Annotated in this window: 47 protein-coding genes and 1 pseudogene (1 of these 48 only partly in view); 29 read left to right on the forward strand and 19 right to left on the reverse strand. The window is 60.6% G+C overall.

The window, feature by feature from the left end:
* Window positions 1-117 precede the first annotated feature (117 nt).
* Window positions 118-399, forward strand: a complete 282-nt coding sequence (locus ACOYXH_RS16255) for a hypothetical protein (RefSeq protein ID WP_093434980.1) — start codon at window positions 118-120, stop codon at window positions 397-399.
* A gap of 1 nt (window position 400) precedes the next feature.
* Here ACOYXH_RS16255 and ACOYXH_RS16260 read toward each other — a convergent pair whose 3' ends face one another.
* Window positions 401-964 (reverse strand): TetR/AcrR family transcriptional regulator, encoded by a 564-nt coding sequence (locus tag ACOYXH_RS16260; protein WP_258708593.1) that lies wholly within the window; start codon window positions 962-964, stop codon window positions 401-403.
* Window positions 965-1,055: 91 nt separating this feature from the next.
* Between ACOYXH_RS16260 and ACOYXH_RS16265 the strand changes: the two genes are divergently transcribed.
* Window positions 1,056-1,784, forward strand: a complete 729-nt coding sequence (locus tag ACOYXH_RS16265) for an SDR family oxidoreductase (RefSeq protein ID WP_095048398.1) — start codon at window positions 1,056-1,058, stop codon at window positions 1,782-1,784.
* Window positions 1,785-1,819: 35 nt separating this feature from the next.
* A complete protein-coding gene (locus ACOYXH_RS16270) occupies window positions 1,820-2,416 on the forward strand; it encodes a 2-hydroxychromene-2-carboxylate isomerase (RefSeq protein WP_093434986.1) in 597 nt (198 codons plus the stop codon).
* Between the two features lie 42 nt (window positions 2,417-2,458).
* Here the strand turns inward: ACOYXH_RS16270 and ACOYXH_RS16275 are convergent.
* The 4 genes and pseudogenes from ACOYXH_RS16275 to ACOYXH_RS16290 all read right to left on the reverse strand — a co-directional run bounded on the left by ACOYXH_RS16275 (window position 2,459) and on the right by ACOYXH_RS16290 (window position 6,668).
* A pseudogene (locus tag ACOYXH_RS16275) lies at window positions 2,459-4,266 on the reverse strand (aminopeptidase P family protein).
* 56 nt (window positions 4,267-4,322) lie between these two features.
* Window positions 4,323-5,489, reverse strand: coding sequence for an aminotransferase class V-fold PLP-dependent enzyme (locus ACOYXH_RS16280; protein WP_460409804.1), 1,167 nt, complete (start codon window positions 5,487-5,489; stop codon window positions 4,323-4,325).
* Window positions 5,490-5,694: 205 nt separating this feature from the next.
* Window positions 5,695-6,309, reverse strand: coding sequence for a LysE family translocator (locus ACOYXH_RS16285; protein ID WP_034155169.1), 615 nt, complete (start codon window positions 6,307-6,309; stop codon window positions 5,695-5,697).
* A gap of 101 nt (window positions 6,310-6,410) precedes the next feature.
* Window positions 6,411-6,668, reverse strand: a complete 258-nt coding sequence (locus ACOYXH_RS16290; RefSeq protein WP_220556624.1) for a hypothetical protein — start codon at window positions 6,666-6,668, stop codon at window positions 6,411-6,413.
* 390 nt (window positions 6,669-7,058) lie between these two features.
* Between ACOYXH_RS16290 and msuE the strand changes: the two genes are divergently transcribed.
* The 4 genes from msuE (at window position 7,059) to ACOYXH_RS16310 (ending at window position 11,229) form a co-directional block, all read left to right on the forward strand.
* Window positions 7,059-7,622: an FMN reductase gene (gene msuE, locus ACOYXH_RS16295; protein ID WP_095125117.1), complete on the forward strand. Its 564-nt coding sequence runs from the start codon at window positions 7,059-7,061 to the stop codon at window positions 7,620-7,622.
* 10 nt (window positions 7,623-7,632) lie between these two features.
* Window positions 7,633-8,778 (forward strand): FMNH2-dependent alkanesulfonate monooxygenase, encoded by a 1,146-nt coding sequence (gene ssuD, locus ACOYXH_RS16300; protein ID WP_007949711.1) that lies wholly within the window; start codon window positions 7,633-7,635, stop codon window positions 8,776-8,778.
* A gap of 123 nt (window positions 8,779-8,901) precedes the next feature.
* On the forward strand, window positions 8,902-10,089 hold the full coding sequence (locus tag ACOYXH_RS16305; RefSeq protein ID WP_460409805.1) for an acyl-CoA dehydrogenase family protein: 1,188 nt from the start codon (window positions 8,902-8,904) through the stop codon (window positions 10,087-10,089).
* A 36-nt stretch (window positions 10,090-10,125) separates the two neighbouring features.
* Window positions 10,126-11,229 (forward strand): sigma-54 interaction domain-containing protein, encoded by a 1,104-nt coding sequence (locus tag ACOYXH_RS16310; protein ID WP_220556626.1) that lies wholly within the window; start codon window positions 10,126-10,128, stop codon window positions 11,227-11,229.
* Here the strand turns inward: ACOYXH_RS16310 and ACOYXH_RS16315 are convergent.
* Entirely contained in the window at window positions 11,226-11,579 is a 354-nt protein-coding gene (locus ACOYXH_RS16315; protein ID WP_320413310.1) for an antibiotic biosynthesis monooxygenase, read from the reverse strand. The genes ACOYXH_RS16310 and ACOYXH_RS16315 overlap by 4 nt on opposite strands.
* A gap of 93 nt (window positions 11,580-11,672) precedes the next feature.
* On the opposite strand from ACOYXH_RS16315, the gene soxR reads away from it, so the two are divergent.
* The 4 genes from soxR (at window position 11,673) to ACOYXH_RS16335 (ending at window position 14,754) form a co-directional block, all read left to right on the forward strand.
* Window positions 11,673-12,125: a redox-sensitive transcriptional activator SoxR gene (soxR, locus tag ACOYXH_RS16320; RefSeq protein ID WP_220556628.1), complete on the forward strand. Its 453-nt coding sequence runs from the start codon at window positions 11,673-11,675 to the stop codon at window positions 12,123-12,125.
* A gap of 105 nt (window positions 12,126-12,230) precedes the next feature.
* The gene (locus tag ACOYXH_RS16325; protein WP_093435014.1) at window positions 12,231-12,689 is read left to right on the forward strand and encodes a VOC family protein; all 459 of its coding nucleotides are present in this window, start codon (window positions 12,231-12,233) and stop codon (window positions 12,687-12,689) included.
* A gap of 213 nt (window positions 12,690-12,902) precedes the next feature.
* Window positions 12,903-13,778, forward strand: a complete 876-nt coding sequence (locus ACOYXH_RS16330) for an alpha/beta fold hydrolase (RefSeq protein ID WP_220556629.1) — start codon at window positions 12,903-12,905, stop codon at window positions 13,776-13,778.
* 61 nt (window positions 13,779-13,839) lie between these two features.
* Window positions 13,840-14,754: a LysR substrate-binding domain-containing protein gene (locus ACOYXH_RS16335; RefSeq protein WP_320413311.1), complete on the forward strand. Its 915-nt coding sequence runs from the start codon at window positions 13,840-13,842 to the stop codon at window positions 14,752-14,754.
* Window positions 14,755-14,904: 150 nt separating this feature from the next.
* On the opposite strand, the gene leuD is transcribed toward ACOYXH_RS16335, so the two are convergent.
* The gene (leuD, locus tag ACOYXH_RS16340; RefSeq protein WP_220556630.1) at window positions 14,905-15,519 is read right to left on the reverse strand and encodes a 3-isopropylmalate dehydratase small subunit; all 615 of its coding nucleotides are present in this window, start codon (window positions 15,517-15,519) and stop codon (window positions 14,905-14,907) included.
* The gene (gene leuC / locus ACOYXH_RS16345; RefSeq protein ID WP_258708598.1) at window positions 15,516-16,934 is read right to left on the reverse strand and encodes a 3-isopropylmalate dehydratase large subunit; all 1,419 of its coding nucleotides are present in this window, start codon (window positions 16,932-16,934) and stop codon (window positions 15,516-15,518) included. Before leuC ends, leuD begins: the two co-directional genes overlap by 4 nt.
* Before the next feature lie 406 nt (window positions 16,935-17,340).
* On the opposite strand from leuC, the gene ACOYXH_RS16350 reads away from it, so the two are divergent.
* The 8 genes from ACOYXH_RS16350 to ACOYXH_RS16385 are packed head-to-tail and all read left to right on the forward strand — an operon-like array spanning window position 17,341 to window position 23,616.
* Window positions 17,341-18,540, forward strand: a complete 1,200-nt coding sequence (locus ACOYXH_RS16350) for a PepSY-associated TM helix domain-containing protein (RefSeq protein WP_095048408.1) — start codon at window positions 17,341-17,343, stop codon at window positions 18,538-18,540.
* Window positions 18,537-19,079, forward strand: a complete 543-nt coding sequence (locus ACOYXH_RS16355; protein WP_095048409.1) for a thiamine pyrophosphate-binding protein — start codon at window positions 18,537-18,539, stop codon at window positions 19,077-19,079. The genes ACOYXH_RS16350 and ACOYXH_RS16355 overlap by 4 nt, the downstream gene beginning before the upstream one ends.
* Entirely contained in the window at window positions 19,076-19,417 is a 342-nt protein-coding gene (locus tag ACOYXH_RS16360; protein WP_095125122.1) for a hypothetical protein, read from the forward strand. The genes ACOYXH_RS16355 and ACOYXH_RS16360 overlap by 4 nt, the downstream gene beginning before the upstream one ends.
* The gene (locus ACOYXH_RS16365) at window positions 19,414-19,989 is read left to right on the forward strand and encodes a DUF6162 family protein (protein ID WP_095048411.1); all 576 of its coding nucleotides are present in this window, start codon (window positions 19,414-19,416) and stop codon (window positions 19,987-19,989) included. Before ACOYXH_RS16360 ends, ACOYXH_RS16365 begins: the two co-directional genes overlap by 4 nt.
* A 35-nt stretch (window positions 19,990-20,024) precedes the next feature.
* Complete coding sequence (locus tag ACOYXH_RS16370; protein ID WP_460409806.1) at window positions 20,025-20,954, forward strand: metal ABC transporter substrate-binding protein; 930 nt, start codon at window positions 20,025-20,027, stop codon at window positions 20,952-20,954.
* A complete protein-coding gene (locus ACOYXH_RS16375; RefSeq protein ID WP_460409807.1) occupies window positions 20,951-21,811 on the forward strand; it encodes a metal ABC transporter ATP-binding protein in 861 nt (286 codons plus the stop codon). Before ACOYXH_RS16370 ends, ACOYXH_RS16375 begins: the two co-directional genes overlap by 4 nt.
* Complete coding sequence (locus ACOYXH_RS16380; protein WP_007917717.1) at window positions 21,811-22,710, forward strand: metal ABC transporter permease; 900 nt, start codon at window positions 21,811-21,813, stop codon at window positions 22,708-22,710. Before ACOYXH_RS16375 ends, ACOYXH_RS16380 begins: the two co-directional genes overlap by 1 nt.
* Entirely contained in the window at window positions 22,711-23,616 is a 906-nt protein-coding gene (locus ACOYXH_RS16385) for a metal ABC transporter substrate-binding protein (RefSeq protein WP_460409808.1), read from the forward strand.
* Between the two features lie 178 nt (window positions 23,617-23,794).
* Here the strand turns inward: ACOYXH_RS16385 and ACOYXH_RS16390 are convergent, their stop codons facing one another.
* The 5 genes from ACOYXH_RS16390 to ACOYXH_RS16410 all read right to left on the reverse strand — a co-directional run bounded on the left by ACOYXH_RS16390 (window position 23,795) and on the right by ACOYXH_RS16410 (window position 28,354).
* Window positions 23,795-24,019, reverse strand: a complete 225-nt coding sequence (locus tag ACOYXH_RS16390) for an MbtH family protein (protein ID WP_038364139.1) — start codon at window positions 24,017-24,019, stop codon at window positions 23,795-23,797.
* Window positions 24,020-24,102: 83 nt separating this feature from the next.
* Complete coding sequence (locus ACOYXH_RS16395) at window positions 24,103-25,515, reverse strand: diaminobutyrate--2-oxoglutarate transaminase (RefSeq protein ID WP_460065453.1); 1,413 nt, start codon at window positions 25,513-25,515, stop codon at window positions 24,103-24,105.
* Between the two features lie 142 nt (window positions 25,516-25,657).
* Entirely contained in the window at window positions 25,658-26,143 is a 486-nt protein-coding gene (locus ACOYXH_RS16400) for a GNAT family N-acetyltransferase (protein ID WP_220556632.1), read from the reverse strand.
* A 208-nt stretch (window positions 26,144-26,351) separates the two neighbouring features.
* Entirely contained in the window at window positions 26,352-27,674 is a 1,323-nt protein-coding gene (locus tag ACOYXH_RS16405) for an ATP-binding protein (RefSeq protein ID WP_220556633.1), read from the reverse strand.
* Window positions 27,674-28,354, reverse strand: coding sequence for a response regulator (locus ACOYXH_RS16410; RefSeq protein ID WP_007908710.1), 681 nt, complete (start codon window positions 28,352-28,354; stop codon window positions 27,674-27,676). Before ACOYXH_RS16410 ends, ACOYXH_RS16405 begins: the two co-directional genes overlap by 1 nt.
* 153 nt (window positions 28,355-28,507) lie before the next feature.
* Between ACOYXH_RS16410 and dsbD the strand changes: the two genes are divergently transcribed.
* Genes dsbD through dsbG form a run of 3 tightly spaced genes read left to right on the forward strand, consistent with a single transcriptional unit; the run spans window position 28,508 to window position 31,892 of the window.
* Window positions 28,508-30,265, forward strand: coding sequence for a protein-disulfide reductase DsbD (gene dsbD / locus ACOYXH_RS16415; RefSeq protein ID WP_460409809.1), 1,758 nt, complete (start codon window positions 28,508-28,510; stop codon window positions 30,263-30,265).
* Entirely contained in the window at window positions 30,265-31,146 is an 882-nt protein-coding gene (locus ACOYXH_RS16420; RefSeq protein ID WP_095048418.1) for a TlpA disulfide reductase family protein, read from the forward strand. The genes dsbD and ACOYXH_RS16420 overlap by 1 nt, the downstream gene beginning before the upstream one ends.
* A complete protein-coding gene (dsbG, locus tag ACOYXH_RS16425; RefSeq protein WP_460409810.1) occupies window positions 31,122-31,892 on the forward strand; it encodes a thiol:disulfide interchange protein DsbG in 771 nt (256 codons plus the stop codon). Before ACOYXH_RS16420 ends, dsbG begins: the two co-directional genes overlap by 25 nt.
* Before the next feature lie 33 nt (window positions 31,893-31,925).
* Here the strand turns inward: dsbG and ACOYXH_RS16430 are convergent, their stop codons facing one another.
* The 3 genes from ACOYXH_RS16430 to ACOYXH_RS16440 all read right to left on the reverse strand — a co-directional run bounded on the left by ACOYXH_RS16430 (window position 31,926) and on the right by ACOYXH_RS16440 (window position 47,137).
* Entirely contained in the window at window positions 31,926-32,954 is a 1,029-nt protein-coding gene (locus ACOYXH_RS16430) for a ParB/Srx family N-terminal domain-containing protein (protein WP_258708602.1), read from the reverse strand.
* A 177-nt stretch (window positions 32,955-33,131) separates the two neighbouring features.
* On the reverse strand, window positions 33,132-33,956 hold the full coding sequence (locus ACOYXH_RS16435) for an alpha/beta fold hydrolase (RefSeq protein WP_460409811.1): 825 nt from the start codon (window positions 33,954-33,956) through the stop codon (window positions 33,132-33,134).
* A gap of 182 nt (window positions 33,957-34,138) precedes the next feature.
* A complete protein-coding gene (locus ACOYXH_RS16440; protein WP_460409812.1) occupies window positions 34,139-47,137 on the reverse strand; it encodes a non-ribosomal peptide synthetase in 12,999 nt (4,332 codons plus the stop codon).
* A gap of 372 nt (window positions 47,138-47,509) precedes the next feature.
* On the opposite strand from ACOYXH_RS16440, the gene ACOYXH_RS16445 reads away from it, so the two are divergent.
* Window positions 47,510-48,064 (forward strand): RNA polymerase factor sigma-70, encoded by a 555-nt coding sequence (locus tag ACOYXH_RS16445; RefSeq protein WP_095048423.1) that lies wholly within the window; start codon window positions 47,510-47,512, stop codon window positions 48,062-48,064.
* Between the two features lie 108 nt (window positions 48,065-48,172).
* Here ACOYXH_RS16445 and ACOYXH_RS16450 read toward each other — a convergent pair whose 3' ends face one another.
* The 3 genes from ACOYXH_RS16450 to ACOYXH_RS16460 all read right to left on the reverse strand — a co-directional run bounded on the left by ACOYXH_RS16450 (window position 48,173) and on the right by ACOYXH_RS16460 (window position 50,787).
* Window positions 48,173-49,186, reverse strand: coding sequence for a GNAT family N-acetyltransferase (locus ACOYXH_RS16450; RefSeq protein WP_095048424.1), 1,014 nt, complete (start codon window positions 49,184-49,186; stop codon window positions 48,173-48,175).
* Window positions 49,187-49,273: 87 nt separating this feature from the next.
* Window positions 49,274-50,071: a substrate-binding periplasmic protein gene (locus ACOYXH_RS16455; protein ID WP_460409813.1), complete on the reverse strand. Its 798-nt coding sequence runs from the start codon at window positions 50,069-50,071 to the stop codon at window positions 49,274-49,276.
* Window positions 50,072-50,163: 92 nt separating this feature from the next.
* A complete protein-coding gene (locus ACOYXH_RS16460; protein WP_095048426.1) occupies window positions 50,164-50,787 on the reverse strand; it encodes a TetR/AcrR family transcriptional regulator in 624 nt (207 codons plus the stop codon).
* 184 nt (window positions 50,788-50,971) lie between these two features.
* Here ACOYXH_RS16460 and ACOYXH_RS16465 point away from each other — a divergent pair, with 184 nt between their 5' ends.
* The 6 genes from ACOYXH_RS16465 to ACOYXH_RS16490 form a co-directional block, all read left to right on the forward strand.
* On the forward strand, window positions 50,972-52,756 hold the full coding sequence (locus ACOYXH_RS16465; protein WP_095048427.1) for an acyclic terpene utilization AtuA family protein: 1,785 nt from the start codon (window positions 50,972-50,974) through the stop codon (window positions 52,754-52,756).
* A gap of 12 nt (window positions 52,757-52,768) precedes the next feature.
* Complete coding sequence (locus ACOYXH_RS16470; protein ID WP_095048428.1) at window positions 52,769-53,638, forward strand: SDR family oxidoreductase; 870 nt, start codon at window positions 52,769-52,771, stop codon at window positions 53,636-53,638.
* Window positions 53,639-53,641: 3 nt separating this feature from the next.
* A complete protein-coding gene (gene atuC / locus ACOYXH_RS16475; RefSeq protein ID WP_460409814.1) occupies window positions 53,642-55,258 on the forward strand; it encodes a geranyl-CoA carboxylase subunit beta in 1,617 nt (538 codons plus the stop codon).
* A gap of 30 nt (window positions 55,259-55,288) precedes the next feature.
* Window positions 55,289-56,446, forward strand: coding sequence for a citronellyl-CoA dehydrogenase (gene atuD / locus ACOYXH_RS16480; protein WP_169431288.1), 1,158 nt, complete (start codon window positions 55,289-55,291; stop codon window positions 56,444-56,446).
* Window positions 56,443-57,240, forward strand: coding sequence for an enoyl-CoA hydratase/isomerase family protein (locus ACOYXH_RS16485; protein ID WP_460409815.1), 798 nt, complete (start codon window positions 56,443-56,445; stop codon window positions 57,238-57,240). The genes atuD and ACOYXH_RS16485 overlap by 4 nt, the downstream gene beginning before the upstream one ends.
* A 111-nt stretch (window positions 57,241-57,351) precedes the next feature.
* Window positions 57,352-57,671, forward strand: partial view of an acetyl/propionyl/methylcrotonyl-CoA carboxylase subunit alpha gene (locus ACOYXH_RS16490; protein ID WP_460409816.1) — the start only. 1,642 nt of this gene lie beyond the right edge of the window; only the first 320 of its 1,962 coding nucleotides appear in the window; its start codon is at window positions 57,352-57,354; its stop codon lies off the right edge, out of view.

Below are 57,671 nucleotides of genomic sequence, written 5' to 3' on the forward strand. Positions count from 1 at the left end.
GACCCGTAACCCAATGCCAGACATGGATTTTTTCGGACAGGGATTTCAAAACGCTTAGAGCGCAGGCGAACACAGGCAAACCCGGGCATTAGACTCGTGGCCGCTATAAGGACGGTAATGAAACGAATTTTGATACTGATCGCCATACTGGCTATTGCGGGTTGTGCGGCGACTTCGGAAACCAAGGTAAAACGCGGAAAAAAAGGGCTGCACATCAACTGCTCAGGGCTATCGTCCTCCTGGGACAAATGCTACGCCAGCGCCGCCAATGCTTGCTTGCCGAAAGGCTATAAGGTCATCGCCAAATCCGGTGACACCGTGGAAGAACCCGGCGATTACCCGTTCGGTCTCAATCCTGCGGGTTACACCAGTCGCAGCATGATTGTCATCTGTAAATAGATCAGCGCTGCGCGGCAATCTGCCGGCCAATTTCTTCATGGCTGGACTTCAGCACCGCTTGCTGAACGTCCGGCGTAGCCAACATGCGCGCCACCACCAAGGCCCCGACGCATTGCGACAGCACCGACCACGCCAGGGTCTCGCTCTCAAGTATCTGTGCCCAGCGCTCTTGCAGCCGACGAATCCATAACTCGGCTTGCTCCCGTACTTGGATATCCGATCGGGCAATTTCCGCGCCCAGCGCCGGCAACGCGCAACCGGCTTCAGGTTGTTCTACGTGAGCCATGCTCAGATAGTGCTTGAGACAGCGCTCCAGTCGCTCACGATCCTGCGCGCCCTCGCCCCCCAGTCGCTCAAGGCTTTGCCCCAACTCTCGCTCGACGATGGCGGTGAACAACGCATCTTTCGACGAAAAGTGACTATAGAACGCCGCGCCACTCAATCCGATAGCCTTCATCAAGCCGTCGACGCCTACCGTGGAAAACCCCGAACGCTTTGCTGACAGCGAACTGCTCTGCAATAGCTTTTCCCGGGTTTCCAACTTGTGACTGGCGGAGTAACGCATGTGTTTGCCCTCGAATCGACTGCCTTGACGTGGTCTGGATCCTAGCATAACGTTCGTTCACTTAACGATCGTTTAATAAAGGCATCTACCCATGAATAACAAGAAGGTCGTATTAGTGGTTGGCGCCGGCGATGCCACGGGAGGGGCGATTGCCAAGCGTTTTGCCAAAGAAGGATTCATCGCCTGCGTCACCCGACGCAGCGCCGACAAATTGCAGCCGCTGGTGGACGCGATCAAGGCTGAAGGCGGTGAAGCCCACGGTTTTGCCTGCGATGCGCGCAAAGAAGAAGACGTAATCGCTCTGATTGAAGACATCGAGACTCGCCTCGGTCCGATCGAAGCTTTTGTATTCAATATCGGCGCCAATGTGCCGTGCAGCATTCTTGAAGAAACCGCACGCAAGTATTTCAAGATTTGGGAAATGGCCTGTTTCTCAGGCTTCCTCAATGCCCGTGAAGTGGCCAAACGCATGGTCACGCGCAATCGCGGCACGATTCTCTTCACCGGTGCCACCGCTGGGCTGCGTGGCGCTTCCGGATTCGCCGCATTCGCCGGCGCTAAGCACGGCATCCGCGCACTGGCGCAAAGCATGGCGCGGGAACTCGGGCCGATGAACATCCACGTCGCCCATGTGGTGGTCGATGGTGCGATCGACACCGATTTCATTCGCAACAGTTTCCCCGAGAAGTACGCCACCAAAGATCAGGATGGCATCCTCAATCCCGAGCACATCGCCGAGAACTACTGGTATCTGCACAGTCAGCCACGGGATGCCTGGACGTTCGAGCTGGATCTGCGCCCCTGGAACGAACGCTGGTAAGGCCCCGCCATAACAATAACGACAGAGACGCGAAAATGACTAAAACCGTGGAGTTCTATTTCGACCTTGGCAGCCCTGCCACCTATCTGGCCTACACTCAATTGCCGAAGATTTGTGCCGAGACGAACAGTGAGCTGATTTACATCCCGATGCTGCTCGGTGGCGTATTCAAGGCAACCGGCAACGCGTCACCGGCAATGATTCCGGCGAAGGGTCGGTATATGTTTCAGGATCTGGATCGCTACGCGAAACGCTACGGGGTACCGCTGAGATTTAATCCGCATTTCCCGATCAACACACTGATGCTGATGCGTGCGGTCACGGGTATCCAATTACGTCAGCCAGAACGCTTTGAGGCGTTTATCGATTGTCTGTTCACGGCGCTATGGGTTGAAGGACGCAGCCTTGACGAGCCCGCGACTGTCGCCGCTGTACTGAGCGAACACGGTTTCGACCCGCAGGAAGTTCTGGCGCTGAGCAACGATGAATCTGTCAAAGCAGCGCTTAAGGAGAACACCGAAACGGCGGTTAAACGCGGCGTGTTCGGCGCACCGAGCATGTTCATCGGTAATCAGCTGTTCTTCGGCCAGGATCGGCTCGACTTCGTTGAGGAAGCCTTGCGCCAAGGCTAAGCGATCATTCAGGCGCTGGACACAGCGCCTGAATTCAGCCGATCAGATCGCCGCAGTACGGGTGTTCAACCACTCCAGCGCAGCCCCCTCAAGCAACGGACTCAGGCGCTCACGCACTTCTGTGTGGTAGCTGTTGAACCATTGCTTCTCTTCCTCAGTCAGCAGCGCCGGCAGCAGGCATCGCGTATCGATCGGGCACAGCGTCAAGGTTTCAAACCTGAGGAATTCACCGAACTCACTGCTGCCCGCCTCGCGGTTCATCGCCAGGTTCTCGATACGCACACCCCAACGGCCCGGACGATATGTACCCGGCTCGATCGACGTGATCATCCCCGGCTGCATGGCCGTCTGCGGTGCCGGCGCGGCCTGATAGGCAATCACCTGCGGGCCTTCATGGACATTGAGGAAATAGCCAACGCCGTGACCGGTGCCGTGGCCGTAATCCACGCTGTCGGCCCAGATCGGCGCACGGGCGATGGCGTCCAGCAGCGGCGAGAGAATGCCTTTCGGGAACTGCGCGCGCGACAGCGCGATCACGCCCTTGAGCACGCGCGTGCAATCGCGCTTCTGCTCTTCGCTCGGCGTACCGACCGGCACCATCCGCGTGATGTCCGTGGTGCCGCCCAGGTACTGTCCACCCGAGTCGATCAGCAGCAAGCCGTCACCCTCGATCACCGCGTGTTCTTCTTCGGTCGCGTGGTAATGCGGCATCGCGCCATTGGCGTTAAACGCAGCAATGGTGTTGAAACTCAGCGAGACATAATCCGGACGACGCTCGCGAGCAGCGGTGAGCTTCTCATCGATGGTCAGTTCGGTAATGCGTTCGCGGCCCCAAGCAGATTCCAGCCAGGTAAAGAATTCGCACAGCGCCGCACCGTCCTGCTCCATGGCTTGGCGGATGTGTTGAGCATCGGCTTCACTTTTCTGCGACTTGGCCAGCGTGGTCGGATTCAAGCCTTCGACCAGTTTCACTGCGCTGTCGAGATTATCCAGTAAACCGCTGGTCACTCGTGCCGGATCAACCAGCAGGCTCGCGCCACTCGGTACGGCACGCAGGGCATCAGCGACTTCGCTGTAATCACGCAGCGTTACGCCATCCTGTTCCAGCACAGCGCGCAATTCGCCATCAACTTTGCTCAGCGCCACGAACAACGTCGCCTGCTGCTGATCGATCAAAGCAAACGAAACAAACACCGGGTTGAACGACACATCGCCGCCGCGCAGGTTGAACAGCCAGGCAATGTCGTCGAGGGTGGCGATGAAATGCCAGTCGGCCCCGCGCTCCCGCAAAGTTTCGCGCAGTTTGGCGAGTTTCTCGCCACGGCTGACCGTCGCCTGCGGTGGCAGATGCTGATAGATCGGTGCATTCGGCAGGCTCGGGCGATCACTCCAGACTTCCTGCAGCAGATCGATATCGGTACGCAGGCGCGCACCGCGTGCTTCAAGCTTGCTGCTCAGGGTACGCGCCGACGCCACGGCCATCACCGCACCGTCAACCGCGACCACGCCACCTTCCGGTGTCTGCTCGGCAAGCCAGTCCAGCGGCTCGGTTGACCCGGTTGCAGTTTGACCAGCTCGATGCCGCTGCCCTTGAGTTCCTTGGTCGCCTGTTCCCAGTAACGACTGTCGGCCCAGACACCGGCGAAATCAACGGTGACAATCAACGTCCCGACCGAACCATGGAAGCCCGACAACCACTGCCGGCCCTGCCAGTAACCCGGCAGGTATTCCGACAAGTGCGGGTCGGCGGACGGCACCAACAACGCATGAATGCCTTCACGGCGCATCAGTTCACGGGTCTGCGCCAGGCGCTGGGGCACCGATCCTTCGGTCGAGGTCTGGGTACTCATCATGTCTCCTGCTAATCACTTCATCGTTATTGTTCGTAGCCGAGAGGTCGGCTCGTTTAAAGCCCGGTCGCCCAGAATGCCGGAGCACTGGCGCAGGCGGTCTTGATCAATGCACAAGCCTTGTCGATATCCTCGGCGGTGGTGAAACGACCGAGGCTCAGCCGAATGGTGCGACCGGCCAGGTGCGCGTCATGCCCCAGCGCCAACAACACGTGGGATGGCGTGTTACTGGCCGAGTTGCAGGCCGAGGTCGCGGAAAAGGCAATCGAATGGCTCAACGCCGCACTGTTGAATTCACCTTCGCTGAAGGTCAGGCTCAAGGTGTGCGGAATGCGTTGAGTGGCGCAACCATTGAGACGTACGCCCGGCAGGCTGAGCAGTTGTTCGAGCAAGCGTTCACGCAACACGACGATAGTTTTTGTCTCGTCATCGAACGTCTCGGCGGCCAGCGCGAACGCTGCGCCCATGCCGGCAATCTGGTGCGTCGCCAACGTCCCGGAGCGCAAGCCACCTTCATGTCCGCCGCCGTGAATCTGCGCCTGTAACCGCTGCTGCGCCCGTGGGCCGACATACAATGCGCCGATGCCTTTGGGGCCGTAGAGTTTGTGTGCGGAGAAGGACATCAGATCCACCGGCCATTGCCCCAGATCGATTGCCACTTTGCCGGCGCCCTGCGCCGCATCGACGTGGAACAATGCCTCGCGACTACGCACCACTTCGCCAATCGCTTGAACATCATTGACGGTACCCAACTCGTTGTTGACCAGCATCAGCGACACCAGAAAGGTATCGTCGCGCATAGCTTCACTGACCGCTTGCGGGGTGATCAGGCCATCGGCATCCGGCACCAGATAGGTTACGGCGACGCCGGCGTCCTGCAATTGGCGGGCGGTATCGAGAATGGCTTTGTGTTCGATCTGACTGGTAATGATGTGGCCGCCGGGGACACCGCGGGCCTGCGCCACGCCTTTGAGGGCAAGGTTATTGGACTCGGTGGCACCGGAGGTCCAGACGATCTGCCCAGCCTTGGCGCCGACCAGTTCGGCGACCTGTCGGCGGGCCTGCTCGACCGTGTGTCGGGCTTGCTGGCCGAACGCGTGGGAGCTGGAAGCCGGGTTGCCAAAGTTACCGTGAAACCCCAGACACTCGATCATCACCTGGATGACCCGCTCGTCAACCGGGGTGGTGGCGGCGTAATCGAAATACAACGGACGTGTGTTCATAAAAGACTCGCAGAGCGTGTTCCGGGATCAGGAGGCTCGTGTCTGCAAACGGCACGGCGCAGCCTTGTGAGCTGCGCGTCGGTTCGAGAGCGTCATCAATACCTGATCGGATGCCGTTAAAGAAGAACAACTTCATTTAAAAGTGCGTAGGAACGCTCCTGAAGCCGAGCTTAACAGGCATCCGGCCTGCGGTTGAAGCAATGCGTCAGCTAAAGCTTTCGAGAAGTAACGGGTACAGCGAAATCACCAGCAATGCGGCCATGCCCCAGTTGAACACGCGCAACCAGCGCGGATCCTTCAGCACATTGCGCAACAAAGTACCGCAGGCGGCCCAGACGCCGACGCTCGGCAGGTTGATGATGGCGAACACTGCAGCAATCACCACGACATTGGTGAAATAGCCCTGCATCGGCGTGTAGGTGCTGATGGCCCCGATGGCCATGATCCACGCCTTGGGATTGACCCACTGAAACGCGGCCGCGCCGAGGTAGCTGATCGGCTTCGCCTCGCCTTCGGCGCTGTCGCCGACCGGTCCCGAGTGAGCAATTTTCCAAGCCAGATACAGCAGATAGGCCGCGCCGACATAGCGCAGAACCGTGTAGAGAATCGGGTAGGTCTGAAACACCGCACCGAGGCCAAAGCCCACGGCCACGACCAGAACGAAGAAGCCGCAAGTGATCCCGAGCATGTGCGGGATGGTGCGGTTGAAGCCGAAATTCACTCCCGATGCCAGCAACATGGTGTTGTTCGGCCCCGGCGTAATAGAGGTGACTAGGGCAAACAGGGCAAAGCCCAACAGCAGGTCAAGCGAGAGGTTCATGGCAGGCAATCCATCAGGGTCATTCAGGTGTAGACCCTATCCCACGCCGCCCGGCAAGCCCACGGACAGTTGGGGAAAACTTCCACCAGTACAGTTTGTTTTCAGCTAGGACGACCGTGCAGCTGTACGGCACGTTCGGCGCTCATTTCAGCTTTCTTGTCGAACTGAGTCTGACCGAGCAATTGCGCTTTTTTTGCGTGGTATTCGTCGAAGGACAAGCCGCTGCGATTCAGTGCTTCCATCGCCAATTCACGGGATTCTTCATCGGTGTAAGGGCGCAGTTCCGGTGCTACATGCCCAGCACAACCGGCGAGTACGGAGACAGCGAGCAACAGGGAAACGGTGAGTAAACGATTCATGGGAGCGTCCTGGCGAGCAATGGGGGGTCGATGGACAAAGGCTACGCCCGGGCACGCTTGCGCAGAAATCAACGCTCTCAATAGTGGCTATCAGGAAATCGACACGTGCTGGCACATATCTCTTAACGATCTATAAATATCAATTAACGTTCTTTTACGGAATAACAAACTGCCTCTATAACTCCCTGCATGCGCTGAGCACTGTTGCTCCAGCAACTGTTGCTCAGCCAACACTGATTCAACAAAGCACCCTGCTACTCACAGGCGCGACCGCCGCGCTAACGCTCAACGCCTTGTAAACCGGGGCTTCCAGGAATTGGTACAGCGCTTGCTCTGACCCGGTGACTCACTCACTGCTCGCTGAGCAACTGTTGAAAAAAGGAACTGATCATGTCGCGTCCCCTGAAAGTCGTCGCCCTCTCCGGCGGCACCTGGCGTCCGTCCCGTACTTTGGTGCTGACCCAAGCCTTGCTCGCCGAACTGGCCGGGCATCTGACCATCGAAAGCCATTTGATCGAACTCGGTGATATCGCTCGCCCGCTCGGTGGCGCGCTGTCGCGTCAGGAGCTCAGTGCCGAGGTTGAAGCCGAGTTGCAGGCCATTGAACAGGCCGATCTGCTAATTGTTGCCGCGCCGGTTTATCGCGGTTCTTATCCGGGCCTGCTCAAGCATCTGTTCGACCTGATCGACCTCAACGCCTTGATTGACACCCCGGTGCTGCTCGCCGCTACCGGCGGCAGCGAACGCCATGCGCTGGTGCTCGATCACCAGTTGCGGCCGCTGTTGAGCTTCTTCCAGGCCATGACCTTGCCGATCGGCGTGTACGCCACCGAAGCCGACTTCGCCGATTACCAGATCACCAGCGAGCTGCTGAAGGCGCGCATCCGCCTGGCGGCCGAACGCGCCGCGCCGCTGTTCGCCACCCAAATCAAACCTTTGCTGAAAATCGCCTGAGGAGCCGTTCATGGATGTTTTCTGGTTCCTGCCGACCCACGGTGACGGCCACTATCTGGGCACTACCCAAGGTGCGCGCCCAGTCACCCTCAATTATCTGAAACAAGTGGCGCAGGCGGCTGACAGCCTCGGCTACCACGGCGTGCTGATCCCCACCGGACGCTCCTGCGAAGACTCCTGGGTGATCGCCTCGGCGCTGGTGCCGCTGACCGAACGTCTGCGTTATCTGGTGGCGATCCGTCCGGGAATCATCTCGCCGACGGTGTCGGCGCGCATGGCTGCGACGCTTGACCGGTTATCCAACGGCCGCTTGCTGATCAACGTCGTGACCGGCGGCGATCCGGACGAAAACCGTGGCGACGGCAGTTTTCTCAGTCACGCCGAGCGCTATGAAGTTACCGATGAATTCCTGAAAATCTGGCGCCGCGTGTTGCAGGGCGAGGCGGTGGATTTCGACGGCAAACACCTGAAGGTGCAGAACGCCAAAGCCCTCTATCCGCCCGTGCAGAAACCCTATCCGCCGCTGTACTTCGGCGGCTCATCCGATGCCGCGCATGATCTGGCCGCCGAACAGGTCGATGTCTATCTGACCTGGGGCGAACCGCCGGCCGCGGTTGCGGAAAAACTCGCCGACGTGCGCGAACGAGCGGCGCGGCATGGGCGCAAAGTGAAGTTCGGCATCCGCTTGCACGTGATCGTGCGCGAGACCGCCGAAGAGGCGTGGAAAGCTGCGGACAAACTGATCGAACACATCAGCGACGAGACTATTGAGGCGGCACAGAAATCCTTTTCCCGGTTCGACTCCGAAGGCCAGCGACGCATGGCGGCTTTGCACGATGGTCGTCGCGACAACCTCGAAATTGCCCCCAACCTGTGGGCCGGTGTCGGTCTGGTGCGTGGCGGTGCCGGTACGGCGCTGGTCGGCGATCCGCAGCAAGTGGCGGCGCGGATCAAGGAATACGCGGATCTGGGCATCGAGAGTTTCATCTTCTCCGGTTATCCGCATCTGGAAGAGGCTTACCGCTTTGCCGAGCTGGTGTTCCCGCTGTTGCCCGAGCCTTACGCCAGTCTGGCCGGGCGTGGCGTGACCAATCTGACCGGGCCGTTTGGCGAAATGATTGCCAATGATGTGTTGCCCACAAAAGCCTCGGCGTAAACAAATCCCCTGTAGGAGCTGCTGCAGGCTGCGATCTTTTGACTTTGATTTCTAAAAACCAGATCAAAAGATCGCAGCCTGCGGCAGCTCCTACAAGGGCAGTTTGAATTCAGGAGTGTTGGTGTGACCGCCAAACCGCAAAGTACCTTGTTATCCCCATTGCAGACCGCCCGCCAACTGGCTGCCGAGTTTGCCCTGACCGCCGTCGAACGTGACGAACGTGGTGGCACGCCAAAAGTCGAGCGCGATGCCCTGCGCGACAGCGGCCTGCTGGCCCTGAGCATTCCCACCCGCTACGGCGGCCTCGGCGCGAGTTGGAGCGAAACCCTGCAGGTCGTTCGCGAATTCGCCAAGATCGACAGCTCGATCGCCCACGTTTTCGGTTTTCATCATTTGATGCTCGCCACCGTGCGCCTGTTTTCCCGGCCGGAACAATGGCAGCCGTGGTTCGAACAGACCGCGCGGCAGAACTGGTTCTGGGGCAATGCGCTCAACCCGCTCGACACTCGGACCGTGGTCAAGGATCTCGGCGGCTGGCGCGAATTTTCCGGGAAGAAAAGCTTCTGTTCCGGCGCCAGCGACTCACAAATGCTGATCGCCTCGGCCGTCGATGAGAGCGCTGGCGGCAAATTACTGATCGCGGCGATTCCCAGCGGCCGCAGTGGTATCACCCTGCACAACGACTGGAACAACATCGGCCAGCGCCAGAGCGACAGCGGCAGCGCGACCTTTGAACGGGTGCGGGTCGAAGAGTCGGAATTGCTCCTCGATCCCGGCCCGCTGAGCACGCCGTTCGCCTGCCTGCGGCCATTGATCGCGCAACTGACTTTCACGCATATGTTTCTCGGGATTGCCGAAGGCGCCTTTGAAGACGCGCGGCAATACACCCTCAATGAAACCCGGCTCTGGCACAAATCCTCGGCGCGCGATGTGCGCGAAGATCCGTACGTGCTCGCGCATTACGGCGAGTTCTGGGTGGCGCTGGAAGGCATTCGTCTGCTGGTCGAACGCGCGGCCGCATTGCTCGATGAAGCCTGGGCCAAGGGTGCGAATCTCAGTGCCGAGGAGCGCGGCCAAGTCGCGACAGCGATTGCCACCGCGAAAGTTGCCGCCAGCCGTCAGGGCCTGGAGATTTGCAGCCGTCTGTTCGAAGTGACCGGCGCGCGTTCCACCCACGCTTCCCTGCGCCTCGATCGTCACTGGCGCAACCTGCGCACGCAAACCCTGCACGACCCGCTGGACTACAAACTCCATGAGCTGGGCGACTGGGCGCTGAACCAGTCGCTGCCGGTGCCGACTTTCTATTCCTGATCTGCCTGCATTTGAACTAAAAAGAAGGACGAGCCCATGCAACTGCTGACCCTACCCCCCTCCCCCGCGCTCGCCACGTCGATCCGCGCCACCGCGCAGGTGTTCGAAGACCCGAAATCCCAGGCCCTGCTCGCGCATTTGCAACAGGTCGCGCCGAGCGAAGCCAGTGTGCTGATCATCGGTGAGACCGGCACCGGCAAAGAGCTGGTAGCGCGGCATATTCATAACCTCAGCAACCGCCGTCATCGGCCGTTTATCGCGGTCAATTGCGGCGCGTTTTCCGAGTCGCTGGTAGAGGCAGAATTGTTCGGTCATGAAAAAGGTGCGTTCACCGGTGCGCTGAGCGCCAAGGCCGGATGGTTCGAGGAAGCGGACGGCGGCACCTTGTTTCTCGATGAGATCGGCGATCTGCCGATGGCGATTCAGGTGAAGTTGCTGCGGGTGTTGCAGGAGCGCGAAGTGGTGCGGCTGGGCTCGCGCAAAAGCATTCCCATCGATGTGCGGGTGCTGGCAGCGACCAACGTGCAGTTGGAGAAGGCCATCAATGCCGGCCATTTCCGCGAGGATCTGTATTACCGCCTCAACGTGGTCAATCTGGAATTGAGCCCGTTGCGTGAGCGTCCCGGCGATATCCTCCCGCTCACGCGCCATTTCATCGAGGCCTACAGCCAGCGCCTGGGTTATGGCCGCGTCAGTATCAGCCCCGGTGCCGAGCACAAACTGCGTGGCTACAGTTGGCCGGGCAACATTCGCGAACTGGAAAACGTCATCCATCACACCCTGCTGATCTGCCGCAATGGCGTGATCGAACGCGATGATCTGCGCCTGTCGAACCTGCGTATCGATCGCCCGGACGATCATCACAGCAGCGCCGATGATTCACCGGAAGCGTTGCTGGAACAGGCCTTTCAAAAACTGTTCGCGCAACAGGCCGGTGCTTTGCACGAGAAAGTCGAAGACGCCTTGCTGCGCGCAGCGTATCGCTTTTGCCATTACAACCAGGTGCACACCGCAGCACTGCTCGGTCTGAGCCGCAACGTCACCCGCACGCGTTTGATCAAGATCGGCGAACTGGCAGTCAACAAGCGGCGACTCACGGAAAACCTGCAGGGCGAGCGCCTGATCCAGTTGTCGATCTAGCCAACCAGGTGGCAGTGCAGCGCATCGTCGTGACTGCGGGCGATGCTGCTCAGCACCTGAAATGAATTGAAGGTGATGGTTTTCGCCTGATGGGTGTGAATCAGTTGCCAGAAATCCTGCTCGCCGCTTTCAAAGCTGCGAAACGCCGCCTCCCCCGCCTCGCGGGTCTGCCATTGGAGAAAACTCAGCACGCGCCGGCCGTCATCGCTGGCCTGCACACTGGCACTGACAAAACCGCCGTAGCGCTGAGCCAGACGCTCGGTTTGCCTCGATAGTGCAGTCACCAGCGCAGGTTGTTGGCGTGGTTCGATTTCAAATTCGATCAGTTGGGTAAAACTGCGGTTGTTCATGGAATGCCCCCAGTCAGCGTAAGACGAGCCTTGCGACTCGAAGACCTGCAGGGTAAAACCTCTAGTTAAGTCAAGGTCAAGAGCTGTCTGCAGATGATCAGCAAAGAAAATGTGCACAAGCAGTTAACAGTCGGCGAAGTCGCGGCGCGCAGCGGTGTCGCCGTCACCGCCCTGCACTTTTATGAGTCCAAAGGCTTGATCAAGAGCCAGCGCAATGCCGGCAATCAGCGCCGTTATCCGCGCGAAGTGCTGCGCCGGGTGGCGTTGATCAAAGTCGCGCAGCGGCTGGGGATTCCATTGGCGGAGATTGGCGAGGCGCTGAAAATCCTTCCGGATGATCGTGCGCCCAGCGCGGCCGACTGGAAAATCCTCTCGGAGCAATGGCGCCGAGAGTTGGATGAACGGATCGAACAACTGACGCTACTGCGTGACCGGCTCAATGGCTGCATCGGTTGCGGGTGTTTGTCGATGGAGGCTTGCCCGCTGCGCAATCAGGGCGATGTACTCGGCGAACAAGGCCCGGGGCCGCACTTTCCAAAGGATTGACTGCTCGTCGGGCAAAAACCTGCACGGCGAGGACGGTTCTATAGTGAATCTTCCACAAATCCGGTGGAGTCCTGTCCCATAGAACAACAATTCAGGGAGAACGTCATGAGCGTCAAACCCATTCCCGAGGGGTATCACAGCATTACCCCGTATCTCGGCATCCACAAAGCGGCCGAGGCCATCGATTTCTATAAAAAAGCCTTCGGCGCCACCGAAGTCATGCGCCTGGCCATGCCTGACGGCGGCATCGGTCACGCCGAACTACGCATTGGCGACAGCGCGATCATGCTCGGCTCGCCGTGCGATCAGGGACCGTTGAGCAATCCCGATAAAAGCGTGTCAGTTGGTTTGCATCTGTACGTAACCGATGTCGACAAGTCCTTTCAGCGAGCGCTGGACGCGGGGGCGACGACGGTGTCCGAGGTCAAGGATCAGTTTTACGGTGATCGCAGCGGAACATTGAAGGATCCGTATGGGCATCTGTGGTTTCTGGCCTCGCGCAAGGAGGATCTGACCGAGGAACAGATCAAGCAGCGGGCGATGGAGATGTTTCAGCAGGGTTGAGCATCTCAGTGTCTGGACTGGCACTATCGCGAGCAGGCTCACTCCTACAGGGGAACGCATTCCAACTGTAGGAGTGAGCCTGCTCGCGATGAGGCCATAACTATCAACACCCATCACACTTCATGAACCTGCCCACCACGCTTTGCCCCTTGCCGCGAACGCCGGACGATTTCAGGATGCAGCCAACCAGAACCCTGAAAAAGGATCAGCCCGATGTTTGCCGGATTCCGCAAAGACCAGCGTCACGTCAACGGCGTCGACATTGCCTACCGCCTCGGCGGCAGCGGCCCGGGCCTGTTGCTGTTGCACGGGCACCCGCAGACCCATGTGATCTGGCACAAGATTGCCGAACAACTGGCCGAACACTTCACCGTGGTCGCCGCCGACCTGCGCGGTTACGGCGACAGCAGTCGCCCGGCCGCTGATGAGCTGCACGCCCATTACTCGAAACGCGAAATGGCCCGCGACAATGTCGAGTTGATGCAGGCGCTGGGCTTCGAGCAGTTTTCGATTCTCGCTCACGACCGTGGCGCGCGGGTCGCCCATCGTCTCGCGCTTGATCACCCGAACGCCGTGCAGCGCATGATGCTGCTCGACATCGCCCCGACCCTGTCGATGTATACGCAAACCAACGAAGCCTTTGCCCGCGCGTATTGGCACTGGTTCTTCCTGATCCGCCCGGCACCACTGCCGGAAACCCTGATCGAAGCGGATCCGGAAGGCTATCTGCGCAGCGTGATGGGCAGCCGCAGCGCCGGACTCAAGCCGTTTACCGATGAAGCCTTTGGCGAATACCTGCGCTGCCTGCAACGACCGGGCAGCGCTCGCGGCATCTGCGAAGACTATCGCGCCAGCGCCGGCATCGATCTTGCGCACGACCGCGCCGACATCGCCGCCGGGCATCAGCTGAATCTACCGCTGCGCGTGTTGTGGGGCGCCGAAGGTACGGTCGGGCGCTGCTTCGATCCGCTCAAGGAATGGCAGCAAGTGGCGTCGAACGTCAGCGGTCAGGCATTGCCCGCTGGCCATTACATTGCCGAAGAAGTCCCCGAACGGTTGCTCGCCGAAGCACTGGCCTTTCTGCGCTGACCGGAAACACTGGATCTCGGTGCTATGCTGGCGGCTTCTGCCGCCAGTGTTCGTTTTTGACATGTCCCAGAAGAAAGACACCGTGCCCCTGCCCGAAGACCTGCGCGTACTGCTCACCGTAATCCGCAAGAACGGCTTTGCCGCTGCAGCGGATGAGTTGGGCCTGTCACCGGCCTACGTCAGCAAACGCATCCAGATTCTCGAAACCACCCTCGCCACGCGTCTGTTGCACCGCACCAGCCGTCGCGTCTCGCTGACCGAGGACGGTGAGCGCGTGCAGCGCTGGGCGTTGCGCATTCTCGATGATTTCCAGCAGTTGCACGATGAACTCTCCGACGCCCACGGCAGCCCGCGTGGGCGTTTGCACATTTGCAGCAGTTTCGGTTTCGGTCGCAATCACGTAGCCCCGGCGGTGTCGTTGCTGGCCGAACGTTATCCAGAACTGGAGATTCGCCTCGACCTGTTTGACCGGGTGGTGGACATCATCAACGAAGGCTTCGATCTGGAGATCCGCGTCGGCGATGACCTGCCCGGCCAGCACATCGGTCGACGCCTGGTCAGTAACCGGCGGGTGCTGTGCGCCGCTCCCGGTTATCTGCAACGTCGCGGCACACCGCAGACGCTGGACGAACTGCAACAGCACGATTGCCTGGTGATCAAGGAGCGCGACAACGCCTTTGGGATCTGGAATCTGGATCGCGATGGCGGGCAAGAGAGCGTGCGAGTCAGCGGGCCATTGTCATCAAACAACGGCGAAATCGTTTTGCAATGGGCGCTGGATGGACGTGGGGTTTTGTTGCGGTCGTTGTGGGATGTGAAGCCGTTGCTGGAGCAAGGACGCCTGGTGCAGGTGCTGGAGGATTACGGCCAGAGTGCCAATGTCTGGGCGGTGTACCCGACGCGGCTGGCGCATTCGGGGAAGTTGCGCGCGTGTGTGGAGTTTTTGCAGGCGCATTTCAAAAGCCTGTCGCTATAGCTCAAAACACCACAAAAACCTGTGGGAGCTGGCTTGTCGGAACGCCGTATCGCAGCGATGGCGTCAGCTCAGCCAACACAAATGCTGGAAGTGCCGGCCTCATCGCTGCGATGCGGCGTTCCGACAAGCCAGCTCCCACAGGTTATGCGTTCAGCCTAACCAAGGGTTGTTGGCCAGATGTTGGCGTTCGAAGGTTTTGATCTGCTCGCGCCGTTGCAAGGTACTGCCGATAGCATCCAGACCGAGGATCAACGCAGTCTTGCGCAGGGTGTCGATCTGAAAGTCGATTACGCTGCCATCCGCAAGACTAATCCGCTGCGCCTCCAGATCAATACTGATCCGCGCCGTTTCAGCCTGACCGACAAGCTGTCCGATGCGTTGCACCTGCGCTTCATCCAGGGTGATCAACAACACCCCGTTACGCTGGCAATTGTCGTAGAAGATCCCGGCAAAACTGCTGCCGATCAACGCGCGGATGCCCATCTGCTGCAAGCCCCAAACCGCATGTTCGCGGCTGGAACCGCAGCCAAAATTCGCTCCGACTACTAGAAAACTCGCGCCCTGCCATGTCGGTTTGTTCAACACAAAATCGGGATCGGGGCTGCCATCGCGCAGAAACCGCAGATCGAAAAACAGCCCGCGATCGAGTCCTTGGCGATCAATGCCTTTGAGGAATTGTTTTGGCATGATCACGTCCGTGTCGACGTTGGCCGCCAGTAACGGTGCGGCCCGACCGCTGATGTGGGTGAAGGGTTGCAGGCTCATGGGCGTTCTCCAAATTGGCGAATATCGGTGAGTCGACCGCAGATCGCAGCGGCGGCGACCATGGCCGGGCTCATCAAATGAGTGCGCGCACCGGCGCCCTGACGGCCTTCGAAATTGCGGTTGGTACTCGACGCGCAGCGGTCGCCGGGCGCAAGTACGTCGTCGTTCATCGCCAGGCACATCGAGCAGCCAGACTGACGCCATTCAAAACCGGCATCGATAAAGATCTGCGCCAACCCTTCGGCCTCGGCCTGAGCGCGAACTTCGCTGGAGCCGGGGACGATCATCGCCCGCACATGTCCGGCCACTTGCTGACCGCGCACGACGCTGGCGGCATCGCGCAGGTCTTCTATCCGCGCGTTGGTGCACGAGCCGATAAAGGCGTGGCTGATAACAATGTCGCTGAGCGCCATGCCCGCTTCGAGGCCCATATAGTTGAGGGCGCGGCGCATGTCCTGACGCAGGATCGGATCGCTGATCGCTTGCGGATCTGGTACCCGCGCACCAATTGCAGCTGCCTGATCGGGGCTGGTGCCCCAGGTGACCATCGGTTCCAGGACGCTGGCGTCAAGGTGAATCTCGCGGTCAAACAGCGCACCGGGATCACTGCGCAGTTCGCGCCACTTCTTCACGCCTTGTTCCCATAGCTCTCCTTGCGGCGTTCGCGGCTTGCCCTTGAGATAGGCGAAGACTTTGTCATCCGGGGCCATGAATGCGCCGCGCGCTCCAGCCTCGACAGCCATGTTGCAAATGGTCATGCGCGCTTCAACGCTGAGGGCATCAATGGTCGAGCCGCAGAATTCGATCGCGTAACCGCTGGCCCCGGAAGCACCGATGCGGCCGATCAGGGCCATGATCACGTCTTTCGAGGTCAAACCCGGCGCCAACTCGCCGTCGACGGTCACGCGCAGGCTTTTCAGTCGTTTGTAGACCAGCGTCTGCGAAGCCAGCAGGTGTTCGATCTCGGAGGTGCCGATGCCGAAACCGAAAGCACCGAGTGCGCCATAGGTGGTGGTGTGGCTGTCGCCAGCGGCAATGACCATGCCAGGCAGAATAAAGCCCTGCTCGGGGGCGATAACGTGCTCGATGCCCTGACGCTTGTCGAGGATGTCCAGCAACTCGATGCCGAAGTCCCGGCAGTTCTCCGCCAGATACGACACTTGCCGCGCGCCGCCGGCGTCGGGCATTACTGCGATGCGCACAGGCGTGGTCGGGTTGACGTGATCGACCACCGCCAGCGCCGTGCCCGGCCGCCAGACGTCGCGCCCGGCCGCGCGCAAACCGCTGAAAGCCTGCGGGCTGGTGTATTCGTTGATCACCTGACGATCGATATACAACAGGACATGACCCTGATCGTCGAGGCGGCACACCGTGTGCGAATCGATGTGTTTGTCATAGAGGGTTCTGGCGGTCATCAAGGCGCTCACTCAGGGAAATCAGGTGATTCCCATCATAGGGAGCGCGGGTCGGCCATCAATTGGCAGACAGTGATGGCGTGGATCATGAATCGTGTTTGATCCCCTGTACGCAGCAAAGCCCTGTGGGAGCGAGCCTGCTCGCGAAAGCGGTGGATCAGGCAACGGATAAAGTGACTGACCCGGCGCTTTCGCGAGCAGGCTCGCTCCCACAAAGGGATTTGTGGTGAGCGGGGAATTGGGAAACATTTGCTTTCATATCACCTTTCGGGATTTGTCCCGCTCATTCGTCCTATAGAGATGCAGGCCGTTCGCGTAGGCAAAAGCCACGTTCGGTCTTTCGGGGTCTGCCGTGCTGCGAAGCCCGTAGCCACGCGCCCTTTCACCGCTATAAAGACGCGCAATCATGTCGAAGAAATCCCGCTCCAAACTGTGGTTCCTCGTTCATAGCTGGCTGGCGTTACCGATCTGGTTCTTTGTCCTGATCGTCTGTGTCACCGGCACGCTGGCGGTGGTCAGCCAGGAAATCGTCTGGCTGGCCAACCCGCAGATGCGCGCCAGCCAGCCTGCGGACGATGCGCCGCTGCTCAGCTATGACCAGATCATGGCAGCGATCAAAACAGCCGAACCACAGACCATCGTTGAAAGTATCAGTCGTCCCGACGAATCCCACTTCGCCCTCGACGTTGCGGTCAGCTATCCGGACGGTCGTTCGCAGACGGTCTACGTCAATCCTTACACCGGGGTGATTCAGGGCCCTGCCCCGACGTTCGATTTCAAGGCCTTCACCCGCGCCCTGCATGGCTGGTGGCTGGTGCCGTTCACCAACGGTTTCAGTTGGGGCTGGTATCTGGTGTCGTTCCTCGGCGTGCCGATGCTGGTGTCGCTGATCACAGGTCTAGTGGTCTACAAGCGCTTCTGGAAAGGTTTTCTGCGTCCGACCCTGCGCGTGCGTCACGGCGCGCGGATCTTCTGGGGTGACTTCCATCGCTTGTGCGGTATCTGGTCGATCTGGTTCATTGCGGTGATTTCCATCACCGGGATCTGGTTTCTGATTCGGGCGATTCTGTTCGACAACCAGATCGCCATTTCCAGCGAGCCGATCATTCCGGCCATGTCCCGCGAGAGCGTGCCGATCTCTGCCGCCGGCACACCGCCGCCACGGATCAGCCTGGACCGTGCCGTCGAGCTCGCGCAAGAGAAGATTCCGGGGCTGGAAGCCAGCTTCGTCAGCCTGCCGGGCAATGCCTACAGCCACATGAGCGTCGGTGGGCGCGGCTGGTATCCGTTGATGTTCCAGACCGCCACGCTCAATCCGTACAACGGCGACATCGCCGCTTCACGGCTTCTGTCCGATCGTTCGTCGCTGGAGTTCGTCACCGAGTCCATGCGGCCACTGCACACCGGCGACTTCGGCGGCATCTGGATCAAGCTGATCTGGTTCTTCTTCGGTTTGATCCTGAGCATGATGATCCTCAGCGGCTTGTTGATCTGGACCAAACGCACCGCGCTGGCCACCGCCAACGCGTTGAAGCGCGAAGACAAGAAACACCGCCTCAAGGCACAACCGGCGATGAGCCGTGAAACCTCGGAGGCCAGCCTGTGAGCAAATCAATCACCAAGGCACAGCCTTCTCGACTCGCGCGTTTCTGGCACAAATGGCGCTTCCACATCAATGTCCTGCTGCTGTTGATCCCGCTGGGGTTCATGCCCAAATACTTCGCCGACGCCTCTCTGTTTCGCGGTGACAGCGGGCTGGGCCAACATGAAATCGGCAATATCCAGGTTGGCCCGTGGAGCCTGCGCCTGGCCGAACTGCGCAACGAAGCGCCGGTGCTCACTGGCCCGGCCGGCTACATGAAAGACTTCAGCGCCGCCCTTTGCGATGCCTGTGTCGAGCAGGTCAAGGCCACCTACCTGCGCATCGGCAAGCCACGCAGCCTGCGCGCCGCCGGTACGATTTTCTTTGGCACGCCATACCGCATGGGCACGCAGATGCCGATCCCGGAGAAGACCAGACCCGACGCCGAACTGTGGATCACCATGGAAGGCTGGGACGGCAGCATGCATCAGGCTTCGATTCCCCTGAGTCAGGCCTCCCCCGCCACCTTCGCCTGGCTGAACAAACAAGGAGTCAAACCATGACTTGTTCCCAACGCCCTTCCCGCCTGCGCCTGAAGGCCGTGCTGCTGGTGCTGTGCGCCGGTTTCAGCGCCAGTGCGCTGGCTCACAACCCGATGTGCGAATGTAAAGCCATCGACGCCGAGCAGATCAAATGCACCGGCGGGTTCTCCGACGGCAGCGGCGCGCCGGGGGTGACCCTCGATGTGATCGGTTACGACGAAACCATTCTGGTGCCGGGCAAACTCGGCGCCGATTCCACACTGACGTTCAAGAAACCCGGCAGCGAATTTTACGTGCTGTTCGACGCGGGCCCGGGCCACGTGGTGGAAATCGACCAAGCGGATATCGAAGCCCCATGAGTACGCCCACTCGACAAATCGTGCGTCCGGCCGGTGCCGGTCATGAAACCCTCAATGTGCTGCTGTTGTGCCTGTTGATCCTCGCGGTCGCAGGTTCTGTGGTCGCGTGGCGCGGGGTTTCCCATGAGCCCGAGCCAGTGGCGACTAACCAGCTCGACGCACGCCGCGACCTCAGTGCTGCCGAGCAAGGCATCTATGCCGACCTGCGGGTGACCCTCGATGAAATCCGCTTGCTGCGCGAGGAACAACAAGCGCTGCCGACGCCGCAGAATCTGGCCGACGAAGGGTTTGCGCCATTTGCCCAGGATGCGAGTTCGGTCAGCCGCGGCGGTCATGCCTGGCAATTGCTGGCGGACGCCGCGTATTTCGGCCAAAGCCAGAATCCGGCCGTCGCCGGTTCGTTTGTGATGCTGCTCAGCGCCGATGACAAGGCTGCGCCGGACATCTGGCTCAGCCGCGATGCTGCCGCTCAAGCCCCGGCGCAACTCACTGCGGCGGCGCTGTCCGCTGCCGGCTGGAAACAGATCGTCGCGCAATACGATGCCGGGGTTACCCGCGAACATCGCCATTGATTCCTCGCCCTCCTCCGAGAGAAGACCGCTTGCCCATGTCTATTTCATCGCCACGCCGTCCATTGTTACGCCTCTTTTTATTGGGCCTGTGTGCCTGTCTGCTGCGCCCTTTGGCCAGCGCCGATCAGGCCAAACGCCTGCGCATTGGCATCACCCTGCACCCTTACTACAGCTATGTGGCCAACATCGTCGGCGACAAGGCCGAGGTGGTGCCGCTGATCCCGGCCGGTTTCAACCCGCATGCCTACGAGCCACGGGCCGAAGACATCAAACGCATCAGCGGGCTGGATGTGATCGTGCTCAACGGCGTTGGCCATGACGACTTCGCCGACCGCATGATCGCCGCCAGCGAAACGCCAAACATCAAAACCATCGAAGCCAACGAAAACGTGCCGTTGCTGGCGGCCACCGGGGTCGCCGCACGCGGGGCCGGCAAAGTGGTGAACCCGCACACGTTCCTGTCGATCAGCGCTTCTATTGCCCAGGTCAACAACATTGCTCGCGAACTGGGCAAACTCGATCCGGACAACGCCAAGACCTACACCCAGAACGCCCGCGCCTACGGCAAACGCCTGCGGCAGATGCGCGCCGACGCGCTGGCAAAACTGACGCAAGCGCCGAACGCGGAACTGCGCGTGGCCACGGTGCACGCGGCTTACGACTATCTGCTGCGTGAGTTCGGCCTGGAAGTGACCGCCGTGGTCGAGCCGGCCCACGGTATCGAGCCGAGCCCAAGCCAGTTGAAGAAGACCATCGACCAGTTGCGTGAACTGGACGTGAAAGTGATCTTCTCGGAGATGGATTTCCCGTCCACTTACGTCGACACCATTCAGCGTGAGTCTGGCGTCAAGCTGTATCCGCTGTCGCACATTTCCTACGGCGAATACACCGCCGACAAGTACGAAAAGGAAATGACCGGCAACCTCAACACCGTGGTGCGGGCGATTCAGGAGTCTGGCGCATGACTTCCAGAGAAACGATCTCGACCGAACTCCAGTCCCCTGGGGGAGCGAGCCTGCTCGCGAAGGCGCCGGATCAGCCAACATCTGTATTGAATGACACGCCGCATTCGCGAGCAGGTCGAATCGTCGCACCGTCGCTCCCACAGACCTGCGGGCCGACGCTGGATTTTGCGGAGGTTTGTCTGACGCTGGGGCGCACGACGATTTTGGATAACGTCACCTTCCAGGTGCAGCCCGGCAGCGTACATGCTCTGGTCGGCCCCAACGGTGGCGGCAAGAGTTCGCTGATCAAGACCCTGCTCGGGCAAATGCCCCATCAGGGCCAGCTCAGCCTGCAATGGCCCGGCGAACCCGGCACCATCGGTTATGTACCGCAGGCGCTGGAATTCGATCGCGGTCTGCCGATGACCGTCGACGATTTCATGGCTGCCATGTGCCAGCGACGTCCGGCGTTTCTCGGTTTGAGCAAGCGTTACGCCGGCGCCATTGGTGAAGCGCTGGAACGCGTCGGCATGCAGGACAAACGCAAGCGCCGCATGGGCGCGCTGTCTGGCGGTGAGCGGCAGCGGGTGCTGCTCGCCCAAGGTTTGATTCCGGCGCCGCAATTGCTGGTGCTGGATGAACCGATGTCGGCCCTTGATGAAGCTGGGATTCAAGTGTTCGAACGTCTGCTCGGCGATTGGCGTGCAGCGGGCATCACCGTGCTGTGGGTCGAGCACGATCTGGAAGCGGTTGGGCGTCTGGCCAGCCGTGTCACTGGTCTAAACCGCCGCGTGCTGTTCGATGCCTCACCGCAAGAGGCGCTGACCCCGGAACGTCTGCTGACCTTGTTCTCGACCCATCCACGGAGCGCTGCCTGATGAGTTACGAAGCCTTTCGTTTGATGGTGCAAGGCTGGGCCTCGTCCGGTTATCTGCCGGAAGCGCTGGCCTACGGTTTTGTGGTCAATGCGTTGCTTGCCGGCCTGTTGATCGGCCCGGTACTCGGCGGCCTTGGCACTCTGGTAGTGGTCAAGCGCTTCGCGTTTTTTTCCGAAGCGGTGGGTCATGCGGCGCTCACCGGTGTAGCCATCGGCATTCTGCTCGGCGAACCTTACACCGGGCCCTACGGCAGTCTGTTCGGCTACTGCCTGCTGTTCGGCATCCTGCTCAATTACCTGCGCAACCGTACCGGTCTGGCACCGGACACTTTGATCGGCGTATTCCTCTCGGTGTCACTGGCACTGGGCGCAAGCCTGCTGCTGATTCTGGCGGGCAAGATCAATGTGCACATTCTCGAGAACGTACTGTTCGGTTCGGTACTCACGGTCAACGGCAACGATCTGGCGGTATTGGCCATCGTCGGTTCGCTGGTCATGGCCCTGGCCTTGCCACTGTACAACCGCATCATGCTCGCCAGTTTCAACCCGCAACTGGCGGCGGTGCGCGGGGTGGCGGTGAAGACCCTGGACTATCTGTTCGTGATTCTGGTGACGCTGATCACCGTCGCAGCAGTGAAAGTCATCGGCGCGATTCTGGTCGGCGCGCTGCTGGTGATTCCAGCGGCGGCGGCACGTTTGCTCAGCCAGTCGCTCAAGGGCTTCTTCTGGTGCTCGGTGTTGATCGCCACGGTCAGCACACTGTGCGGGATCCTCGCGCCGATCGTGTTTGATCTGCCGATTCCGTCCGGCGCCGCGATCATTCTGGTCGCCGGCATTGCCTTCGCCCTCGCCGCCATTGCGCGCGGGGTTGTCCCGAGTCTGAAAGGGAATCTTGGATAAATGAGTTTTTCACTGCGCAAACTGACCCTGGCCATGACCCTGTGCGGTGTGATCTGCACGCCGTTGATGGCCGCCGAAAACACTAAACCGCTGCGAGTGCTGGCCTCGTTGCCGATCACGTATGGCTTGGGCGAAGTGCTGCTCAAAGGCACTGACGTCAGTCTGGAACGTGCAGCCCCCGCCAATTTGCCGGGCAGTCGCCAGACCGCGTATTTCACCGGTCGCGGTGCGCCGGCGCTGAGCAAACTGGCAACCGGAGCGGACGCGGTCATTGGCGTGCGTTCACTGTGGGCCGATGATCCGCTGTACCCGATCGCCCGTCGCAGCAATATTCGCATCGTTGAAGTTGATGCGGCGCGCCCGGTCGACGGCGCCCTCCCGGGCATTGCCGTGCAACCGGATCTGAAGGTTGATGGTTTGAACAGTCAACCGTGGCTGGCGAGCAACAACATGGGGCGCATGGCGGACGTGATGGCGGCGGATCTGGTGCGCCTGGCACCTAGCGCCAAGCCTGCGATCGAGGCGAATCTGGCGACGTTGAAGCAGCGTTTGCTGAAGCTCAGCGCCGACAGCGAGGCGCGGTTGGCCAGCGCCGACAATCTGAGTGTGATGAGTTTGAGTGATCACTTTGGTTATCTGATCGGTAGTCTGAATCTGGAACTGATCGGCGAGGATCCACGCCCTGATGCGGAATGGACGCCGCAGGATCTGAAAAAACTGACGGCGACGCTCAAGGACAATGATGTGGCGGTGGTGCTGCATCATCGGCAGCCATCGGAGTCGGTGAAAGCGGCAATTGCCGAGTCAGGCAGTCGTTTGGTGGTGTTGAGTACCGATGCGGTAGATCCGGTGGCGGAGCTGGAAGGCAATGTGGATTTGTTGCTTGAGGGTTTGAGCGGGGCTTAGTTTCAGCCGGAACCGCGTTATCGTTCATCGCGAGCAGGATCACTCCTACAGGGCGAGCGCATTCCAAATGCAGGAGTGAGCCTGCTCGCGATGAGGCCAGCCCGGCCAACACAAACCTAAGGAATGAAAAAACCCGCTGACGGTTTCCAGTCCAGCGGGTTTCTTTTTGCCCGGCCGCTTATTGCGCGGCGGCCTGGGCTTCCATCTTCTGACGCAGACTCAGCGGACGCATGTCGGTCCAGACTTCTTCGATATAGGCCAGGCATTCCTTTTTCAGGCCGCTCTTGCCCACGGTGCGCCAGCCTTGCGGCACGGCTTTGTAGTCCGGCCAGATCGAGTATTGCTCTTCGTGGTTGACCACGACCTGAAAGAGGATGTCCTCGCGGTCGAATACTGACGTCATGCTGGTTCTCCATCGTTATAAGGGTGGGCTGCACGCTGAGTGCAGCCGGGTATGTAGAAAGAACGTTCGGCGCGGCGAAAAATTTACAGCGCAGCGGTGGCAGCGGCCAAAGCACGGCCAAAGATTTCTGCGACACGGTCGATTTCGGCGGCAGTGATCACCAGCGGCGGCAGGAAACGTACTACTGCGCCATGCCGACCGCCCAGCTCCAGAATCAGCCCACGCTTGAGGCATTCGCGCTGGACCAGCGGCGCCAGTCGTGCGAACGCCGGCGGATGACCGAGCGCATCCGGTGTGCCGTTCGGCTCGACCAGCTCGACGCCGAGCATCAGGCCGCGACCACGAATGTCGCCCAATTGCGGGAAGTCCCGTTGCAGGATGCGCAGGTGCTCGCTGAGGCGCTCGCCCATGGCAGCAGCGTGTTCGCAGACCTTGTGCTCAACCAGATAACGCATCACCGCAGAACCTGCCGCCATGGCCATTTGATTGCCACGGAACGTGCCGGCGTGCGCGCCCGGCTGCCAGGTGTCGAGCCAGTCGCGATAGACCACCACGGCCAACGGCAGGCTGCCGCCGATGGCTTTGGACAACACCACCACATCCGGGGTGATACCGGCGTGTTCGAAGGCAAACATCTTGCCGGTGCGGGCGAAACCGCTCTGGATCTCGTCGACGATCAACGCCACACCCGCCTTTTCGGTGATCCGGCGCAAGCCGCGCAACCACTCGATGTCCGCCGGAATCACACCGCCCTCGCCCTGCACCGCTTCGACGATCACCGCTGCGGGCAGTTGCACGCCGGCTTCCGGGTCGTTGAGCAAGTTTTCCAGATAGCTCAGGTTAGCCTTCACGCCCGCCGCGCCACCAAGGCCGAACGGGCAACGGTAGTCATACGGGAACGGCATGAACTGCACGCCATTGCTGAGCAACGCACCTAGCGGTTTTTTCGGCCCCAGGCTGCCCATCAGGCTCAGCGCGCCCTGGCTCATACCGTGATAACCACCGGAGAACGACAGCACGGTGCTGCGCCCGGTCGCCGTGCGTACCAGCTTCAATGCTGCTTCCACGGCATCGGTACCGGTCGGGCCGCAGAACTGGATTTTCGCTTCAGCCGCGAGGGCAGATGGCAGCAGGCCGAACAGGTCCTGGACGAACTGATCCTTGACCGGCGTGGTCAGGTCGAGGGTATGCAATGGCAATTCATCGGCCAGTACCTGCTGGATCGCTTCGATCACCACCGGGTGGTTGTGCCCCAGCGCCAGCGTGCCGGCCCCGGCGAGGCAGTCGACGAACGTGCGCCCTTCAACGTCTTCGACATACAGGCCTTTGGCGCGCTTCAGTGCCAATGGAATGCGTCGTGGATAGCTGCGCGCGTTGGACTCCTGCCGGGCCTGACGAGCCAGCAATGGCGATTCATTGAACTGGTACAGCGTTTCGGCCGGCGCCGAGGTAACCCGGGCCGACGACTCTTCGATAAGGCTGGTGGCGACTGACATCTCTCGACCCCTCAATTGGCTATGGATAGTGACCAAAACAGCACACCGGACAGGTGCGCATTCCGATCGCGGGGCGCACTTGCAGGTTTTCCTGTTCTGGAAACGCTTAAGGGGCCTGAGGATTTAGCCCGTGATCGTGTTGTCAGGCCGGCGCTGCCAACGACTTGTGCATGGGCAGGGTCTGCACGCCTTGGTATTCGACGGGCGGCGCTGACTCGCGATAGCCCAGACGGCGATAAAAAGTACGGCCGGTGCGCGTGCTGTTGAGATTCGCTTGAGCAACGTCGCGAACCCGCAACCAGCCTTCCAGATCGTGCATCAACGCGCGCCCGACGCCCCGGCGAAAGGATTCCGGCTGCACGTAACACAGGGAAATGTCACCACTGGCCTGTGCCATGCCGACACCGACCGGTTTGTCCGCCAGTAAAGCCATGCATAAATAGAAGTGCGGGTCGGCGAGGCGGGCGCTGATGAAGTCGGCGGATTGCTGAGTGATCCAGGTGCTGACCCGTGTCGGATCGTTACGGTGGTCGAGCGCACAACCGATACGGATCGAACGTTCGATGATGCGGCTGATGATGCCGGCGTCGGCCAGTGTGGCGGGACGAATGCAGATGGGTGCTTCCATGGCGCAATTCCCTCAATCCATTGAGTCAAAGCTGCGTTGACCTTACCCCCACCTCTGCCGGATAGCGAATGTCGAAAAGTTACATTTGATGTGTCTGGCGCGATTTCCTGTAGGAGCTGCCGAAGGCTGCGATCTTTTGATCTTGATCTTGAAAAACAAAATCAAAAGATCGCAGCCTTCGGCAGCTCCTACACAAGCTCTACTGGAATCAGACAGGTTGCAATGGCATGGTCAGCTCGACACTCAGGCCATCCGGGCGGCTGTCGAAATGCAGGGCGCAGTCGCAGCGCTGGACGATCGCCTGAACAATCGCCAGGCCAAGGCCGCAACCGGTGCTCTGGCCGTTGCGCCAGAAGCGTTGGGTCAGGTGTTGCAGATCATCCGCCGCAATCCCCGGGCCATGGTCGCGCACGACAAACCGCACACGGTTGCCAATGGTTTCCAGGCTCAGCTCAACCGCGCAGTTTTCTGGCGTATGGCGCAGGGCGTTGTCGAGCAGATTGCGCAGCGCCGCAATCGACAGCACCGCCGGCATTTGCAGCGGTGCAACGGAAAGTCCGGTCGGCAGTTGCAGTTTGATGCGCTGGTGCTCGCCACCGGTGGCGTCCTGAATGGCCAGGCGTGCCACTTGCTCGGCGCTGCACTGCGAACCGTCATCGAACGACAGACTACCCTCGACCCGCGCCAGCAACAGCAACTGTTCGAGGGTGCGATGCAAGCGATCGGCGCCCTCCTCGGCCCGCGCCAGCGACTGATCGCGGGCGCTGCCATCGGTCATGCGCGCAACTTGCAGGTGGGTCTTGATCGCCGTCAGCGGGCTGCGCAGTTCATGCGCCGCGTCACCGGTCAGGCGCCGCTCGCGCTCGATGGTTTTGCCGATGCGTTGAAACAACTGATTTTGCGTTTCAAGCAGCGGCTTCAATTCGCTGGGGAAGGTCTGGATCTGCAACGGCTCAAGCGAGTCGGCATTGCGCCGCATCAACGCTTCACGTAGACGGTTGAGCGGCGCCAGCCCTTGGCCGATACCCAGCCACAACAGGCACAGACAACCGAGCAGCGCCACGCCCACCGGCACCGACGCTGCCAGCAGGATCGACATGTTCAGCGCCTCGCGCTCGATCTGCCGGTCGGCTGTGGTAATGCGCACATCGCCCCGGGCGAGGGTGAAGCTGCGCCACGGTGCACCGTCGATCATCTGGTCATGGAAGCCCATTTTCTCGGCTTCCAGCGCTTGTTCGGGATTGTTGTGGCTGCGCGCAAGAATTTCCCCACGCAAGGAGCTGACCTGACAGGCCATGCCACCGGGGATATTCAGTTGTTCGGCACTGAAATGCGTGCCCTCGCCTTTGCTCGGCAGCGTCGGCAACTGTTCCAGCAGCCCGGCGACCATGCGCGCCGAGGCCACCAGACGCTGGTCGAGGGAAAACATCATCTGATTGCGCAGGTCACTGAGCATCCAGGCCGCCGCCAGCGCCCAGATCAGCGCAAATGCAGCGCCGAGGGTCAGGCTCAGGCGCAGTCGCAGACTCATCACTTGCCTTGATCTCCACCGTCGGCCGGGCCAAGGCGATAGCCCAGACCGCGCACGGTTTCGACGATGCCTTTGCCCAGCTTGCTGCGCAGGTGATGGATGTGCACGTTCAGCGCGTTGCTTTCCAGTTCATCGTTGAAGCCGTAGACACTGTCCTTCAATTGCTCGGTGGACAGCACCCGGCCACGATTGTGCAGCAGCGCCTGCAACAGCGACTGCTCGCGACGCGACAGGTCCACCGGTTGCCCGGCCAGCGTGGTTTCGCGGCTGCTCGGGTCGTACGTCAGTGCGCCATGCTCGATCAGGTTGACGCTGCGCCCGGCGACCCGGCGCAACAGGGTTTGCAGGCGGGCGAACAGTTCACGCAGATCAAACGGTTTGAGCAGGTAATCGTCAGCCCCGGCCTGCAAGCCGTCAACGCGGTCGGTGACCGAGTCGCGCGCGGTCAGAATCAGCACCGGAATTTCCAGGCCGCTCTGCCGCAGTTGTTGCAGCAACTTGAGGCCATCTTCGTCGGGCAAGCCGAGATCGAGCACCATCACGTCAAATTCGGCAACCTTGAGCATCGCCCGCGCTTTCGATGCGGTGTTGACGTGCTCAACGGTCAAACCCTGAGCCGTGAGACCGGCAACGATGCCGCTGGCAATCAGCTCATCGTCTTCGCAAACCAGTACGTGCATGGTGAGTCCCGTAGAAAAAAGCCGATTAGGCAGTTGGCCGATTAAGCTGACATTATGCCCCGAACGTCACAGCGACAAGGGCGTGGCGGTTAATCATCGGTTAATCGCCGCCGCCCATTGTGCACCTCACTTGCACAGGGACAAGGCTCCTCCATGCGTCATTTTTTTCTTTTGTTTGCTCTGCTGATCTCCAGCCTGGCCCAGGCCGGGAACAATCCATTTGAGACAAAACCGGAGTTTCTCCTGGTCGACCAGGCATTCGTGCTGACATCCGAGCGCCTGGAATCCGGTGAGACCCAGTTGTTCTGGCAAATCGCCGACGGTTATTACCTGTATCAGAAACGCCTGAAATTCGAAGGGCTGAGCGCAGAGCAACAGCCCGCGCTGCCTGAAGGCGAATCCCACAGCGACGAGTTTTTCGGTGAGCAACCGGTCTATCGCCAAGGGCTGGAAATTAAAATTCCAGCCTCGGCCACGGGGCAGATCAAGGTCGGCTATCAGGGCTGTGCCGATGCCGGCCTGTGCTATCCACCGCAAACCCGGGTCATCGACCTGGGCGGTAAAGCGCCAGCCACGACAACACCGGCGACAACAGCGACAACGAACGACCAGGCACCGGATCAAGCCCTGGCCAGCAGCCTGCAAGAACACGCGTTGGGCTGGAGCTTGCTGGCGTTTTTCGGTTTCGGCTTGCTGCTGGCATTTGCGCCGTGCTCATTGCCGATGCTGCCGATTCTGGCCGGAATGGTCGTCGGCAGTGGTGCCACCCCGCGTCGCGGATTTGTACTGGCCGGCAGTTATGTGATTTGCATGGCGCTGGTGTATGCAGCGATGGGCGTGATTGCCGCGCTGCTCGGCGCGAACCTGCAGGCATGGTTGCAAAATCCATGGCTGCTGGGGACCTTTGCCGCGATCTTCGTGGTGTTGGCGTTGCCGATGTTTGGCTTCTTTGAACTGCAATTGCCGGTGGCCCTGCGCGATCGCCTGGAACACGCCTCGCGCAGTCGCAGCGGTGGCAGCGTGATCGGTGCCGGAGCGCTCGGTGCATTGTCCGGTCTGCTGGTCGGCCCGTGCATGACCGCGCCACTGGCGGGTGTCTTACTGTATATCGCGCAGACCGGCAACGCGCTGCACGGTGGTTTGATTCTGTTTTCGCTGGGCATCGGCATCGGTGTGCCGCTGCTGTTGCTGGTGACCGTTGGCAATGGCTTCCTGCCCAAACCCGGTGCGTGGATGAACCTGCTCAAAGGCGTGTTCGGATTCTTCTTCCTCGCCACTGCGCTGGTGATGTTGCGCCCGGTGCTGGATGCGTCGTTATGGCTGGGCCTGTGCGGCGCGCTGCTGTTGATCGCCGCGTTCTGCGCCTGGAAACAGTCCGAAGGTTTTGGCCGCGTTGCGCAGTTGTTCGGCGCCAGTTCGCTGCTGCTCGGGCTGTGGGGCAGTTTGCTGGTGATTGGTGCGGCGGGCGGCAGCGATGATCCGTATCAACCGTTGCAGGTCTACAGTGCCGGCCGCGCTGGCGCCGCCGCGCCTTCGGGTCATGAAGCGTTCACCACGATCAAGGAGCCGGCGGCGCTGCAACGCGAACTCGATGCCGCCAAGGCTCAGGGTCAGTGGGTGCTGCTCGATTACTACGCCGACTGGTGCAAGTCTTGCCTGATCATGGAGAAGCAGGTGTTCGGTAAGGACAACGTGATGCAGGCGTTGAGCAACGTGCGCCTGCTCAGGCTTGATGTCACCGACGACAATGCCGCCAGCGCTGAACTGCTCAGCCGCTACAAAGTGCCGGGACCGCCGACGTTCATCTGGATCGGTGCTGATGGTCTGGAGCGCCGCAGCCAGCGCATCACCGGCGAAGTCAACGCCGAGACGTTCCTGCAACACTGGACTGCCACCCGAGATGCCCATTAATGCTGACTTTCACCCTCGGCACCTTTGCCATCGCGCTTAACCACCTGCTGCTGATCAGTGCCCTGGCGCTGGCGACCTTTGTCGGGTGGCGGGTGGCCAAGCGTGGCGGTGATAACCCCGAGTCAGCATTGTTCAGCCTGTTTCTGCTGGGCATGCTCGCGGCGCGAATTGCCTTTGTGCTGCTGTACTGGTCGCACTATCGCAATGACCCGTGGCAGATCATCGATTTGCGCGACGGTGGTTTCCTCGCCTGGCCGGGGGTGATCGTGCTGTTGCTGGTCGCCCTGTATCGCGGCTGGCGGCGTCCAGGGCTGCGTCGCCCGTTGGGTTTTGGCGTGGCCAGCGGCGTGGCGTTCTGGCTGTTGGCGACGTTGTCGTTAAACCTCTACGAACAAGGCACCCGACTGCCGGACATCTCTCTGCGCAACGCGGCCGGGGAAACCATCCAGCTCAGCGATTATCAGGGCGGCCCGCTGGTAATCAACCTGTGGGCGACCTGGTGCCCGCCGTGCCGGCGCGAGATGCCGGTGCTGGAAAGCGCTCAGCAACAACGCCCGGATCTGACCTTCCTGTTCGTCAATCAGGCCGAAAGCATGCAGAGCGTGGCGACGTTTCTCGAAACCCAGGGCCTGAGCCTCAATAACGTGCTGTTCGACCGCAGTGGTCGGCTGGGTCAGGCCGTCGGTTCCATGGCATTGCCGACTACGCTGTTCTATAGCCCTGACGGTCGGCTGCTGACCAGCCACCTGGGTGAGCTGTCCAACGCCAGCCTGGCGCGCGCGCTGGAAAACTTCGCCACCCCAACCCCGAATTCGAACCCGGCCACTGCACCGGCCACCTCTGCAAGGAAACTGCCATGTCCCGCCTCCGCCACCTGCTGACGCTGACTCTGGGCACCGCCCTGCTGCACTTGCCGTCGGTGCAGGCTGCTGAAGAACTGCCCGCGGCGATCAAGCAGATCGAAGCCAAAGGCGCGAAAATCGTCGGCCAGTTCGACGCCCCCGATGGCCTGCGCGGGTATGCGGCGCAGTATCAGAATCGCGGCATGGCGCTGTACCTGACCCCGGATGGCAAACACGTGTTGCTGGGCAATCTGTACGACGCCGACGGTAAAGACCTGAGCAGCGAGCCACTGCAAAAACTGGTCTATGCGCCGATGGCCAAGGAAGTCTGGGCCAAATTCGAGGCGAGCAACTGGATTCAGGACGGCAACAAGGATGCACCGCGCACGGTGTACCTGTTCAGCGATCCGAACTGCCCGTACTGCAACATGTTCTGGGAACAGGCACGGCCATGGGTCAAGGCCGGCAAGGTGCAACTGCGGCACATCATGGTTGGCATCATCCGCGAGGACAGCCCGGGCAAATCCGCCGCGTTGCTGGCCGCGAAAGATCCGGCCAAGGCCCTGGAGGATCACGAAAAAGCAGGCAAGGGCAGCTCGCTCAAAGCGCTGAAAGATATTCCGGCGGCCGTGCAGACCAAACTGGCAGCGAACATGCAGTTGATGGAAGACCTGGATTTGCAGGCGACGCCGGCGATTTTCTACATGGATGACAAGGGTGAGTTGCAACAGCAACAAGGCGCGCCTTCGCCGGACAAGTTGGTGAAGATTCTCGGCCCCAAGTAACGATTACTGGCTCCCGCCTCAGTGCGGGAGCCATCAATATTCGCTTCGGCCGATAATGTCCTCCAGATACTCCGTTGTCCCCTGCTCTTTCAGGAACGTCGTAACCTCAGCTATCCACTGTTGATCCGACGTGATGCCCGCCCAGGCGTGCGTACCCGCCCAGTGATAGGGACGATCATCAAAGGTGCTGATCAGCGCCTGATTCAATGTTCGCACATCAAAATCCGGATTTTTTGCGCTTTGCATCATCAGTGAGCTGAACACTCGCTGTTGTGTGTCTTCGCACAATTTGACCTGCCGGGCCTCTGTGGAGCTCAAAACGATAAAGTCGGGCTTGATGCCCTCGTCGAGCGCTGCCTGCAACCGGTAGTGGCCATCGATGATCACGTACGAGCACAACGCGCCCACATACCAGAGCAAGATGGGCGGCAAGCTGCCTTCCCTGGCTTTTTTACGCCACCATTTCATCCGGCCTGCCAATGGATCCACCGTGTGCAAGCCGATCAGATGACCCAGATCCCAATCGAGCCAATGCACGGTTTGCGGCTGCACATTGTCGAGAATGCCGTCACCGCGCGCGTACCATTTCGGCAAATGGCTGGAAGCTTCTGCAGGCGTTGAGAAATACCAGCCCTTTGCGCCTTCGCCGTAGGTATAGCGGGCAGCAGCGGGCAGCAGAGGACGCGCCACCCAATGGCCGGGATAGAGAAAGTCCGCCTGATTATCCATCAACCTGTTGATGAAATAACGGCACCAGTGGCGGATGCGCTCATCAGGGGGTAAATCAAAATGTTCCTGAACGTCAGCCGCACCAATGGCAGGAACCGGTGACGAGTCCAGTTGAGTGGACTGCGGATTGCGAACCAGCCACGCACCGTAATACGAGGTGGCGATGGTGCCCCAAAACAACGGGATGTCGTTGAGCATCAGCTTCATCCGACCGTTGTTACCGCTCTGCAGATGCAGCGGAGGTTTGGCTGATTTCGCTCGTTTGACTTCAACGCTCAAGCCGGCCCACTTGTCCTCAAGATCCTTGAGATCGCGCCAGTAAAATTGCTCCACATCAGTCCCTTAATGATTGTCTTTGCGGGCGGCAGTATCTCAGATTTCAGCTTTGCGGTGCCTGGGCTGGCCCCATCGGCGGATCTGCGCGCGAAGCCGGCTCGCTCCTGCTTTTAGCCGCGCGTCCTCAGTCAGGGTGCGGTCGAGTATCGGAGCGAGCTTGCCCGCGAAGTGCAATTACCCGGTAATTCGGTTGCGCTCGCTGAGGAAGGTAAGCAACGCCTCGGTGACAAACTGCGGATTCTCCAGATTGGAGATATGCCCCGCTTCCGGCACCAACACCCACGGGCAACCGATCAGCTCGGCCATTTCTTTAGCTTCTGACGGTGGCCGTGGTTTGTCCTGATCGCCGCACATGACCAGCGTGGTCGCCGCATTCAACTTGCCCAACCGTGGCAACAAGTCATCACGGCCAAAGGTGATTCGCCCCATCGGCACGATGCTTTCGCGCAGCCGATCCGAAGAGTACGCCGCCAGTTTCGCGCGGAAATCCTGATACAGCGCCGACTGCGGATCGATCCCCGGACGGAAGAAAATCGGCACAACGATATCCAGTAGTTGCTCGGAGATTTCGCCGGTTTCCTCAATTTGCTTGAACAGCGAGAAGTAATGCTGACGGGTGGGTTCAGGTTCGACGCCAACGTAGGTGTCCATCAATACCAGACCGTTGATCCGTTGCGGTGCCGACAACGCCAGACGCACGCCCCACATGCCGCCGACCGACAGGCCAATCAGGGTGACACGTTCGATATCCAGATGATCGAGCAGAGCCTGCGCCTGACTGGCAATGTCATCCAGTGATGTCGTGCCTTCAGGCAACCGTCCCGACTCACCGTGGCCCCACAGATCCAGCGCAATCACCCGATAGTGCGGCGATAACGCGGCGATCTGCGGCGCCCACATGGCCTGATCCCACAGATAACTGCCGGCCAGCAAAACTGCCGGACCAGTGCCTTGATCAATGTAATGCAGCGCTTGTCCGTCAACCGTGAAAAAAGGCATCGACCACCCCCGCGACAAAAAAGAGAACCGGCAGACTGAGCTGCCGGTTCTTTATCGTCAACCTTGGAAATGTACATGAATGTACCGGCCTCATCGCGAGCAGGCTCACTCCTACATTTTGGAATGCGTTCCCCTGTAGGAGTGAGCCTGCTCGCGATGAGGCCATTGCAGGCGCTAAGGAACTAGAAGCCCTCCAGCTCCGCCATCAGATCATTCAACCGATCAACCTTCTCCTCGGTGATATCACTCGCCGCCAATCCATCGACGTACTCAGCCAACTCCTCCACCGTGCTGCACTCGAACATCGCCCGCAGCGGCACATCGCGTTGCAGGGTTTTCTGCACCCGCGAGGCGATCTGCGTGGCCAGCAACGAATGCCCGCCCAGCTCGAAGAAGTTGTCGCGTACACCGACCTTTTCGACCTTCAGCACCTCGGCCCAAATATCAGCCAACGTCTGTTCAAGATCATTGCGCGGGGCCAGATAATCCTGGCTCTGCAACAGGCCGATCTCCAGCTCCGGGAGGGCCTTGCGGTCGAGCTTGCCGTTGGCATTCAGCGGCATTTGCTCGAGCCACAACCAGTGCAGCGGCACCATGTACTCTGGCAGTTCGGCGCGCAGGCGCTGCTTGATCCGCTCCAGGCGTTCGCTCGGATTGAGTGCTGAATCGGCCGCAACCAGATAACCGACCAAGTGTTTACCGTTGACGCCCTCCTGCACAGCGACCGCGCCATCGCGCACTTCCGGCTGTTCATGCAGGCGCGCTTCGATCTCACCCAGCTCGATGCGATAACCGCGAATCTTCACTTGGTGATCGACCCGGCCGACGTACTCCAGCACACCGTCACTGCGACGCCGCGCCAAGTCACCGGTGCGATACAGACGCTCGCCCGGCGCACCGAACGGGTTTGGTACAAACACCGGCGCCGTACGCAACGGATCGCTGACATAACCGCGCCCGACGCCGGTCCCGGCAACACACAACTCACCCACTGCGCCCAACGGCACCAGTTCCAGCGCGCCATCGACCAGGTACAGCAAGTTGTTGTCGGTCGGCGTGCCGATCGGCAGGTAACTGCCGCGCGTCGAGGCCATGTCGACGCGGAAGAACGCCACGTCGTCCGAGCACTCCGCCGGGCCGTACGCATTGACCAAACCAATGTCCGGATAACGCAGCAGCCATTGGTGCGCCAGCTCCGGCGGCATTGCTTCACCGGTCGGCAGCATCCAGCGCAAGCCATCAAGACTCAGGCGCTCCGAGGCGAGCATGCCCTGAATCAACGAGGGCACACTCTCCAGCACGGTGATGCCCTGCGCTTGCACATGCACCAGCAAACCTTGCGGATCGTGGGCGATGGTGTTCGGCACGATGTCCACTCGCGCTCCGAACAACGGCGCGGCAAGGAACTGCCAGACCGAAATATCGAAGCTTTGCGAAGCGGTCTGTGCAATCACATCGGCATCACTCAGATCCAAGTACGGCACCTTGCTCAACTGGTTATTGAGCATCCCGCGCTGCTCGACCATCACGCCTTTCGGCAGGCCGGTGGAGCCCGAGGTGTAGATCACGTAGGCGAGGTTGTCCGGGCCGCTGTAAATGCCCAGGTTCTGCGCCGAAGTCGCTGCCGCCTGAATCTCCTCCCACACCAGCAAGCGCGGGCGATTGGCGCAGCTGAATTCATCCAGCAAAGTCTGCGCTTGTTCAAAGCATGCTTTGGAGCAGACCAGCACCGGCGTGCGACTCAGCTCGATGATGCGTTGCAGACGCTGGCTCGGCAGGCCCGGATCCAGCGGCAGATAACCCGCGCCGGCCTTGAAGCTGCCGATGATCATGCCGAGCAGATCAAGGTTACGTTCGCCGAGCAAGGCCACCGGTTGATCCATCTGCACACCGGCGGCGATCAGTGCATGACCGAGACGGTTGGCGTTGTGGTTCAGCTCGACGTAGCTCTGTTGTTGATCAAGGCACGTAGCGGCAATCCGTTGCGGATGCGCAGCGACCTGCGCTTCGAACAGCGCAACGTAGCTTTGCTCCAGCGGATAATCGTGGGCACTCTGGTTGCAACCGTGCAGCAGGAAGTCCTGTTCCTCTGTGCCTAGCAGCGGCAGATCGGCCATGTCGCCATGGAAGCCATCGACCAGCGCCAGCAGCAGACGTTTGAACTCGCCGAGCATGCGTTCGATGGTCGATTCGTCGAAATAACGCTGGTCATACGACAGGTGCAGACCGAGGTCATCGCCTGGGTAACACACCGCCGTCAGCGGGAAGTTGGTGTGCGTACGGCCCGAGTCCGAAGTCGCATTCAAGCTCTGCGCATGATCGAGTACCGAAACTTCCACCGGGGCGTTTTCGAAGACAAACAGGCTGTCGAACAGCGGCTGGCCTTTCGGCAATTCGCTCTGTTCCTGGATGTTCACCAGCGGCAGGTATTCGTACTCGCGCAGTTGCATGTTGCTGTCGAGCAAACCACTGAGCCACTGACGCACGCTGCTGCGCTGATCGTCCTCAGGCATTTTCACCCGCAGCGCGATGCTGTTGATGAACAGGCCGACAGTTCGCTGCATTTCCGGCATGTCCACCGGGCGCCCGGCCACGGTCACACCGAAGAGCACGTCACGATCGCCGCTCAGGCGCCGCAGGACCAAGGCCCACGCCGCTTGGGCGAAGGTGTTGATGGTCAGTTGATGGGCCTGCGCCAGTTCCCGCAGACGCGCCCCGTCCTCGACATTGAGGCGGGTGTAGCGGTCGCCGACGACCATGCCGCCGCTTTCACCGGCATGTTCACGCAGGAATGGACGGTCGCTCGGGATCGGCGTGGTGCGCTCAAACCCTTGCAGATTGTGCTGCCACCACTGCCGCGCCTCGGCCAGGCTCTGACGTTGCAGCCAGCCAATGTAATCACGATAACGCGGCGGCACGGCGAGTTGCGTTTCACGGTCCTCACCCAGTGCGGTGTAAATCTCGAAGAAGTCGTTCATCAGCAACGAGCGGCACCAGGCATCGATGAGGATGTGGTGGTTGCTCATCATGAACCAGTAACGCGCCGCGCCGACCTTGATCAGGCGCAAGTGGAACGGCGCCTGATTGAGCAGATCGAAACCGGCCTCGCGCTCGCTTTTCAGCAGGGCTTGCAGCTTCGGTTCCTGCTCGTTTTCAGCAATGGCGCTCCAGTCCAGATATTCGATTGGCGTACGACCCGGCGTATGAATCACTTGCAGCATGTCTTCGCCGACGTTCCAGCAGAACGAGGCTCGCAGCGCTTCGTGACGGGCGACCACCGCTTGCCAGGCCTCAGCGAAACGCTGCGGGTCGAGTTCGCTGTTGATGCGGTAGCGATCCTGCATGTAGTACAGGCCAGTGCCCGGTTCGAGCAAGGTGTGCAGCAACATGCCTTCCTGCATCGGCGTCAGCGGATAAACGTCTTCGATGTGCGCGGCCGGCACCGGCAAGGCATCGAGTTGCGCCTGAGTCAGTCTGGCCAGCGGGAAGTCCGATGGCGTCAGGCCGCCGGCCTCGTCTTGCAGGCAATGGGTGATCAGGCTTTGCAGTTCACCAAGGTAGGCGTCGGCCAGATCGTTGATGGTTTGCGCGTCATAACGCTCGGCGCTGAAGGTCCAGCGCAGGAGCAATTCACCGCCGTAAACCTGGCTGTCGATGCTCAACTCGTTGGGCAATGGCGCCTGCGGATCGTGGGCGCCACCGACCGGCTCGTCCAGCGGACGGAACAGCGCATCACTGCCGAAGCTCTGGTCGAACTGGCCGAGGTAGTTGAAGGTGACCGGCGCATGCGGCAGCGCGGCCATGCTGCGCTGGCTGAGGTCATCGGCGAGATAACGCAGCACGCCATAACCGAGGCCTTTGTGCGGCACCGCGCGCAGCTGCTCCTTGATTGCCTTGATCGAAGCGCCCTGCCCCGCAGCTTCTTCGATGTTGTGCGGGGTCAGACGCAGCGGGTAAGCGCTGGTGAACCAGCCGACGGTGCGGGTCAGGTCGATCTCGTCGAACAGGGTTTCGCGGCCATGACCCTCCAGTTGAATCAGCGCCGACGGTTGACCGCTCCAGCGGCACAACACTCGGGCCAACGCCGTCAGCAGCAGGTCATTGACCTGCGTGCGATAGGCCGCCGGAGCCTGTTGCAATAACTGTTTGGTGTGCTCGGCATCGAGGCGCACGCTGACGGTTTGTGCGTGACGATTCTGCTGGCCGCCCTGTGGATTTTCGCAGGGCAGATCAGCGTTCGGCCCGGCCAGTTGGGTCTGCCACCAGTCGAGTTCTTCGCGCAGTGATTCGCTGCCGGCGTAGGCCTGCAAACGCGCAGCCCAGTCCTTGAAAGAGCTGGTTTTCGCCGGCAGTTTTACCGCTTGTTCGGCGTCGAGTTGGCGATACACGGTTTGCAGATCGTCGAGCAAAACGCGCCACGACACGCCGTCGACCACCAAGTGATGAATCGCGATGAACAGGCGTTGCTGACCTTCAGGGCCGTCAACCAGCAGGGCACGCAACAACGGACCTTGCGCAAGATTCAAGCTGCGTTGGGCATCAGCGAACAGCGCTTCGCACTTGTCCATCGACGCGACGCGTACTTGCCAGAGAACAGCAACGTCGGACACCGGTTGATGCGTGGCTTGCCACTCAGCATTGGCTTCGGTGAAGCGCAGACGCAAGGCGTCATGCTGCTCAATCACCGCCAGCAGCGCCTGCTCCAGACGATGCGGTTCCAGCGCCACAGTTGGCTCCAGCAACAACGCCTGGTTCCAGTGCTGACGTTCAGGGATTTCCGTGTCGAAGAACCAATGTTGAATCGGCGTCAGGGCCGATTCGCCAGCCACCAGGCCCTGCTCGGCCGTCACCTGCTCGGTACGACTGGCTACAGCGGCCAAAGTCTGTACGGTCTGATGCTGGAACAGATCACGCGGGCTGAAATGAATACTTTGCTGACGCGCACGGCTGACCACTTGAATCGACAGAATCGAATCGCCGCCGAGTTCGAAGAAGTTGTCGTTGAGGCCGATCTGTTCGACGTTGAGCACCTCGCACCAGATCTGCGCCAGGGTCTGCTCCAGTTCGTTACTCGGCGCGACGTAGTCCTGACGATTCAACTCAGGATCCGGCGCCGGCAAGGCGCGGCGGTCGAGTTTGCCGTTGGCGGTCAGCGGCATGCTCGCCAGCAGAATCAGGTGGGTCGGCACCATGTAATCCGGCAGTTGTGCCTTGAGGTGCGCCTTGAGGGCGTCGCGCAGTTCAGCCTGACGGGCTTCACTTTGCTCAGCAACTTCGGTGACCAGATAGCCAACCAGTTGTTTGCCGCTCGGGGCATCCAGTGCGAGCACCACGGCTTCACGGATCGAATCGTGATCAAGCAGACGCGTTTCGATTTCGCCCAGTTCGATACGGAATCCACGGATTTTCACCTGATGGTCGATTCGTCCCAAATATTCCACCAAACCATCGGCACGCTGGCGCACCAGGTCACCGGTGCGATACATGCGCCCGCCATCGGTGGCGAACGGGTCAGCGACAAAACGCTCGGCGGTAATGCCCGGACGGTCGTGATACGCCTGCGCCAGACCGGCCCCACCGACGAACAACTCACCGGTCGCACCTTGCGGTACCAATGCCAAATCGGCGTCGAGAATGTACGCGACACGCGCGCCAATCACGCTGCCAATCGGCACGCTGCCGGCGCCCTCGTCCAGCACCTCCGGCGCCAGACTGGCCAGCGGCATGACCACGGTTTCGGTCGGGCCGTAAGCGTTGAAGAACATCGCCGGTTTGAACGCCGCGCGAATCCGTTGCAGGTGTTCACCGGTCAGCGCTTCGCCGCCGGTAATGATCATCCGCACCGGCAAGATTTCGTTTTGCGTTGAGAGGAACTGCGCCAACTGGCTGCCGTAGCTCGGGGTGAAACCAAGCACGTTGATTTTATACGTGCGGATCAAACCGCAGATTTCTTCCGCGTCCCACTGACCCTGCGCACGCAACACCACCTGCGCGCCACTGAGCAACGGCACCAACAGACGCTCGGTCGCCGCGTCGAAGTTGATCGAATAGAAATGCAGTTCGCAGTCGTCCGGGCGCATGCCGAAACGTTCGATCACGGCTTGGCAGTGCATAGCAATTTCACCGTGGGAGACCACCACGCCTTTCGGTTTACCGGTCGAACCCGAGGTGTAAATCAGGTACGCCTGATGCTGCGGCAGACTGATAAACGGCAGCTCGCTGGCCGGGTAAGCGGCGAGTGCCGCGCTGTCGTCTTCCAGACACCAGCGCGCCACACTTGGCGGCAGATCGCCGAGAGCTTTGAACATGGCGCGATCACTGAGCAGCAGGCCGATGCGGCTGTCTTCGATCATGTAATGCAGACGGTCGAGCGGGTATTCCGGGTCTAGCGGCACGTACGCACCGCCGGCCTTGAGAATCGCCAGCAGGCCGACGACCATTTCCAGCGAACGCTCCAGCGCCAGGCCAACGCGCACTTGCGGGCCGACACCGCGCTCACGCAAGGCCCAGGCCAGACGATTGGCGCGGGCGTCGAGTTCGGCGTAGTTCAGGGTCTGCCCGGCGAAGGTCAGGGCCGGCGCGTCTTTGCGCGCCAGCGCCTGTTCGGCGAACAGGTGATGGATGCACTGATCGAGACGATGCTCACCCGACTCGATGCCGAGGCTATCGAGCAGGTGCTGTTGCTCAGGCGCATCGAGCAGCGGCAATTCACTGAGGCGCTGTTGCGGATCGGCGATCAGCGCTTCGAGCAGATTGCGCCAATGCTTGGCCATGCGCGCGATGGTCGGCTCGTCGAACAGATCGGTGCTGTAAGTCAGGCAGCAACCGAGGCGATGGTCGAGGTCGGTGACTTCCAGGTTGAGGTCGAACTTGGTCGCTCGTGCATCGTTGGCCAGGTACTCGACGGTCATGCCAGCGAGCATGCGGCTCTGCTGGAATTCCCAGCGCTGCACGTTGCACATCACCTGAAACAGCGGGTTGTACGCAGCGCTGCGCGGCGGTTGCAAGGCTTCAACCAGATGATCGAATGGCAGATCCTGATGCGACTGGCCTTCGATCACGGTGTGACGCACCTGCTCGAAGAGTTCGCCGACCGACATCATGCCGTCGAGCTGGCAACGTAGCACTTGGGTGTTGAGGAATGCACCGATCAGCCCTTCACTTTCCGGGCGAATGCGGTTGGCCACCGGCGCGCCAATGCGCAGATCAGTCTGGCCGCTATAGCGGTAAAGCAGCGTCGCGAGTGCGGCGGTCATGGTCATGAACAGGGTCAGACCGTTTTGCGCGTTGAACGCACGAACCCGCGCGGCGAGTTCGTCGCTAAGGTCGAAACGGAACAGCTCACCCTGATGGCTTTGCACTGGGGGACGCGGACGGTCACCCGGCAATTCCAGCAGCGGATGTTCACGACCGAGTTGCGCGGTCCAGTAGTCGAGTTGGCGCTGACGCTCGCCGGATTCCAGCCAGTTGCGTTGCCAGACGCTGTAGTCGAGGTACTGCACCGGCAGCGGCTCAAGCGGCGAATCACGGTCATCGACAAAGGCTTCGTACAGCGCACTGAGTTCTCGGGCGAAAATATCCATCGCCCAGCCTTCGGTGACGATGTGGTGCAGAGTCAGGACAAAGTAATGTTCGTGCTCGGCAGTCTTCACCAGACAGGCGCGCAGCAGCGGGCCGGTTTCCAGATCGAACGGCAGATGAGCTTCGTCATCGGCCAGTTGCTGAACCTTTTGCTCACGCACATCGGCGGCAAGTTTTGAAAAATCCTTCCAACCCATGCGCACACCGGTTTCGCCATGCACCTGCTGACGGGCGACGCCGTCGACGCTCGGGAACGTGGTGCGCAGGGTTTCGTGGCGCAGGATCAGCGCTTGCAACGCCGCCTCGAAACACTCGACATGCAACACGCCGCGCAGGCGCGCCATGCCGCCAACGTTGTACGCCGGGCTGTCCGGCTCCATCTGCCAGAGGAACCACATGCGCTGTTGCGAGTACGACAACGGCACCGGTTGGCTGCGATCAACCTTGTCGATCGGTGGCTGTTTGTTCGTGCGACCGCTGGCCTGGATCAGGTGGATCTGTTCGGCAAAATCACCGAGTTCGCTGTGTTCGAACAAGGCGCGCAACGGCAGCTCGACGTCGCAGGCCTGACGAGTACGCGAGATGATTTGCGTGGCCAGCAGCGAGTGGCCACCAAGGGCGAAGAAGTCGTCGCGCAGACCGACTTGAGGCAGACCGAGCACTTCGCGCCAGATCGCGGCGATCTGCTGTTCAAGTGCAGTGACCGGTTCGACGTGTTCACGCACTTGCCATTGCGGCTCGGGCAAGGCGCGGCGGTCGAGTTTGCCGCTGGGGCTGAGTGGCATGGCGTCGAGACGCATCAGTTGCGCCGGGACCATGTATTCCGGCAGCTCGGCGGCCAGCGCGGTTTTCAGGCGAGTGTTTTGTTCGTCGTGATCTTCGCTGGCATCGGTGGCGGTGAAGTAGCCGATCAATTGCGCGCCGGCAGCGGTTTCACGCACCAGGACCACGGCTTGGGCGACGCCGTCCTGGGCGAGCAAGCGTGCTTCGATTTCTTCCGGTTCGACGCGAAAGCCACGCAGTTTGACTTGCTGATCGAGACGGCCGAGGTATTCGATCACGCCATCGGAGGTCCAGCGCGCACGGTCACCGGTACGGTACAAACGGGCGCCCTGCTCACCCAATGGATCGACCACAAAACGTTCAGCGGTCATCGATGGACGACCAAGGTAACCACGAGCCAGGCCGATACCGCTGATGCACAACTCACCCGGCACGCCTGCCGGCACTGGATTGAGATCGGCGTCGAGCACGCGGCAGATCACGTTGCCCAGCGGACGACCAATCGGCGAGCGCTCACTATCGGCAGTGGTGCAATGCCAGTGGGTGACGTTGATCGCGGTTTCGGTCGGGCCGTAACGGTTGTGCAGTTGCACCGCTGGCAGTTGCGCGAGGACGCGGTTGCGCAGTTCGGCGGGCAGCGCTTCACCGCCAGAGAATACCCGGCGCAGGCTGGTACATTCAGTGCTCAGTGGTTCGTCGATGAACAGCGAGAGCAATGGCGGCACAAAGTGCAGCGTGGTCACGCCATAGGCCTGAACCAACTGGGCGATGCGATGCGGATCGCGATGTTCGCCGGGGCCGGCAATCAACAGACGCGCGCCGGTGATCAGTGGCCAGAAGCATTCCCACACCGACACGTCGAAACTGATCGGTGCCTTTTGCATCAGCACATCGGTTTCATCGAGGCGGTAGGTGTTCTGCATCCATTGCAGACGCTCGGCCAGTGCCGCGTGGGTGTTGCCGACGCCTTTCGGTTGGCCGGTGGAACCCGAGGTGTAAATCACGTAAGCGAGGTTGTCGCCGTGCAGGTGCAAGCCCGGTGCCTGGCTCGGCCAGTTTTCCAAGTGCAACGCGTCCATGGCGATGACACTGACGCCATCGCTGGCCGGCAAGCGGCCGAGCAATTCGGTTTGGGTCAGCAGCAGTTCGACGCTGCTGTCGCTGAGCATGTAAGCCAGGCGATCCGCCGGGTAATCCGGGTCCAATGGCACATAGGCGCCGCCGGCCTTGATGATCGCCAGCAGGCCGATCAGCAGTTGCGGCGAACGCTCGGCGGCGATGGCCACGCAGACATCCGGGCCGACGCCTTTGTCGCGCAGATAATGCGCAAGGCGGTTGGCTTGCGTGTGCAGTTCGGCGAAATCGAGGCTGCCACCGTCCCACACCAGCGCGGTGCGTTCCGGGGTCAGGCGCGCCTGTTCATTGAGCAGTTCTGGCAGCCATTGTTGCGCCGGGGTGCATGGCGCAACGCCCCAGTGTTGTTGCTGATCGTGCTCAGTGGCGGTCAGCAGTTGCAGAGCACCGATGGCTTGCTCCGGACGTTCGCAGACGTCGCGCAACAGGTTGCTGAAATGCTCGGCCAGACGCTCGATGGTCGCCACATCGAACAGTTCGCTGGCGTAGTCGAACGACAGGGTCAGGCGACCGTTACGGTCTTCTTCGCTGTGCAATTGCAGGTCGAACTTGGCTTCGCGGCTGTGCCACGGCAGTTCTTCGGCGAGCAGACCCGGCAGACGTTTGAGCGCACTCAGATCACGTTGCTGGTGGTTGAACATGACCTGGAACAGACCTTGTTCGCGGGCCTGCGGGAAGGCTTCGAGGAGTTGTTCGAAGGGCAGATCCTGATTCGCCTGGGCACCGAGTGTGGCGTTGCGGGTCTGGGCCAACAGCGCAACGAATGACAGGCGCGAATCGATCTCTGCTCGCAGCACTTGGGTGTTGATGAAGAAGCCGATCAGGCCCTGGGTTTCCAGGCGTGGACGGTTGGCGTTCGGTACGCCGATGCGGATGTCGCGCTGACCGCTGTAGCGATGCAGCAGGCTCTGGAATGCCGCGAGCAACAGCATGAACGGGGTCGATTGCTGAGCCTGTGCCGTGTTACGGATCGCATCGCTGAGGCTCGCGCCCAGACGCACGGAGTGACGTGCGGCGCTGTGAGTTTGTTTGGCGGATCGTGGGTAATCGGTGGCCAGCTCCAGCGCTGGATGCTCGTCGCCCAACTGCGCTTTCCACCACGCCAGTTGCCGCGCGCTCTCGCCTTGCGCTAGCCATTGACGCTGCCAGCTGCCGTAGTCGGCGTACTGGGTTGGCAATGGCGCGAGGTTGGCTGTCGCTCCTTGCGAAGCAGCGGCGTAAAGGCGCGAGAATTCGTCGATCAATACGTTCAGGGACCAGCCGTCGGCAATGATGTGGTGCAGCGTCACCAGCAATTGGTGATCTTCGTCGTCGAGACGCACCAGCGTCACCCGCAGCAGCGGACCTTTTTCCAGGTCGAACCGGGTGCGTGCTTCGCCTTCGCGGATTTGTTGCGCACGGGCCTCGCGCTCGGGCGCCGGCAAGTCGCTGATGTCGATCAGTTGCAGGTTGAATTCGGTGCCGGCAATCACTTGTTGCAGAGCCACGCCGTCGCGCTCGAAGAAACGCGTGCGCAGGGATTCATGGCGCTCGATCAGTTGCTGGAAGCTGGCATGCAAGGCGTCTTCGTCCAGTTCGCCGCGCAAACGCAGGGCACCGGGAATGTTATAGGCGCTGCTCTGTGGGTCGAGTTGCCAGGTCATCCACAAACGGTTTTGTGCCAGCGATTGCGGCATCGGCTCGCTGCGCGACAGTGTGGTGATTGCACCTTGGGCGCTGCCGCCGTCCTGCTGCTGTTGCGCAACGGCTGCGGCGAACGCTGACAGGGTCGGTGCTTCGAACAACAGGCGCAGGTTCAGCTCAAGCGCGAGCTCTTCACGCACGCGGGCGACCACCTGCGTAGCGGCGATCGAGTTGCCGCCGAGCAGGAAGAAGTGATCGTCGGCGTTGACCTGTTTGACGTTGAGTTGCTCAGCCCAGATCTTGCCGATCAAGCCCTCAAGTTCTGAGGCGCTGGTGACTGCGCCCTGGCTTTCAGCGGTGCTCGACGGGAACACCGCGTAGCTGTCGAGGCTGCCATCGGCCAGACGATTGCGGCACGCCGAACGCTGCAATTTGCCACTGGAAGTTTTCGGCAAGGCGCCGGGATTAAGCAGCACCACCACGCTCGGGGCTTCCTGAAAAGCCTCAGCCACGGCTTGGCGAATGGCTTTGATCAACGCCTCCGGCGGGAGGATTTTCTGCACGCTGCGGCTGATTTCCGCCGCAATGCCGATGCCCTCCTCGCCATCCTGATTGACCGCAAATGCAGCGACGCGACCCTTGCGCACCACTTCCACTTCGTTCTCGACCGTTTTTTCGATGTCCTGTGGATACAGGTTGTGGCCGCGCACGATCAGCATGTCTTTCAGGCGTCCGGTGATGAACAGCTCACCGTCGCGCATGAAGCCCAGGTCGCCGGTGCGCAGCCAGGTGCGGCCGGCGTGCTGGACGAAGGTCTTGGCGCTCGCTTCAGGATTGCGCCAGTAGCCGTGGGCGATGCTCGGGCCTGCGGCCCAGACTTCGCCGACCGCGTTGTCGGCGAGTTCGACGAGTGTCTTTGGCTCGACGATCAGCACCGCGTGTTCCGGTTGGCTGATACCACAACTCATGATTGGGCTGCCATCGCCCGGCTCGGCGCGGTTTTGTGCCAGCGCCTGATCGTCCACCCGCAGTGCCGGGATACCGGTGCCGCGCGGGGTGCCGGCGACGAACAGCGTGGCTTCGGCCAAACCGTACGAGGCCATGAAGCTGTGCTCACTGAAACCGCATGCGGCGAACTTCTCGGCGAAGCGCTCCAGGGTGTCGAGACGGATTGGCTCGGAACCAGAATAGGCCACGCGCCAGCGACTCAGATCGAGACGTTCCAGCGCCGACTCGCTGACCCGTTCGCTGCACAAGCGATAGGCGAAGTCCGGTCCGCCGCTGATGGTGCCGCCGTATTCGCTGATCGCTTCCAGCCAGCGCAATGGCCGACCGAGGAAGTACGCCGGCGACATCAGAATGCATGGCACGCCGCTGAAAATTGGCTGCAGCAGACCACCGATCAAACCCATGTCGTGGTACAGCGGCAGCCAGCTGACGATGACATCATCAGGGTTCACGTCGATGCCGAAACCGTGACGGATCAGGAGTTCGTTGGCGACCAGATTGCCGTGGCTGACTTGCACGCCTTTGGGCAGTGCAGTCGAACCGGAGGTGTATTGCAGGAAGGCGATGTGGTCTTGCGGCAGGCTCGGTTCAACCCAGTTTTGCGCCAGTGTCTTGTCGAGAGTGTCGACACACAACAACGGCGGCGCACCCTCAATCTGCTGCAAGGCGTCGCGCAGGTCGGCGCTGGTCAGCAGCAGACGCGGTTCGGCGTCGGCAATGATCGACAGCAAACGCTCCTGATGGTGACGGCGCGCGGATTCCGGCGGATAGGCCGGCACTGCGATCACGCCGGCGTATAGGCAGCCAAAAAATGCCGCGACGTAATCCGGACCGCTGGGAAACAGCAGCACCGCACGGTCGCCGAATTCAGCGTCAGCCTGCAACGCGGCGGCGATCATGCGTGCGCGCTCATCCAGCTGACGATAACTGAGTACCACAGCCTGCTCTTCGTTTTCGGCGAGAAAACGCAAGGCCAGTCGATCCGGCGTCAGGGCCGCGCGGCGCTGGAGGGCTTGGACCAGGGTGCTGGGTAGTTCGAACGCGTCGGTCATGAGGTTTCCTGCCTGAATTCGGCTTGCTAATGGAATCGGGTTTGCTGCGTCACGCCCCTCGAAGGGCATGCAGGGCGCGGTCTGTGCCGACCGCGCAAGGCTGCGGAATGCGGTGTGGCCGGGGTTGTGCACCGGGAACCATTCACCAATGAGAACGGATGACGTCTTGAAATAATTAGTCGGCAGGCTGGATCGCCAATGGGGCCGGGGTGTGGCGGCGTGTCGCAGTTCTCAGAACGCACCTTTGTGGCGCATTACTTCTCTTTCTCAATTGACAATCATTATCATTCAACATAATTTGTCGCTCGATGTGTAGGACGCCCCCATCCCCCAAGGCGTCCCACGAACCTATTTGGCAGCAAGGTGATTTCCATGACGGAACAAGTATCCACAAGCAAGTGCGATTCACCGCTACTTCAGGCATTCGTCGACAATCGACTGATTCTGGTCAAGATTGCAGCCCGCATTACCGGCTGCCGGTCGCGCGCCGAAGATGTGGTGCAGGATGCGTTTTTCCGACTGCAATCGGCGCCACCGATCACGTCGTCGATCAAGGCTCAACTGAGCTATCTGTTCCAGATCGTGCGCAACCTCGCCATCGATCATTACCGCAAACAGGCGCTTGAGCAGAAGTACTCCGGCCCTGAAGAGGAAGGGCTGAATGTGGTCATCCAGGGTGCTTCGCCGGAAACCTCGCATATCAATTTCTCGACCCTGGAAAACATCGCCGACGCGCTGACCGAACTGCCCAGCCGCACGCGCTATGCGTTCGAGATGTACCGCCTGCACGGCGTGCCGCAAAAGGACATTGCCAAGGAACTGGGTGTTTCGCCGACCCTGGTCAACTTCATGATTCGTGATGCACTGGTGCACTGCCGCAAGGTCTCGGGCAGCCGTCAGGATGCGGTAGCCGTGGGTCGTCGCTGAGACCGCGCCGACAGATAAAAAAGATCGCAGCCTTCGGCAGCTCCTACATGGAAATGCATTCCTCTGTAGGAGCTGCCGAAGGCTGCGATCTTTTGCTTTTAAATGACCTCAAGCCAACTTGCAGCGATCAAAAAACCGCTCACGCCCCAGCATCATCAGCGCCGCGCGCTTGTGCGGAAAGTCGAATTCCTTCTCGCAGTGAAAGCACTGATTCTGCATATGGCCGATCATCTTCGCGTTGTCGGCCCGCGGCTCGGCGACCACCCGCTGAGTGCGCGGATCATCAAGAAACAGGTAATGCACCAGCGCCGATAACCAGCTCGCCACTTTATGCGGGCCACGGTGCTCTTCCTCGCCGACCAGCATGTGAATACCGCGATCGTAGTTGTCGGCATCGTAGAACGGCGCGATGCGATCTTCCTTGGCCCAGTAGGCTTCGAAATAGGCAAACGGCTGATCATCGAAACAGCCAATCAGCGTCAGCGTATGCGGGTCAGCATCGAGCTTGCTCAGGTATTCGCGATGCTTCTCGAGGCTGCCCTCTTCCTGCCAGAAACTGGCAACGCGCGGGCTGTTCTGCCAGCGGTTGAAGCGCGCCAGGTCTGCTTCGATCTCTACAGTGCGCAGGGAAATCCACGCACCAAGGCGGGCATCGAAACGCCGATACACTTCACCACGCGGTTTGACTGGCCGCAGCGGATGACGCTTGCCCTGGCTGATGACCATCTGCTGCGGATAACTACCACTCAGCGAAGTGCCGAGCCACGGTTGCGGCAACTGCCAGAACAGCGTGCGCTCGCAGCGATATTCGCCGGCCACTTCGGTGCTCACCAGCAAGCCACTGAGCAAGGCTTCGGTCGGTGGCTGATCGAGTTGCCAGGTCAATTGACGGCACGCCGGATCCCGTGCGAACAGCCAGTAACAGGCTGCCCACAACGCCTGCCCGGGCGGCAACGCAAAACGCTCATCGATCTGGATCGGCCCCTTTGCGTCTCGATCGAGGCGCAAGCGGATCAGCGGTTGTCCGTCCAGGCTCAGGCTCAAACGGTTTTCGCTGACATCAGCGATCAGTTGACTGCCCGCAGGCAAGGCCAGGGAAGTCAGGTCATTCAGATTGGACATGGGTCGGGCTCACGATAATCGTCGACAGTTCAACGATGGGACGTGATCCGGGAGGGAAAATTTAGGCTTTGCCCAGAAATCGCTGCCTCAGTGGTGAGGCACCGGCACTACGGCAATCTTGTACGGATCGAAAATCTTCAGCATTTCACCGTTGTCGCGCAAACCCTGCAACAACTTGCCAAACGCCGCGCCGGTGATCGGCGCGGTCGGACGAAGAATCGCGTAATGGTGATAGACCTGATCGATGCGCTGCGACACCAGCAACTCGTCGCGCACCTTCTCGTTACGCAGCAGGTAATCGAACAGATAGGAACGGGTCACCAAGGCAACATCGGCGCGCCCGCGCAGCACCATCAGCAGGTTGCTGTCGTGGGAATAGGTCAGCGTGGCGTTGTAATTCTGTGCGAGGTATTTCGGGTCAGCGTTGAAGTTGGCGAACTCGTAGTGATAACCGCTGAACAGAGCCAGGCGCTTGCCAGTGAGGTCGGCGAAATAATTCTGCTGCCGGCCATCTTCGCGTTGTGCGACGAAAATTTCCGCATCCTCAAGACCCATGTCGACATCTGTGTGGGGAATTTCCTTCCAGCCCCAATCGGGATTCTCGAAAATTGCCATGTCGATCCGGCCCTGCTTGAAGTCACCGAAACGCCGGGGAATCGAGGTGGGCACGAGGACGAACTGATAGTCGCTTTGCAGGCGATTGAGGGCCTCGACCAATTGCGGCAGAAGGCCTGTGTCGGCACCGTTTTCCGGGCGAACGGTGTAAGGCGGAAAATGCGCCGCGCCGACCCGGATCAATTGCGCTGCCTGAGCGGGCAATACCCAAAATGCAGCCAGCGCTGCGAGCATCAAGCCCGCGGCCGTCCGAATTGGCAAAGACTTCAAAACACCCCACTCCCCGAAAAAATACCGATCAATGCATTCAAGCTAGGCGGTTTCGCCCAGTTAGCCAGTTTCCCGGCCCGATAGAAAGTGCTTCAACGCTCTTCGAGGACCAGAATCAACGCCTCGTCGGCCAACTGATCGAGGCTCAAACTGCCGCCGGCACGGAACCAGGTGGTCGTCCAGGACAGTGCGCCAGTGAGGAAACGTCGGGTAATAAATACATCGCCACGGATAAATCCTGCGTCCTTGGCCTCACCCAGCACTTGCAGCCAGATGTCCTCGTAGACATCGCGCAGTGCCAGCACTTGGGTCTGACCTTCTTCGGACAGCGAACGCCACTCATAAACCAGCACCGCCATGGCTTCACCGCTGCCGCCCATGATTGACTGCAGTTCGCAGCGAATCAGCGCCAGCACGCGTTCGCGCACATTGGCCGCATCGGCCAGAGCTGCCCGCATTAACGCGGTGTTGTAGCGGATGGTTTCCTCCATCACCGCCCGGAGGATTTCATCCTTGCTTTTGAAGTGATGAAAAATGCTTCCCGACTGGATGCCGACGGCGCCGGCCAGATCGCGCACCGTGGTACGTTCGTAGCCTTTGTTGCGGAACAGGTGAGCGGCCACTTGCAGCAATTTGCCGCGGGCGCTGTCAGGGTCGGTCAACTGGCCTTCGTCGACCAAATCGCGCATGACCCTCAGGGCTTTTTGCTCGTCCACCCGTTCTCTCCTACAGTCGATCAGTCTGTTGCCCCCTGAAACCGCAGGGTTGCGCGCAATTTAAGCCGCCAGCGGCAACCAAGCAAGCGCTTGGGCAGAAGATAGTTTCAACTGTTTACAAACCAAGCGCTTGCTTGGTAGCCTCCAGACACTTCTGTCGCAGGTTGCTGAGTCGGAGATAAAAATGCCCACCACCGTTCGCATCGGATGCGCCAGTGCATTCTGGGGAGACACCTCGACCGCCGCCGCGCAGTTAGTGGACGGCGGCAAGCTGGATTATCTGGTGTTCGATTACCTGGCCGAGATCACGATGTCGATCATGGCCGGGGCACGCATGAAGGACCCACAGGCGGGGTTTGCCGGCGACTTCATCGACGCGCTGACACCTCTGCTGCCACAACTGGCCGAGCAGAACATCCGCGTGATCAGCAATGCCGGCGGGATCAATCCGCAAGCCTGCGCCGCCGCCCTGCAAGCGGCCTGCGACAAGGCCGGCGTCGCACTGAAAATCGCCGTATTACTGGGCGATGATCTGCAACCACAGCTCAAACAGCTCAGCGGCATCACCGAAATGTTCAGCGGCGCCCCGCTGCCGCCAATGTGCGTGTCGACCAACGCCTACCTTGGCGCGCCGGGCATTGTCGAAGCGCTGCGCCTGGGCGCCGACATTGTCATCACTGGGCGCGTGGTCGACAGCGCGGTGGTCAGTGCGGCGCTGGTGCATGAATTCGGCTGGTCATGGCACGACTACGACAAACTCGCCCAGGCTGCGCTCGCCGGGCACATCATCGAATGCGGCGCGCAATGCACCGGCGGCAATTTCACCGATTGGCGCGAAGTGCCGGATTACGAGCACATCGGCTTTCCGATCGTGGAAGTCAGCGCCGACGGCCAGTTCATCGTCAGCAAACCGCAAGGCTCAGGCGGACTGGTCACCCCGCTGACTGTCGGCGAACAGATGCTGTATGAAATCGGCGATCCACAGGCGTATCTGTTGCCCGATGTAGTCTGCGATTTCACTGGGGTCAGACTTCAGCAACAAGGCAAGAATGCCGTGCACGTCCACGGCGCCAAAGGCCTGCCACCAAGCGATAAATACAAGGTCAGCGCCACCTACCCGGAAGGGTTTCGTTGCACCGCCAGTTGCCTGATCGCCGGTATCGATGCAGTGGAAAAAGCGCAGCGGGTCAGTCAGGCGATCATCGACAAGACTTCGCAAATGTTCAGCCAGCGCGGCTGGGCGCCCTACAGCGAAATCAACATCGAACTGCTCGGCAGCGAAGCCACCTACGGCCCTCATGGCCAACGCCGCGACAGCCGCGAAGTGGTTATCAAGCTCGCCGTACGTCATCCAGACAAACAGGCGCTGGTACTGTTCTCCCGGGAGATTGCCCAGGCCGCCACCGGCATGGCGCCGGGGCTGACCGGCATCGTCGGCGGGCGGCCAACGGTGTATCCGCTGATTCGTCTGTTTTCATTCCTGATCGATAAAAGCGCCTGCACAGTACAGATCGACATGGCCGGTCAACGTTATCCATGCGCCCTGCCTTCGCTCAGCGCACTCGACAGCGCGGATTTGCCCCTGCCCCATCAGCCGCCCAAACCACAGGGCCGCGCCGATGCCAGTGTGGCGCTGGTGAAACTGGCCGTCGCGCGCTCCGGTGACAAGGGCAATCACAGCAACATTGGCGTGATGCCGCGCAAACCCGAATACCTGCCGTGGATCGCCGAAGCGCTGACCCCGGCCGTGGTTGTCGACTGGATGAGCCACGTACTCGACCCGATCCACGGCCGGGTCGAACGCTGGTATCTGCCCGGCACCCACAGCCTGAATTTTCTATTGGAAAACGCCCTCGGCGGTGGCGGCGTGGCCAGTCTGCGCATCGATCCGCAAGGCAAAGCCTTCGCCCAGCAACTGTTGGAAATCCAGATCCCGGTGCCGCAGAGCATCGCCGAACAACTCGACTAGAGGATTGTTTGCATGGCTTACGCGTCGATTTTCAACGCCGGTCTGTTCAGCGGCCAGACCATCATCGTCACCGGTGGCGGCAGTGGCATCGGTCGCTGCACCGCCCATGAACTGGCGGCCCTCGGCGCCAATGTACTGCTGGTCGGGCGCAAGCCGGAGAAACTGCAAAAGGTCACCGACGAAATCGCCGAGGACGGTGGCCGCGCGCACTGGAAGGCTTGCGATATCCGCGATGAAGAAGCGGTAAAACAACTGGTCAGCGAATTGATTGCTGAACACGGACCGATCCACGGTCTGGTCAACAATGCCGGCGGCCAGTACCCGTCGCCCTTGGCCTCGATCAATCAGAAAGGTTTCGAAACCGTGCTGCGCACCAATCTGGTCGGCGGTTTTCTGATGGCGCGGGAAGTGTTCAACCAGTCGATGAGCAAACACGGCGGCAACATCGTCAACATGCTCGCCGACATGTGGGGCGGCATGCCCGGCATGGGTCACTCTGGCGCGGCGCGGTCGGGCATGGACAACTTCACCAAAACTGCCGCGTTCGAATGGGGTTATGCCGGCGTGCGGGTCAACGCGGTGGCGCCGGGCTGGATTGCCTCCAGCGGCATGGACACTTACGAAGGCGCGTTCAAAGCGGTGATTCCGACCCTGCGCGAACACGTGCCGCTCAAGCGTATCGGCACCGAGTCGGAAGTCAGTGCGGCGATTGTTTTTTTGCTTAGCCCGGCCGCCGCATTTATCAGTGGCAGCACCTTGAAAATCGACGGCGCGGCCAGCCTCGGCAGCCGTGCATGGCCGTTGCACAAGGCGACCCACAGCGAGTCGTTCAACGGTTTCCACCGCGCGTATTTACCCGATGTGCTGAAGGACAAGGAGTAAGCCATGCCGCAGATCCAGTCCCGACTCGACCCGCACAGCGAAGCGTTTGCCCGCAACCGCTCGGCCATGCTCGCGGCGATCGAACATGTGCAGCAACTCGAACAGAGTCTGCTGAACAAGGCCACCGAAGCCAAAGCCAGGTTCGACAAGCGCGGGCAACTGCTGCCCCGTGAGCGCTTGAATCTGTTGCTCGATCCCGGCGCGCCGTTTCTCGAACTGGCCAGCCTCGCCGGCTACAAGTTGCACGACGACAAGGACGGCAGTTCCGCCGGTGGCGGACTGATCGCCGGTATCGGTTACGTCTGCGGCATTCGCGCGATGGTGGTGGCGAACAACAGCGCAATCAAGGGCGGGACGATCTCGCCCACTGGCTTGAAAAAATCCCTGCGCCTGCAACAAATCGCCCAGGAAAACAAACTCCCGGTGATCACCCTTGCCGAAAGTGGCGGCGCCAACCTCAATTACGCGGCGGAGATTTTTGTCGAAGGCGCGCGCAGTTTTGCCAATCAGGCGCGGATGTCGGCAATGGGTTTGCCGCAGATTACCGTGGTGCATGGTTCGGCCACGGCCGGTGGCGCTTATCAGCCGGGGTTGTCGGATTACGTGGTGGTGGTGCGCGGCAAGGCCAAGCTGTTTCTCGCCGGTCCGCCACTGCTGAAAGCGGCCACTGGCGAAGTCGCCACCGATGAAGAACTCGGTGGTGCCGAGATGCACGCGCAGGTCGCTGGAACGGCCGAGTACCTGGCGGAAAACGATGCCGATGGCGTGCGTCAGGTGCGCGAAATTCTCCGTATGCTGCCGTGGAACGAGCAACTGCCGTGGCTGCCGGAGCCACAATACAAAGAGCCGCTCTACCCCATCGATGAATTGCTCGGGCTGATCCCCGACGATCCGAAAAAACCTTACGACGTACGCGAAATCATCGCGCGCATTGCCGACGAATCCTGCTTCGTCGAATTCAAGGGCGAGTTCGATCAGCAAACAGTTTGCGGCCAGCTAAAGATTCAGGGCCGCGCCTGCGGGTTCATCGGCAACAACGGCCCGATCACACCCAACGGCGCGAGCAAAGCGGCGCAGTTCATTCAGTTGTGCGATCAGAGCCAGACGCCACTGCTGTTCTTTCACAACACCACCGGTTTCATGGTCGGCACCGAATCCGAGCAGCAAGGCGTGATCAAACACGGCTCGAAACTGATTCAAGCGGTAGCCAATGCACGGGTGCCTAAACTGACGATGGTCGTCGGCGGTTCCTACGGTGCTGGCAACTACGCGATGTGTGGGCGTGGTCTCGATCCGCGCTTCATCTTCGCCTGGCCGAACAGCCGCACGGCGGTGATGGGCGGTGCGCAGGCCGGCAAAGTCTTGCGCATCGTTACCGAAGCCAAGCAGTTGAAGGACGGCCTGACGCCAGACCCGAAAATGCTCGACATGCTCGAACAAGTCACCGCGCAGAAACTCGACAGTCAATCCACCGCGCTCTACGGCAGCGCCAATCTGTGGGATGACGGGCTGATCGACCCCCGCGACACGCGCACCCTGCTTGGCTACTTGCTGGACATCTGCCACGAGGCCGACATTCGCACGTTGCAACCCAACAGCTTCGGCGTCAGCCGGTTCTGACCGCCACGGATCTTACGGAGAACAATAAAAATGATCTTCACCCCGGAACACGAAGCCCTGCGCCGCACCGTCCGCCAGTTCGTCGAGCACGAGATCAATCCGCACGTCGATGAATGGGAAAAGGCCGGACGCTTTCCCATTCACGAAATTTTCCGCAAGGCTGGCGACCTCGGTTTGCTGGGTATTTCCAAACCGGAAAAATTCGGCGGCATGGGCCTCGACTACAGCTATTCGATTGTCGCCGCCGAAGAGTTCGGCACCATCCATTGCGGCGGCATTCCGATGTCGATCGGCGTGCAGACCGACATGTGTACGCCCGCCCTCGCCCGCTTCGGCTCCGATGAACTGCGCGAAGAATTCCTGCGCCCGGCGATCACTGGCGAGCAGGTTGGTTGCATCGGCGTCTCTGAAGTCGGTGCAGGCTCCGACGTCGCCGGGCTGAAAACCACCGCGCGCAAGGACGGCGACGACTATGTGATCAACGGCAGCAAGATGTGGATCACCAACTCGCCGAGCGCCGATTTCATCTGCCTGCTGGCCAACACCTCGGACGACAAACCACACATCAACAAATCGCTGATCATGGTGCCGATGAACACGCCTGGGATCAGCCTCAGCTCGCACCTGGACAAGCTCGGCATGCGCAGCTCGGAAACCGCCCAGGTGTTTTTCGACAACGTGCGCGTGCCACAGCGCAATCGCATCGGCCATGAAGGCGCCGGGTTCATGATGCAGATGTTGCAGTTTCAGGAAGAACGCCTGTTCGGTGCGGCGAACATGATCAAGGGGCTGGAATATTGCATCGACAGCACCATTGAGTACTGCAAGGAGCGCAAGACCTTCGGCAATGCACTGATCGACAATCAGGTCATCCACTTCCGCCTCGCCGAATTGCAGACCGAAATCGAATGCCTGCGCGCGCTGGTCTATCAGGCCACCGAGCAATACGTGAAAGGCCAGGACGTCACGCGGCTGGCGTCGATGGCCAAGCTCAAGGCCGGGCGCCTCGGCCGCGAAGTCAGCGACAGCTGCCTGCAATATTGGGGCGGCATGGGTTTCATGTGGGACAACCCGGTGGCCCGCGCCTACCGCGATGTCCGGCTGGTATCGATTGGCGGCGGCGCCGACGAGATCATGCTGGGGATTATCTGCAAACTGATGGGCATCCTCCCGGGGAAAAAGAAATGAGCAGCCTGCCGCAATGCCAGACGCTGTTGCTGGAACTGCATGGCGGCGTGCTGCACGTCACCCTCAATCGGCCGGACAGTCGTAATGCGATGAGCCTGCAGATGGTCAGCGAACTGCGCACGGTGCTGGCGGCTGTGCGTGATGACCGCGCTGTTCGGGCGTTGGTGCTCAGCGGTGCCGGCGGGCATTTTTGTGCCGGCGGCGATATCAAGGACATGGCCAACGCCCGCGCTCAGGGCACCGAGGCTTACCGCGATCTGAATCGCGCGTTCGGCGCCCTGCTGGAAGAAGCACAGCACGCACCGCAAGTGCTAATCACTGTGCTGCAAGGCGCGGTGCTCGGCGGTGGTTTCGGTCTGGCCTGTATCAGCGACATCGCGATTGCCGATCATCAAGCGCAATTCGGTTTGCCGGAAACCAGTCTCGGTTTACTGCCGGCGCAGATTGCGCCGTTTGTGGTGCAGCGCATCGGCCTCACCGAAACCCGTCGACTGGCACTGACCGCCGCACGTTTCGATGGGCACCAGGCACGCCGTCTGGGGCTGGTGCATTTCGTCGAGCAGGATGCACAAGCGCTGGCTGAGCGGCTGGATGAGGTGTTGCAACATGTGCTGTGTTGTGCGCCGGAAGCGAATGCCATGACCAAGAAATTGTTGTTGGCGAGTGCCGGGCAGCCTTCAAGTGAATTGCTCGATGAGGCGGCGCAGTGGTTTAGCGAAGCGGTGACAGGCGACGAAGGGATCGAGGGCACCATGGCATTTGTGCAAAAGCGTAAACCTCGGTGGGCCACTTAAAAGCATCGCGAGCAGGCTCACTCCTACAGGGGAAATCCATTCCAAATGTAGGAGTGAGCCTGCTCGCGATGAGGCCATCACATTCACCGCCAAATACTCAGGAAGATCACCATGCCCGCCATCCACAAAATCCTGATCGCCAACCGCGGTGAAATCGCCTGCCGCATCCAGCGCACCGCCCAAGCCTTGGGCTATCGCACCGTCGCCGTCTTCAGCGATGCCGACGCCAAGGCCCTGCACGTTCAGATGGCTGACCAAGCCGTTCGCATTGGTCCGTCCCCCGTTCAACAGTCATACCTCAACATCCCTGCGATCCTCGACGCCGCTCGCCGCAGCGGCGCTGACGCGATCCATCCCGGCTACGGCTTTCTTTCGGAAAACGCCGAATTCGCCCGTGCCTGTGAACAGGCCGGGCTGATCTTCATCGGCCC

The sequence above is a fragment of the Pseudomonas sp. Mb7 genome (assembly GCF_054790525.1).

What these genes read in the sequence shown, in the direction of transcription:
- ACOYXH_RS16255 (WP_093434980.1), top strand. Translation starts at nt 118, where the DNA reads ATGAAACGAATTTTGATACTGATCGCCATACTGGCTATTGCGGGTTGT.
- ACOYXH_RS16260 (WP_258708593.1), bottom strand. Translation starts at nt 964, where the DNA reads ATGCGTTACTCCGCCAGTCACAAGTTGGAAACCCGGGAAAAGCTATTG.
- ACOYXH_RS16265 (WP_095048398.1), top strand. Translation starts at nt 1,056, where the DNA reads ATGAATAACAAGAAGGTCGTATTAGTGGTTGGCGCCGGCGATGCCACG.
- ACOYXH_RS16270 (WP_093434986.1), top strand. Translation starts at nt 1,820, where the DNA reads ATGACTAAAACCGTGGAGTTCTATTTCGACCTTGGCAGCCCTGCCACC.
- ACOYXH_RS16280 (WP_460409804.1), bottom strand. Translation starts at nt 5,489, where the DNA reads ATGAACACACGTCCGTTGTATTTCGATTACGCCGCCACCACCCCGGTT.
- ACOYXH_RS16285 (WP_034155169.1), bottom strand. Translation starts at nt 6,309, where the DNA reads ATGAACCTCTCGCTTGACCTGCTGTTGGGCTTTGCCCTGTTTGCCCTA.
- ACOYXH_RS16290 (WP_220556624.1), bottom strand. Translation starts at nt 6,668, where the DNA reads ATGAATCGTTTACTCACCGTTTCCCTGTTGCTCGCTGTCTCCGTACTC.
- msuE (WP_095125117.1), top strand. Translation starts at nt 7,059, where the DNA reads ATGTCGCGTCCCCTGAAAGTCGTCGCCCTCTCCGGCGGCACCTGGCGT.
- ssuD (WP_007949711.1), top strand. Translation starts at nt 7,633, where the DNA reads ATGGATGTTTTCTGGTTCCTGCCGACCCACGGTGACGGCCACTATCTG.
- ACOYXH_RS16310 (WP_220556626.1), top strand. Translation starts at nt 10,126, where the DNA reads ATGCAACTGCTGACCCTACCCCCCTCCCCCGCGCTCGCCACGTCGATC.
- ACOYXH_RS16315 (WP_320413310.1), bottom strand. Translation starts at nt 11,579, where the DNA reads ATGAACAACCGCAGTTTTACCCAACTGATCGAATTTGAAATCGAACCA.
- soxR (WP_220556628.1), top strand. Translation starts at nt 11,673, where the DNA reads ATGATCAGCAAAGAAAATGTGCACAAGCAGTTAACAGTCGGCGAAGTC.
- ACOYXH_RS16325 (WP_093435014.1), top strand. Translation starts at nt 12,231, where the DNA reads ATGAGCGTCAAACCCATTCCCGAGGGGTATCACAGCATTACCCCGTAT.
- ACOYXH_RS16330 (WP_220556629.1), top strand. Translation starts at nt 12,903, where the DNA reads ATGTTTGCCGGATTCCGCAAAGACCAGCGTCACGTCAACGGCGTCGAC.
- ACOYXH_RS16335 (WP_320413311.1), top strand. Translation starts at nt 13,840, where the DNA reads ATGTCCCAGAAGAAAGACACCGTGCCCCTGCCCGAAGACCTGCGCGTA.
- leuD (WP_220556630.1), bottom strand. Translation starts at nt 15,519, where the DNA reads ATGAGCCTGCAACCCTTCACCCACATCAGCGGTCGGGCCGCACCGTTA.
- leuC (WP_258708598.1), bottom strand. Translation starts at nt 16,934, where the DNA reads ATGACCGCCAGAACCCTCTATGACAAACACATCGATTCGCACACGGTG.
- ACOYXH_RS16350 (WP_095048408.1), top strand. Translation starts at nt 17,341, where the DNA reads ATGTCGAAGAAATCCCGCTCCAAACTGTGGTTCCTCGTTCATAGCTGG.
- ACOYXH_RS16360 (WP_095125122.1), top strand. Translation starts at nt 19,076, where the DNA reads ATGACTTGTTCCCAACGCCCTTCCCGCCTGCGCCTGAAGGCCGTGCTG.
- ACOYXH_RS16365 (WP_095048411.1), top strand. Translation starts at nt 19,414, where the DNA reads ATGAGTACGCCCACTCGACAAATCGTGCGTCCGGCCGGTGCCGGTCAT.
- ACOYXH_RS16370 (WP_460409806.1), top strand. Translation starts at nt 20,025, where the DNA reads ATGTCTATTTCATCGCCACGCCGTCCATTGTTACGCCTCTTTTTATTG.
- ACOYXH_RS16375 (WP_460409807.1), top strand. Translation starts at nt 20,951, where the DNA reads ATGACTTCCAGAGAAACGATCTCGACCGAACTCCAGTCCCCTGGGGGA.
- ACOYXH_RS16380 (WP_007917717.1), top strand. Translation starts at nt 21,811, where the DNA reads ATGAGTTACGAAGCCTTTCGTTTGATGGTGCAAGGCTGGGCCTCGTCC.
- ACOYXH_RS16385 (WP_460409808.1), top strand. Translation starts at nt 22,711, where the DNA reads ATGAGTTTTTCACTGCGCAAACTGACCCTGGCCATGACCCTGTGCGGT.
- ACOYXH_RS16390 (WP_038364139.1), bottom strand. Translation starts at nt 24,019, where the DNA reads ATGACGTCAGTATTCGACCGCGAGGACATCCTCTTTCAGGTCGTGGTC.
- ACOYXH_RS16395 (WP_460065453.1), bottom strand. Translation starts at nt 25,515, where the DNA reads ATGTCAGTCGCCACCAGCCTTATCGAAGAGTCGTCGGCCCGGGTTACC.
- ACOYXH_RS16400 (WP_220556632.1), bottom strand. Translation starts at nt 26,143, where the DNA reads ATGGAAGCACCCATCTGCATTCGTCCCGCCACACTGGCCGACGCCGGC.
- ACOYXH_RS16405 (WP_220556633.1), bottom strand. Translation starts at nt 27,674, where the DNA reads ATGAGTCTGCGACTGCGCCTGAGCCTGACCCTCGGCGCTGCATTTGCG.
- ACOYXH_RS16410 (WP_007908710.1), bottom strand. Translation starts at nt 28,354, where the DNA reads ATGCACGTACTGGTTTGCGAAGACGATGAGCTGATTGCCAGCGGCATC.
- dsbD (WP_460409809.1), top strand. Translation starts at nt 28,508, where the DNA reads ATGCGTCATTTTTTTCTTTTGTTTGCTCTGCTGATCTCCAGCCTGGCC.
- ACOYXH_RS16420 (WP_095048418.1), top strand. Translation starts at nt 30,265, where the DNA reads ATGCTGACTTTCACCCTCGGCACCTTTGCCATCGCGCTTAACCACCTG.
- dsbG (WP_460409810.1), top strand. Translation starts at nt 31,122, where the DNA reads ATGTCCCGCCTCCGCCACCTGCTGACGCTGACTCTGGGCACCGCCCTG.
- ACOYXH_RS16435 (WP_460409811.1), bottom strand. Translation starts at nt 33,956, where the DNA reads ATGCCTTTTTTCACGGTTGACGGACAAGCGCTGCATTACATTGATCAA.
- ACOYXH_RS16440 (WP_460409812.1), bottom strand. Translation starts at nt 47,137, where the DNA reads ATGACCGACGCGTTCGAACTACCCAGCACCCTGGTCCAAGCCCTCCAG.
- ACOYXH_RS16445 (WP_095048423.1), top strand. Translation starts at nt 47,510, where the DNA reads ATGACGGAACAAGTATCCACAAGCAAGTGCGATTCACCGCTACTTCAG.
- ACOYXH_RS16450 (WP_095048424.1), bottom strand. Translation starts at nt 49,186, where the DNA reads ATGTCCAATCTGAATGACCTGACTTCCCTGGCCTTGCCTGCGGGCAGT.
- ACOYXH_RS16465 (WP_095048427.1), top strand. Translation starts at nt 50,972, where the DNA reads ATGCCCACCACCGTTCGCATCGGATGCGCCAGTGCATTCTGGGGAGAC.
- ACOYXH_RS16470 (WP_095048428.1), top strand. Translation starts at nt 52,769, where the DNA reads ATGGCTTACGCGTCGATTTTCAACGCCGGTCTGTTCAGCGGCCAGACC.
- atuC (WP_460409814.1), top strand. Translation starts at nt 53,642, where the DNA reads ATGCCGCAGATCCAGTCCCGACTCGACCCGCACAGCGAAGCGTTTGCC.
- atuD (WP_169431288.1), top strand. Translation starts at nt 55,289, where the DNA reads ATGATCTTCACCCCGGAACACGAAGCCCTGCGCCGCACCGTCCGCCAG.
- ACOYXH_RS16485 (WP_460409815.1), top strand. Translation starts at nt 56,443, where the DNA reads ATGAGCAGCCTGCCGCAATGCCAGACGCTGTTGCTGGAACTGCATGGC.